The sequence below is a fragment of the Bacillus cereus group sp. N11 genome (genome assembly GCF_016483605.1).
GTDB classification, from domain to species: domain Bacteria; phylum Bacillota; class Bacilli; order Bacillales; family Bacillaceae_G; genus Bacillus_A; species Bacillus_A toyonensis.
In genome coordinates this window covers 1-57,671 of the sequence record NZ_JAEHBN010000015.1, presented here as the reverse complement: position 1 = coordinate 57,671, position 57,671 = coordinate 1, and the positions used below count along the sequence as shown (strand labels likewise).

Sequence of the window (57,671 nt, the reverse complement as noted above, 5' to 3'; positions counted from 1 at the left end):
GATTCCGTTCTTCCGCTACTTTAAAAAGAATATGTTGCATAAATGCATATATATCTTTTCCTAATAGCTCTTCTACATTTTCATAGCGATCTCTCGCTGTAACAGCAGTACTTAACAAATGCACCGTCACATATAATACTTCTTCTTCTGGAAATAAAAGTTTTAACTCTTTCTCTAAATCTCCTAAAATCTGCTTCGCAATTGTATATTCTTTCTTTATTATAAGTTCTGATTGCTCCACATGCAGTCCTGTCATATAATGTTGACTTTGACAACGCTTTAATGCGATTGCAATATGAATGACTAAATTATCAATTTCTATATCAGATAAATATATTGTTCCACCCTCAATATACTTTAATATAATTGAACGAATGAGTGATATATGAGGTAACGATACATATGTATCCGTCTGCTCAAATTGCTCATGAAACGGAGTATGTTCATAACGTGGTAAACCATATTGTGATAAACAAGAACGAATATTAAATTCCTCTCCCACAATACGTATACCATAATACGGTCTCTTTTCAATTTGCAATGTATAGCGACCGCATATATCTGTAACATCTTTCATAATTAAATTTACAGTTGATTTACTCACGTAAATTTCTTCTGCTAACTGCGAAAGCTTCACATATCCTTCTGTCGTTAAAACACGTTGTAAAATATACGCAACTCTTTCTTCATAAGAAGTTGGGATCTTTTTCGTCTGTTTTTGAAATAGACTCACACAAAACTCTTCAAATATCTTCGTTTGTATAATTTCTAGTTCATATCCAGTCCCTCTTTGCGATTCGATTTTCGCTCCGTTTTCTTCCAATATATCATTTAATAATTTTATATCTTTTTGAATCGTCTTCGTTGATACATGTAATCGGTTCGCTAAAAAAGCTCGATTTAACATCGATTTCTCTTCTAAAAACTCCTCTAAAATAGAAATTAATCGCTGATGCACCTTTGTCATAGCTCTTCCTCTCGCTCTTTATATATAAAGGGGGAAAAGCTGCTGAAATCAGTAGTTTTTCCCCTTTATATTCTCTCTATTTCTTTAATGTAAATCCGAATTTATCCCAAGCATGTAAATAATCTAGTAAGAAAATCTCTTCTTCTATAATTCGACCAACTACATTTGTTTTTCCTGTATTCACCATATCTTTTAATGCAATTTGTAATTCACCTTTATACTGGCCATATTGCTCATTATCAATTAAAAGATCGCCACGCTTAATTTCACGCGTATTATGAGGTTTAAACTCTTCTTTTTTATATTTCACACGACTTTGTGTAGAACGAATCATATATTCAGATACATCCCCGCGATAAAAATGAGGTTCTTCTAATACGATAATTCTTTCTAAATTTGTCGTTGTATCGTATAGTTCTATATCAAATGTTTGTTTCTCTTTATTTAACGCACCTAGTGCTTGTAATTCTTCTTCTGATGCATAAGCGTTCGCAATAATAACATCATCAATTAATTCTGTCGCAAATAAATGCTTCGCTTGCGTTGTCATCGGTAATTCACGATGCTCTTCTAACGTACATAAACCTTCTGTTACTGGCCAAGGTCCGTATGTTGCATCAAATGATGAAATAAATGCAGCTGTTCTCATGCCGTATTCTTTAAATTGTTTCGAGCATGTAATGAAATGATCGTATGATAACCCCGAATAGCGGTGCGGATAAAAATTATGACAGCCAATTAAATTCTCACGGTTTGGTCTATGACTCATAATGTTATCTACATACTTCGTACCATTACTCATATTAATCTCAATTTTCAAACCATACGGATTATAAGTCATAATTGATTCTTCTAATCCTGAGAAACCAACATCTAAACGAATACCGTACGCACCTAATTCATGGAAGAATGATAAATCATTATACGAAATACCTAATTGTTCAAAAACAGATGGACTAATATCAACTAATACTTGGAACCCTAATGCATTCGCATGAGAGATCGTTTCTTTAAATTCTTCAATAATTTTCTCTTTTTCTCCATCCACAGATAGTAAACATGTGAACACACGTGTAAATCCGTATTTACTTGCTAATGTTACATATTCCTTATCTTTCTCTACCGTTGAATGTTCTGGATAAATAGAAATACCTAATCGTCTCATATGTACACGCCTCTTTCTTCATTGTTTTGTAAACCTTTTCAAATATATGTAGTAAAAAAGTATATATCCCCTTCTCATTCACTACCTTTTGAATCCGCTTTCTTTAAAGAAAAAACAATTTCTATCATTCATAACAACTACAAGTCTATACATCTATACTTTACATCTTTTTTTCATAGTTGTGTAGCGTTTACACAAATTTGTCAGTTTTTCATTTTAAAAATTGTTATCCGCTTTCAAGACACCTTCCTTGACTGCTACATTGACCAATACATATACTCAAAAGAAAAGAGATAAAGTGAAACTTTAATCAGTGGGGGTTTTGTTCATCCCCCACCGATTATTAGCCTTCACCAATCGGGCGTTTGCGGGCAGCAGGGCTTCCACCTAACTTCTTTGCTCCAGCCAGATTTTGAGGTGGGAATTTTACTGTCCGCAAATAGCGGAAAAAATGTATATAGGGGATGAATATATGGGAGAGGCAATACTCGTAAAACGAGAACCGTTATGGACAAAAGAGTTTGTTGCTTTAATTTTTGCAAACTTATGTATGTTTTTAGGGTTTCAAATGTTAATTCCAACTTTACCTGTTTATGTGAAAGAAATCGGTGGCACAAGTTCAAATATCGGATTGGTCGTCGGTATGTTTACCGTTGCGGCACTTTTTGTTAGACCGCTAACTGGAAACGCCTTACAGAAATTTAATAAAAAAATCATTTTAATGATCGGTACTGCTATTTGTTTACTCGCTATGGGCAGTTACCTTTTCGCCTCTACCATTTTTCTCTTGCTTGCCGTTCGTATTTTACACGGAGCTGGCTTCGGTATTACAACGACTACATATGGAACTGTCGTTTCTGATTTAATTCCAGCAGCTCGCCGCGGGGAAGGCATGGGATATTTCGGACTTTCTGGAACCATTGCAATGGCTCTCGGCCCACTAATCGGACTATGGCTTATGCAAGCATATAATTTCAACGTTCTTTTTTTATGTGCACTTTCATGCACAATCGTTTCATTAATTTTAACGAAACTACTTCAAATCCAAAAAACGAAACAACCACCAAAACAATCATCTGATACTTTTCTCGATGGATTTATTGAGCGCAAAGCTTTACTTCCTTCATTATTAATATTATGTATTACATTAATGTACGGAGGAATCGGCAGCTTTATCACACTATTTGCTACCGAAGTTGGCATTGCTGATATTAGTCTCTTCTTTTTATGTAACGCGCTAGCAATCGCTGTAACTCGTCCATTTTCCGGAAAGTTATATGATGCGAAAGGCCATACATTCGTCATCATTCCAGGGGTTATTATAACGTTCGCAGGTATTATTTTATTGTCGTATACAACGACAATTCCGAGCTTAGTTATTGCGGCAGCCTGTTACGGAAGTGGCTTCGGAGCGATTCAGCCTGCGCTACAAGCATGGATGATCGACCGAGTAGCACCGCACCGACGAGGAGTCGCAACAGCTACATTCTTCTCAGCATTTGACCTTGGAATTGGTGCGGGAGCGATTATTTTCGGATTCATTGCACATTTTACAAACTATGCGACTGTATATCGTTATTCTTCCCTATTACTTATTGCTTTTCTGTTCATTTACATTACAAGTATAAGAAAACAAAAGCACGGAGATAAAAATACAGAAAAAGCTGCTGGATAATTTAGCGGCTTTTTTTTCTTGCAAAAAAAGACTACTTAATAAATATTAAACCCCATGTTGGCTTTATAAAACTACATGCATTTCCCTACATATTTTTTTAACTTTCATCAAAAAATATACAATGAACTTGTAGAAGATTTCTTTGATATATAATTGAATAATACTATTCTAAAAAATGTGATTTCTTTACAAAAACACTATTTACAAAAAACGAAAACCATTAAAATACAGCTGTTTCTTTAAAGAATTGTAAACTTTTCACCTCTTTGTAAATTTAGTGTAAATTTTACTAGCAAACCGTTTACAGTGCCTCAAGGTTTAGTTAATAATTACATCGTACATGAAATTTAAGGAGTGGAATGCGTGGAATATAATGTTCAAGAAATGATCTTCCAATTCATTGGTGGATTAGGTATTTTCTTATTCGGGATTAAATACATGGGCGATGGACTGCAACAAGCAGCTGGAGATCGTCTTCGCGATATTTTAGATCGTTTTACAACGAACCCACTTATGGGTGTACTAGCAGGTATGTTAGTTACTGTATTAATTCAATCAAGTTCAGGAACAACCGCTTTAACAGTCGGACTTGTAAGTGCCGGATTTATGACATTAAGACAAGCAATTGGTGTTATTATGGGTGCGAACATCGGTACGACAGTTACTGCATTTATTATCGGGATTAAAATCGGAGAATACGCTCTCCCAGTTATGGCAGTTGGAGCGATTTTACTATTCTTCTTTAAAAATAAAAAAGTACATTCTGTAGGTCAAGTTGTATTCGGTTTTGGTATGTTATTCTTCGGTTTAGAATTAATGAGCGCAGGTATGAAACCTCTTCGTTCATTAGAGGCATTCCAAGATTTAATGATTAGCATGAGTGATAATCCAATTTTAGGAATTATTGTCGGTACAGTCTTCACTTTAATTGTACAAAGCTCAAGCGCAACAATCGGTATTTTACAAGAATTATTCGGGCAAGGTGCAATCGATTTACAAGCTGCCCTTCCTGTATTATTCGGTGATAACATCGGTACGACAATTACAGCAGTATTAGCAGCAATCGGTACTTCAATTGCAGCAAGACGTGCAGCATTAGTTCACGTTATCTTTAATATTATCGGTACCATTATCTTTACGATTATATTGATACCATTTACAAATTTAATTCAATATTTCCAAACGTCATTAAACTTGAATCCAGAAATGACAATTGCATTTGCACATGGAACATTTAACGTAACGAATACAATCATTCAGTTCCCATTCATTGCAGTATTAGCCTGGATTGTAACAAAAATTATTCGTGGTGAAGATGCATCTATTAACTTCAAACCACAACATTTAAATCCAATCTTTATTGAACAATCTCCAGCTATTGCTTTAACAGAAGCTCAAAAAGAGATTATCCGTATGGCGGAGTTTTCATTAGATGGATTAAAAGAAGCAAACCAGTTTTTAAATACACAAGACAAAAAACACGCTAATATGGCTACTCAATTAGAAGGAGCTATTAACAATTTAGATAAAAAAATTACCGAGTATTTAGTTTTACTATCAGAAAAACCACTTTCATCAGCAGATTCTGAGAAGCATTCTGTTTTAGCTGGTGTTGTTGGAGATATTGAACGTGTCGGTGATCATGTAGAAAACCTTGTAGAACTTGTAGATTTCCAAATTTCAAACCGCGTTTCACTATCAGACGACGCACTAACTGAATTAAATGAAATGCTTGAATTAACAATTTCAACATTACAAGATGCAATCAATGCTTTAACAAACTTTGACACTGAACTAGCTCAAACTGTTATTGCAAAAGAACGTAAAATCGACCAAATGGAACGTGTTCTTCGCAAACGTCACGTAATACGTCTAAACGAACGCAGCTGTTCAGGCGATGCAAGCATCATCTTCGTTGACATGGTAAGTAACTTAGAGCGTATCGGTGATCACGCTGTAAATATCGCTGACGGTGTTTTAGGTGAACAAGGAAAAATCAATCTAAAACAATCATTATAATAGGAAAGAGACGCTCAAGTTAGCGTCTCTTTTTTATTTCATATTTACAACTGTTCTTCCTTTTAACTTTCCTTGCAATATGAGCGAAAACTTCTCATCTAATTTTTCTAATGTACATTCTTCTGTATAAGATAATAGTTCTAAGTTTTTCCACTCTGTCGCTAACAATGCCCACACTTCTCTTCTCATATCTACTGGACATTGTACGGAATCTATTCCTACAAGGCTAACACCTCGCAAAATAAACGGATATACTGTTGTGTGTAATTCATGCCCTGCCACATTACCACATGTCGTTACACAACCGGCATATCGTACCAATTTCAATGCTGTTTCTAACATCTTTCCGCCCACAGTATCGATAACCCCGGCGTATATTCCTTTAAGCATTGGCCTTCCTGATTCATCACTCAACTCTTCACGCTGAATTACCTTCTTTGCTCCTAAACGTAGTAACATCTCTTCTTCTTCCAATTTCCCTGTTGCTCCGACTACGTTATATCCTAACTTACTTAAAATACTAACCGCTACACTACCTACACCGCCCGTAGCACCCGTTACTAAAACATCTCCCATATTAGGCATAATTCCTGCTCCAATGAGCTTATATACCGATAGTGCAGCTGTAAAACCAGCTGTCCCATACATCATACTTTCCTTCAAAGACATTCCTTCTGGTAAAGAAACAATCCAAGATGATGGCACGCGAATATATTCTCCGAATCCACCAGACGTATTCATACCTAAATCATACCCCGTTACAATAACTTGATCCCCTACCTTAAAGGAACCATCTTCACTACTCACAACTTCTCCTGCAGCATCGATTCCTGGCGTGTGAGGATATGTTCTCGTTACACCTTTATTACCAGTAGCTGAAAGCGCATCTTTATAATTTAATGAAGAGTAATGAACTCGTATTAGCACATCTCCTTCAGGTAAACGATTGATTTCTCTCTCAACAAGCTTTCTTTCAAATTGATTATTTTCTTTTTCTTTCACGACGATTGCTCGGAATGATGTATGACCCATTATGCTCTCTCCTTCATCCGTAAAATTCTTCTTTATTATATAGAAGAAATAAGTAGTACTACCAATTTCTTATTGGCTATATTTCAACAAATCTTACTTCTCTCTCACTTTCTCACAATATATATTTTCATTTCTACTAAAAAAACATATACTTATCCTACATCTGAAAAATAACATATAGAAAATCTGACTTTTTATAAATAAATTGAATTTTTACGAAATGTAAATGATTTGTAATGTTTTTTTTCGTCAAATTTCATTATAATAAGTGGATGTGAGTGTCGTATTTCAATCCAAATGAAGGAGTACAAGAAATGGAGCAAAACCCATCTTTGCAAGAAAATACACGCAATAAACCGAAAAAAAGTAAGAAAAAAACAAAAATTATTATAAGCGTCATTCTATTCTTTTTAATAGTAGGAGGCGGTTATACGTGGTTTTTAGTAAATAAAGCATCTTCTGCTGTTCGAAATGCCGCACATGATTTAGCACGCGGTGATAAATCTGATTTACGTGATAAAGCTGTAAAACCTATTACGAACAATGTCTCTGTCTTAATAATGGGTGTTGATGAAAGCGATGTCCGAGGAAAAGAATATGGTGAAGCTATAAGAACAGATGCGCTGTTGCTTGCAACTTTTAATAAAGACAGCAAAACTGTTAAACTATTAAGTATTCCACGTGACACATATACTTACATTCCAGTAGAAAAGAAAAAAGATAAAATTACACACGCTCATGCATTCGGTTCTGCTAAAAACGGTAAAAAGGGTGGACCACAAGCAAGTATCGATGCAGTTGAAAAATTAATGAATGTTCCTGTCGATTACTTTGTAAAATTTAACTTTAAATCATTTATAAAAATTGTCGATGATTTAGGCGGCATTGAAGTCGATGTACCTGTTGAATTTTCAGAACAAGATAGTAATGATAATGCCGATGCAATTCACCTGAAAAAAGGTGTCCAAAAGTTAAATGGCGAAGAGGCTCTTGCTCTTGCTAGAACGCGACACATCGATAGTGATGCAATGCGTGGGCAACGTCAACAACTCGTTATTGAAGCTATTTTAAAGAAAATAACAAACGTTGGATCTGTAACAAAAGTTGGCAACATCATTGATGATATTAACGGACAATTCGTTACAAACTTAACATTCGATGATATGCTTTCATTCTATAAATATGGCGCAGATTCTTCAGTTGAAAAGTTACAAATTCAAGGTGATGACTGCTATATGGAAAAAGGTGATGATACATGTAGCAAATCTGCTGGTGGCGGTCGAACATATTACTACAATCCAGATAAAAAAGCACTAGCAAATGTTACGAACGAACTTCGTACTCACCTTGGATTACCTGCCTATACAAAAACTGACTTTGATTCGAAAAAAACAGATTCAGAGAAAACGAAAGACACTAACTCTGAGAGAACAAAAGACACTAACTCTGAGAGAACAAAAGACACTGACTCTGAGAGAACAAAAGACACTAACTCTGAGAGAACAAAAGACACTAACTCTGAGAGAATAAAAGACACTAACTCTGAGAGAATAAAAGACACTGACTCTGAAAATACAAACAAACGTGAGTCAAGTAACAACAACCATAATGATAATAACAATGAAGATATAAAAACATCATCTAATAACAATGAATAAAAAGAAACCGTACTCTATGGAGGTAGAGTGCGGCTTCTTTTTTTAAACATAAAAAATCAGAACTTTCCAACTATCTTTTTTAATATTTTTAAATTATAATAAATAATAGTAATCTATTCCAATTATCAGGGGGCTCATACATATGAAAGCTGCAGTAAAACATAACATTTCAGATTTTAAAGACTACTTAAAATCCAACGATATATACATGGAAGAAAATATAGATGAAAATGATGGTTCGGTGCATTTTTCAGTAGGATTAGAAACAGAAGCTGGCGCAAAAATTCAACTTATCGCTGCTTTCGAAAATGAAAATCCGACTGTGGATATATACTGCTTCAATGTTGCTCACGTACCTGACGAAACATCAACAAATGACATTTTACATGTCATCAATGAATTAAACACATCTTACCGATTTGCAAAATTCACACTAAATAAGCAAAATGCAATTGATATTTCAACATCTCTTGCATTCTCAGAACCAAACTTTAATCCGGCACTTGTTTTTGAGCATACGAGAATGCTGTATAAATTAGCGAACGACGAATATAAAAACTTAATGAAAGTTATTTGGGCATAAAGTAAAACTATAATCAGTGACGTTTTACTACCCACAAAACAAAAGGATGGGCTGCAAGCAGCACCATCCTTTTACTTCGATATCATATCAACCCACATTTTAACAGCAGTTCCTACAATTAAAGTGGACAATACATATTGCAGTACTTTTTGATTTAGCCTCTTCCCGACTCGTGCTCCAAGTGGCGCAGCAAATATACTTGCAACCGCAATAATTAGAGCTGGAATGATAACTACTTGCCCAGTAATCACTTTTCCTGTAGTAATCCCTATTGAGGAAATAAACGTAATAGCGATAGATGTTGCGATCGTCATGCGCAGTGGTAATTTTAAAATAACTAGCATAATGGGAACTAAAAGGAACGAACCTCCAGCTCCTATAATGCCTGAAGCTCCCCCTACAACGAACGCTAACAAGCTCGCTAACCATTTATTATACTTCACGTCTCCACTATTGTTTTGTTTCGGTACAAACATCATAATAGCTGCAATTGTAGCTAATGCTGCATAAACAACATTCACTGTATGTTCCTCTAATATGTTAGCACCGAAACTCCCTATGAAGCTTCCTAGTAATATACTAGCTCCCATATACATAACTAACGTTTTATTCATGTCATTACTTTTTCGGTATGCCCACGCACCTGCAAAAGTTGCAAAGAATACTTGTACCGCTGTAATACCGCTCACCTCATGTGCAGTATAACCAGTAAACCCTAGCAATACTGGAATGTATAAGATCATCGGATAATTAATAATCGCGCCGCCAATCCCAACCATTCCTGATATAAACGATCCTATAAACCCAATTATAAAAAGTAATACGACTAAGCTCACCTTACATCCCCCGCCTTCTTAAAAGAAGGTGATTTAAATGAATAAGTTTACATTCCCATCCGAAGCATCTGCTAAATATGCTCCTACCCCAGCAAACTCTACCCCTTCCATAATCTCTTCCTCTTTTAACCCTAATAAATCTACTGTCATTTGACAAGCTACAAGTTTAATTCCTTGTTCTTTTGCCAAATCAATTAAATCCGGCAAAGGCATTGCGTTATGTTTTTTCATAATGCCTTTAATCATCTTCGGCCCCATGCCAGCAAAATTCATTTTTGATAATCCCATCTTATCGGCACCGCGCGGCATCATCTTCCCAAATACTTTCTCTATAAAAGTCTTCTTTACTTTCACATGCTCATCTTTTCTAAGAGCATTCAACCCCCAAAAAGTATGAAATATAGTCACTTCTTGATCATAAGCCGCTGCACCATTTGCAATAATATAGGCAGCCATCGCTTTATCATAATCTCCGCTAAATAACACGATTGTCGTTTTCTTCTGTTGTTCCATGTTGTTCCTCCTCTAAATTACCTATAGGGGTATTTAATTATTTATAAAAAGGCTCAAATCTTTTATCTCTATGCTATATGACTTTACCTTCCCAAGCTAACATACCTCCTACCATATTGATCGCTTGAAAACCGTAACCTTCTAAAAATTGAACTGCTCTTGCACTTCTTCCTCCCGAGCGACAAACGATAATGTATTCATTATTTTTATCAAGCTCCTGTATTCGAAACTCTAGTAAGCCTAACCTAATATGAAGCACGCCTGGAATTTTCCCTTCCCTCACTTCTTCCACTTCACGAACATCAATTACATGTATCTCTTCATTTCGTAACAATCTTTCCTCTACTTCTCTCGCTGTAATTTCTTTCATCTTAATATTCCTTTCCTTACAAAGCGTTCATACCACCTGAAACATTTATAATGTGCTGAAATCCTAATTTCTTTAATACTTTTGCTGCTTGCTTACTTCTCATCCCGCTCTGACAAATAACGATTACTTCCTTATTCTTATTTAATTGATTTGCCTTACTAACTAACTCATTTAGCGGGATATTCTGAAAGCCCTTCATATGGTTCCCTCTATATTCGCCTACTGTACGAACATCGATAAAGTACTTCCCCTGTTTTCCCACTATACTTTTTAATTCTTTTCCATTTATATTTTGAACACCTTTCACCGGTAAGAACCGTGAAATAACAAACCATGCAGCCAATACAACGAAAAGCGTACTTACTATTGTGTTCATATAACTCCCCCTCTACATTTATAAAATTATTTCTTTACTACGCCTTCTTAATCCAAAACTTTAGTACATCGCTTTCTTCTGCATGCTTTACGATGTCATGACCAGTTTTGTTTGCCCACGCTGGAATATCCTTAATTGACCCTTTATCCGTTACATGTACTTCTAACACTTCGCCCGATTGTAAAGTATCCATCGCTCTTTTCGTTCTTACAATTGGCATTGGACATGCTAAATCTTTCGCATCTAAAACTTGTTTTATATTCATCATCTATTCCTCCAATTTGTTATTAATTATGAACTGCACAGCGGTTTGGACCAATCTCCATTTCACGTTCTTCTTCCACACTCGGATGAATTTTCCCCATATTCGTTTGACGAATTTCTTGATAAGCATTCGGCTGAGGTGGTAGATTCTCCGTTACAATTTTGCGAAATTCATTCTCATCTTTCATATTTAATCCTGCATTCACTTCAAACAATTGTTTTAAATTAGCACTCACAACCCCATTTTCATCCATTTCACTTATTTTTGAATAATGAGCTGGTAAAACAATTAACTCTTGAGATAATTCCTTATAGCGCTTATATAATGTATTTCGTAAATCGCTCACCCAATCTTCAGCCTTACCAGCAAGATCTGGACGCCCGATTGAATCTACAAATAAAATATCGCCCGATAATAAATAGGAATTATCTACAATAAATGATGTACTCCCAATCGTATGCCCCGGTGAGTATAGCGCATCAATTTCGATTTTGGTACCCCCCACCGTAATAACAGATCCTTCTACAAGTGGTTCGTATAAGAAAACGACTTCCTCCGCATCTTTTGGAGGTAACCAATACGTACCACCTACTTTTTCAGCTAACTTACGACCGCCAGAAATATGGTCTGCATGTAAATGTGTATCCATTACATTCGTAATAGTAACTCCATGCTCTTTCGCAAACTTCTCATATGATTCAATCGTTCTTACTGCATCAATAACTGCTGCTTCACCGTTAGAAACGACCATATAAGATAAACAGCCTTTTCCAAGACGATTAAATTGATATATACTCCCTCCGCCCTGTACATCTCCTACTTTGAGCGGCTTTACATATTCACTCCAAGCTTTCATCCCACCAGCTAAATAGGAAACATCGTTGAAGTCAGCATCCAACAATTGCTCCGCGACAAACTGCGAAGAACCTTCTTTCGCACATACGACTAAAATCTCTTTCTCTCTCGGTAATTCATCTACAATATGGTCTACACCATCTAACAAGTCAAAATAAGGTTTATTAATAGAAGATACTTGTTTCCCTTCAATTTTCCAATCTTCATAATCCGTCTCATTACGAACATCTAAAATAAACAACTCTCCGAATAAAACTTTCTCTGCAACATCTTTTGCTTGTAACATCTTAATGTCCATTTAATTACCCCCATAGGTATATTTTCGTTTAAAAAATTTTATTTCTCCACATTTCCTTGCCACCCTAACATACCAGGAATGACATTTTTCACATTTGAAAAACCTTTCTCTTTCAACATTTGGCAAGCTACATCACTGCGGTTACCAGTTCGGCAAACAACATAAATTTGCTTCGTCTGATCTAACGATGTACTGTCTAGTTCACCTAGTGGCACCGAAATAGCAGATGGAATATGACCAAAAGCAAATTCTGCTGCTTCACGAACATCTAATACAATGCACTCTTCTCCGTGAGATAATATATCCTGTAATTCCGCATTCGTAATTGTATGAGGATATTTCACAACTTCATTCACTTCATGTTCATGCGCTTTCCTCACATAATGCATCAATATAGCACCCTCGTGTTTCGTCCCGATATATTGATGCCCTATTTTATTCGCCCAACTTTGTATATCTACCGTAGATCCTTTATCTGTTGCCTCAATTTCAATCACTTGCCCTGATGCCAATCCTTCCATCGCCTTCTTCGTCTTTACAATAGGCATCGGACAAGCCAAACCTTTACAATCTAAACTCATATCCACTTTTATACTCATTATCGATTCCTCCATATTTTATATACATATACCTGTAGGGGTATATTAAAACGTTTTTGAAAATCTGTCAACACTTATGTTTGACAGATTATCGGCTTTTTACAAGTAATTGAACGGCTTCTTTAATTAACTCTTCATTTGAACCATTGCCACTTTCAAACTGTTCACGCAAACATTGCTCTAAATTTGTTCCAACAACTAATCCAATTGTACGATCTAATGCAGAACGAGATGCCGTTAACTGTGTAATAACCTCTCGGCAATCTTTTCCTTCTTCCATCATACGAAGCACACCGCGCACTTGGCCTTCAATACGTTTTAATCTATTTTTCATATCTTGATTGTATTCCACTGTAGACCACCTCCGTAATTATAGCTATATTATATATTACTTTATAACCTTGTATAACATCATATACCCTTTAGGGTATATTGTAAAGGGGGATGTTTGTTTCTCAACCTTCTAGCGGTTAAGTGGTCTACTCTACCTTATTCCTTATAAACTCTTTGTAAAAAGATAATCCATATCGCCACCTAACGCTGCAGCTGTATCACCAGTTTCTCTAAAATCATGTGTATAAATTTTCTCAAATGAACCGAAATCTACTTGCTTATAAAATTCAAAACAAGGGAATCCATCATGCTCTCCTTGAATATCAATACTACCATCCTGTTTCACACATACATTTAATACATAATCCACAGGAGGTGCATACACATTTAACGGATTACTAGCGCTTGCACTCATTTTGAATTGCACACCGTCAGAACTCCATACAATATGAGTACACACAATATTTTCAGTACTCGCTTTTCCTGTTCTTTTATTCACAGAACCGTCTGGATTTGTAACCTTCTCTGTCGTAATACCCGTATTTGCATATGAAAACACTTCTTCTTTATAAAAATCCACTACAACCTCTTGCTCAACTCTAGAGCGCATAGTATTTACCGTATGTGGTGTAAATTCACGTGAATCACCTTCAAATTGGATTACTTTTCCTGTTTCCATATCCTTCTTAGCTTCCGTCCAAGACATTGGAATAAATACACTCGCTCTAATTTTTACGATATGAATCATAAGATACACCTCTATAATTTTATTTTAGATACTGCATAATATCGAGTAAAACAGACCACAATATCGCTCCATAATCAATAGATTTCTCTTTTACGTTTTCTACTTCCTTCTGAAAAATAGCGCTATATTTATATTTAGATTGTCGTTTTAAAACTATATTCCATTTCTCCAGCTAGTGCTGCTGGGGTATCATCCGTTTCTCTGAAGTCATGTGTATATATGAATTCAAATGAACCAAAGTCTATTTGTTTATAAAATTCATAGCAAGGGAAACCATCATGTAAACCTTCAACGTGCACAGCGCCACGTTCATTAACCCGTATAGTCAAAAAATAATCTGCTGCTGGTGCTGCCGCGTTTAACGGATTGCTTGCACTTGCTCTCATTTCAAACGAAACCTCATCTTCACTCCATACAATATTTGTACATACAATGTTTTCTGTACTTGTTTCTCCTTTTTGATACTCAATTGAGCCATCTGGATTTGTAATTTTCACAGTGACGATACAAGCATCTGCATATGTGAAAATTTCTCTTTTATAAAAATCAATATTCACTTCTTGTTCTAATCTTGAACGCTTTGTATTCACAGCGTATGGTGTAAACTCACGTGCATCTCCAGCATATTCAAAAACTCTTCCCGTTGCAGGATCCTGAATAGGTTTCAGCGAAGCATACGGTGCAAATACACTCCCTCTAATTTTAACGATATTAACCATGTGAAACCTCCATCGATTCTATATTATATAAATCATTATTTGTTCTACCAACATAATATAGTCAATTTGATTGACTGTATTATGTATAGTACAATAAGCATTACATATAGTCAACTTAATTGACTAAAAGTGCGGAGGTTATATATATGGATCAAACATTTAACGAGTTAGATCTTACATCGCTTTTATCATTATCATTTAGCACATTAATTACTGAGCTACATGACAAATTAAGTGAATTAGGATTTGAAGATATTAGGCCAGCACATGGTTTTATGTTCAAACGCATCCTTCCTAATGGGGCAACTGGTATAGAGCTAGCTGAGTATTTAGGGATTTCCAAACAAGCTATAAGTAAAATGGTGGATTCTCTTGAGAATAGTGGCTACGTTACACGTAAAACACACCCTACTGATAAAAGGGGTAAAATCATTGTTTTAACCGAACGTGGCTTAGCAGTAATGAAAGCAAAAGAAGAAATAGTAGCTGAAATAGAGCAGCGATGGATTGAAAACATAGGTACAGAACGAATGCACATGCTAAAAGAAGATTTGACAACATTCGTTACTAAAGAAAATACAGAGAAATTATCATCAAATATACGACCTGTCTGGTAAACAAAAAACGAATCCATTTTGATTCATCTTCTTCAAAATGGATTCGTTTTTCTATAGCTGTATTAAAAATCATGAATTTCTTTAAATTTTATTCTACTGAATATATTTTTTACGCGTTATATAATTCCATAACTCTCTTCACAACCAACTCCGCAGTATTCTCCTCCGGTGGCATCAATAAATTCGTAACCGGTCCATACACAACAGGGCTTAATTCCACTTCATACCCACCATATGAGAATTCTTCCTTCGTTGGTAAATAACCAATATATCCATTCATATATCCACCAAAGAAAGCTAATTCATTTTGAAGAATCTCTTTCATTTCTAGGGCAGTTTCTGAAAAAGGTTCCATCGGTATGCCAGAGAAAATCCCATCATTAACTTGAAACAGTTGCACTTCTAAATCAATACTTAACCGCCGCATACCTTGCTCATATTTCTCTAAAACGATAGCAAGCCATTCATCCGCATTCACACCCCACTGCTTCTCAGCTAGTTGGACCATTTTTTGTATCTCATCAATTTCAGGAATATCCTTCAACTTCATTTGCATAGTACTTGAAACTGTCCTTACATTTACAATTGGGCTATATGTAACTGTTGGCAACATCGTTAATACATGTCCACTAAGCATGTAAGCCATTTGGTTTAATGCTTCCCTTGAACCGCGATACTTCGCATTCACATTTCCAGCAGCACCTTGAACAATAATAACTGGGCAGTTTACTATTTTCTCAAGAAGCTCTCTCGTCATCCCCGGATAATCTGCTGACAATACATCACTATCACCTTTTAAAACGTTCGGATGGGCAGTACAAAATATTACAACTCCAGATAACTCCTTCGTTTCAACATCTCTTATTGCTAACATCCCAATTCGCTTATCTACAACACCCTCTATATTCGTTCCCATCTTCGCTTTTCCATCAGATGTTCTCTCTCTTCGGTTTACCCCAATATCACCTGTCGTAACACCCCATCCAACTTCACATAGCTTCAAATTGTTATTCGCAGTAACAGCACCGTACACTACATTATTTACTAAAAGCGTTTTATACGACTGTACTAGCGGATCATCACCGACCGTTTCTGGACCGGAATGCGTATGAGTATAAACAACCGTTATTCGCTCAAATGGCACATGAAGCCTACTTGCTACTCGCTCACGAATAAAATTCGTATCTTCTACTAACATCCCAATATTATCAATACTTATAAACACCGTTTTTATTACATCTTTTTCAAATACAAAGATTGTCCCGTAAATACGCTCCTCAATATTATTAATTCCTGTATCTCTATGGTATCCAATAAAATCGATACCTAAAGGTGGCGTAATATCTACCTTACATACCCCTACTTTGCTCATTTGAATCGCTCCATTTCTCTATGTAACTCCCTTTCTTCAAGAATAGCATATTTAACTTTGCTCCAAATAAAAAGAACGGACATAGCATGCTATGTCCGTTCTTTCCATCACACATACTTCCGATGCACCATCTTCCCATCATAAGAAAACACAACGCCCTTACTCTCCACAATCGACTCCATATGCACCGTTCTTCCCCACAGCTGATGAAGATATGGTAATACCTTTTCTAAGTATTTTAAATCGAGCTCGATTCCTTCGTAACTATGTTTAATGTATAATTCTCCGTTCTTTAAGTAGTCTCCATCTTCTACTACTAAGTACGGGAATCCACCATTTGTCCGCATATTTACGAGTTGATCACGTACATGTTCCCATTCTTTATCAATTACTTTATATTCTTTTCCTTGGCGCTGGAATAAGTACATATCTTCTCGCATAACAAGATTTTTATTTAAGTAGTTTCTTAGGAACGATACGTCCCATTCAATTTCGCGTACTTCAAACATTTTCTCTCGACCAGAACCAGGCTTCACACCACGCCTTTTCATTTCTTCTGTCGGGTTGTTGTAGCGTTCTTCAATATCTTCAAACATTTTAATACCGAGGTAGTATGGATTAATGCTTGTTTTTGATGGCTGAACGACACCTGCATTTAATTTCGCAAATTCGATTGCTTCATCAGATGTTAAGTCCATTTCACGCAGTATACGTTGATGCCAGTAGGAAGCCCAGCCCTCGTTCATGATCTTCGTTTCAAGCTGTGGCCAGAAATATAACATTTCCTCACGCATCATCGTTAATATGTCTCGCTGCCAATCTTCAAGCTCACGGCTATATTCTTCAATAAAGAGTAGTAAATCTTTCTCTGGTTGGGGTGGAATCTTCTTCTTTTTGCGTATATTCGATCGTTCCCTCTTTTTATTTCGATCATCTAAATTCCATAAATCATCGTATTGTGATGCTTTTTTCTTTTCCACTTCTTCCTCTTCTAAATCATCAATACTCCATGCAAGTTTCGGACGCATAAGCGACGGATCAATATGCTCTTGAATGGCAAGTACGGCATCTAAAAATGTTTCTACCTCTGCCTTTCCGTACTTATGCTCATACGCTTTCACACGGTCCGCTGTTGCCGCCATACTTTCTACCATATCCCGCTTCGTATTTGAAAAACGAATATTATTTTTGAAGAAGTCACAGTGTGCTAAAACGTGCGCTACGATTAATTTGTTTTGGATTAAAGAGTTCGTATCTAATAAAAAGGCGTAACATGGATCAGAGTTAATAACGAGTTCGTATATTTTACTAAGTCCTAAATCGTATTGTAATTTCATTCTGAAAAATTGCTTCCCAAAACTCCAATGTGAAAACCTCGTCGGCATCCCATATGCACCAAATGTATAAATAATTTCCGCTGGGCATATTTCATAACGCATCGGATAAAAATCAAGCCCAAATCCAGTCGCAATTTCCGTAATTTCCGCAATCGCATATTGCAGTGCTTTATCGTCACTTGCTCTCATTATTTTCCCTCCTTACACTTTCCCTTAAGAAAGTGTATGATGGGGAACAAGCTTTCATGAGGATTGATTGCATAATAAAAAGACACCCTCGTAAAAACGAGAATGTCTCATCTATTAATCTTCAATAATTTCCATCTTCTCCGTAATCGGTGTACGAGCTTTTCCTTCTGGCGCTTTTTCGAAATAACCAATATGAAGAATTCCAACGATACGTTGGCCTCTTGTTAAACCGATTCCTTCTATAAATAATGGATTATAGTTTAATCCACCTGATTTCCAAACACAGCCTAAGCCGCGTTCCCAAGCAAGCAATTGGAAATTTTGCATAAATGCGCATGTTGCAGCGTAATCTTCGTCACGCTGAATTTGACGCGGATCTTCATTCATATATACAACGATTTGTGCAGGTGTGCTTAAGAAACGATCAGATAAAATTTTACCGCGTTTCGCTCTTTCTTCTTCTGTGAAAGAGTTTAATACCGCATCTACTAGTTTCTTACGGCCGTCCCCAATGTATAATTTACAATTCCATGGCTCACGGTGTTTATGATTTGGTGCCCATGTTGCATCGTTTAATAGTTCAATTAATAATTCTTTGTCTACTGCTTTATCTGTAAATGTACGAACAGATCGTCTTTCTTTAATAACATTTGCGATGGAAGTATATGTAGTCATATTTTTCTCTCCCTTATTTTTCATCTATATGTATAAGTTTGTTATTGATATTGATTTTCAATTTCGATTATAACCTAGTTTTTCACTATTAATCAATGTTTTATGTTGGAAAACATATAAAAAACTTCTTTTTCTACTGTGAATAAAAAAACTTAGCTTGTTCACAAGTTTTTCACATTTTATGGAAATGATATGTGTAAAGTTTTCCACATTATCCATCTAGGAGGAGTTTACATGTACAAAAAAATCGCAGTAAGTATGACTATGGCCGCATTATTATGCGGGGTATCTACCTTCCCTGCTTCTGCTACCACGCCAAAGGAAGTTGCAATGCATCATCATAAACCTATTTCAGAAGAAGAAATGCAATCGCTCGAAAAACTCGGCTATAATAAACATGAAATTTGGAAAGCTGCCCACATTGCAAGAATCAGCAAAAAAGAAACTAAGGACGTTTTGGCTTACTATAAGCAAAATAAATCTTGGGAGAAAACCGCACAACATTTCGGTGTAGATCCAAGTAAGCTTAAAAAGCATCATATGAATAAGGAAACAAAAAAAGCATTACTGCAACAATTAGCAACGATGCAAAAATCCACACCAGATGGACTAAAACAAAAAATGAAAGAATATAATATCGGCTTACGTCAGCTCACGGTATTAACAATCATCTCTCAAAAAAGTAATACCCCTCTTGATGATGTACTAAAAATGAAAAAAGACGGTATGGATATTAAACAAATCGCGGAAAAATTAAATGTTAAAAGAGAAGATATACGAGCAGAGATGATTAAATTAGTGAAGTCTATTAAAGAGAAGCAAACAAATTAACACGCAAAAAAGGAAGAGGTATTCACTGCTCTTCCTTTTCTTTATGAACTTTCAACTTTGAAGTATAAATTCCCGTCTTTCCCAAAAACTAACATAAACAAATGATGTAGTAAGGGGTGAGAAATTGTTTCGTTTATCGTCTAAAAAGAAGAAAAAAACAATCTGTTCCATTCCAGATTTTATCCAAACTATGAAAGAATCTAGTGATTTCGTTTCTTATAACATCGTAGAAGATGGGACGCTATGTTTGTTTTATTATAAATCTACAGCTGAATCACTCCTCATTAATCGATTCATTTTAACACCTATAAAAAGAGAATTGGATCACATTGAAACTATAAATGATATAGCAAATATCGTCACACTCGAAGGGATTATTACCAACCCTTCTATTGATGATATTCGTGAAAAATTATTAGTTGGGTATGTACTCATACAGCTTAAAAACGATTCTCAAACAGCAGAATATGTACTTATTCGTGCTGAAAGTTCAGTTTTAGGTACACGATTATATAACGATACCGAAAATGAATATAGTGTAATCGGTCCAAAAGTCGGATTTGTTGAAAATATTGATACAAATACACACTTACTTCGCCGAAATATAGTAACAGAGCAATTAGTTTTCAAAGAAGTTATAGTTGGCTCTATATCAAAAACAAAGGTTATAGTTGCTTACATCGAAGGCATTACAAATGAACAACACATCAATACCGCAATGCAGCGCTTACAAGATGTTGACTTTGATGTTCCTTTTGATGCAACTATGATTGAACAGTTTATTAGCGATAATAGTAACTCACCCTTCCCTGTTTTACTACCTACAGAGCGGCTAGACCGCTCTGTGTACGCATTACTGAATGGAGGCGTTGTTATTTTAACAGACGGTTCACCTTACGCATTAGCTGGACCAGCGACGTTACTTGATTTCTTCGTCTCGCCAGAAGATTATTATTTACCATGGATAGCAGGCTCATTTCTTCGAATGGTTCGCTTTTTCGGAGCAGCATTCTCGCTATTTTCATCAGCTATTTATACAGCTGTATTAACGTATCACTATCAAATGATTCCTGCGGATTTACTAGGTCCGATTATTTTTTCAAGAGCTAATGTACCCTTTCCGCCCATTTTAGAAGCACTTTTTTTAGAAATCACAATCGAATTGCTCCGTGAAGCTGGAGCACGCTTACCTACAAAAGTTGGACAAACAATCGGCATCGTTGGCGGGATTGTAATTGGCCAAGCATCTGTTCAAGCTGCTTTAACGAGTAACATTTTATTAATTGCAGTTGCTTTATCAGCACTCGCTTCTTTTACAACACCAACTGTAAAAATGTCTTCTACTATCCGGATACTACGATTTCCACTTATCCTTTTAGCTGGTGCATTTGGGGGCTTAGGTCTCATTGTAGGATTCGTACTCATATTAGCTCATTTAATTCGCTTAAAATCACTTGGATCACCTTATTTATTACCTCTATATCCATTTCGCGGTTTAGGGACAGCAGAAGGACTCCTTCGTTTGCCGTTTAGTCAAACTGCTGGACGTGCCTCTTTTCTGAGACCAAAAAAGAAATGGCGCTATGACCCAAACAAAGCGAAAGAAAAACGTGACGGTGAAGAGAAATGAAAAATATTTTATTATGCTTTTCCATTATCATTTTAATTGTTCAATCTGGTTGTACAGAAGCACATATAGTTGATACACAGCGAATGATTCACGTAGGTGGATTCGATATAATAAAAGATAAAAAATTTCGCGGAACCATTTTATATCCCGATTACACAAAGGGCGTACAATCTAAACCAGAAACTCAATCAACTCATGCAGGTACAATTGAAACAATCTCTCCCCTTCTAAACACCAAATCTCCACATACGATCGCTGTAGGTCAAATGCGTGTTGTCCTATTTGGGAAAGCATTTGGTGAACATGGACTTGGAGATGTTATTAACAACTTACAACGTGATCCTAACATTGGCCGTGATGTGCAGCTAGCACTTGTAGATGGTTCAGCAGAAGAATTACTGAAACATGTCAAAACAAATGGATCACTTTATCTATCTGATTTACTGGAGCAAAATATAAAAAACGAGACAATCCCGCGGACAGCTTTAAATATTTTTTTATATAACTTCTATTCATCTGGATGCGATCCATTTCTTCCTTACATTCAAGTATCAGAAGACAAATCTGCTTCCATTAAAGGACTTGCTTTTTTAAAAAAGGATAAAGTGGTTATGTACACCGATAAAAAAGAATCTTTTTTATTAAAATTACTTATTAATCCAACGAAAAATGGTCGCTACGAAGTTCCAATACGTCAAGGTAAGCATAAAGGATTGATCGCTACTCAAAACTTATCTGGAAAAAGTGTTTGTTCTCTTTCGCAAAACGGTGATATTCCGAAAGTTAACATTCACTTAAAATTAAATGGACTCGTAAAAAATGCTCCCAGCTGGCTTGATTTATCAAAGAGTAAAAATGTAACTTACGTAAAAAGACATGTAGAAAAAACACTTGAGAAGGATTTAAACGAATTAATAAAACAATTCCAAGAAAATAAAATCGATCCAATTGGTATACGTGAAGAAATTCGTAGTCATTCAAGAACATGGAACATAAAACAAATTCAAGAAATGTACCCTAATGTAGACGTTGCTGTTCATGTGCAAATCAATGTCGTGCAATCTGGTATCGGAGAATAGTGGAGGTGCTATAATGGCTGAACAAGATAAAACACATACTGTTTCCCCTTATTTCACATTCCTTCTATTACACTCCCTTCAAATTGGAGTAGGTGTGTTAGGGTACCAAAGGATTATTGCGCAATTTGCCGGTTATGATGCTTGGATTTCTCTTATTATCGCTGGTATTGCAACTCACATCGTGTTATTTTGTATGCTGAAAATGTTAGAAAAAGATAATGATTTAATGAATATTCATACGACATGTTTCGGAAAGTGGATTGGAACATTTTTTTCCGTATGCTTTGCTGCATACCTTCTATTATTTTGCCTTACTGTTCTTCGTTCATATATTGAAGTCATTCAAGTTTGGGTCTTTCCTACAATTAAACCGTGGAAATTAACTTTACTATTTTTACTTGTAACTTATTACATAATTAGAGGCGGCTTTCGTTCTGTGACAGGAATATGCTTTTGGGGCGTCATAATCCCGATTTTCGTACTATTTTTCTTAGTTTTCCCAATGAAATACGCACATGTCCGTAACATTTTCCCAATTCTCGCTCATTCACCTTTAGACATTTTAACTTCAGCGAAAGCATCTGCATTAGAGTTTCTTGGATTTGAAGCAATCCTTATCTTTTATCCATTTATAAAAAAAGGAAAATCGTTAAATAAATGGGCACATAGCGGTATTGCTTTTACAACCATTCTATACGTAATATTAGCGATTGTGTCCATTATGTACTATAGCCAAGGGCAACTACATCATACAATTTGGCCAACATTAACGATGCTAAAAATCATTAAAGTTCCTTTTATCCAAAGGTTTGAGTATATTATTATTTTCTTATGGTATCTTATTATTTTACCTAATCTTTGTTTAACGATCTGGTCTTCTTGTTGCATTACTAAGAAATCTTTTCGCATACCATTTAACATTACACTGCCATTTTTTATCGCAACTATATTTATTTCATCCTTGTATTTCACAAACCGCGAAAGTATCAATACATTGAATACAGTACTGTCTCAAGCTGGTTTATATATTGTATACGCTTATATCCCAATCTTATTTCTATTCCATTCATTGCGGTGGCGCTTCAAAAATAAGTCGAAAGAATCTTCACCCGACACACCATGATATTTGATACAATTTGATTAATACATGTGTAAAGGGGACAAGCGTATGAAGAAATATGTATTTTCTTTACTTGCAGTACTGAGTTTAATTCTTGCTGGATGCGGAGCTACTAGTACAAATGAAAAAAAATCATCTGAATCAAAAGAAGAGCATGACCATGCATCGCACACGCAGCAAGCTGACATTCAAGAAAAAACAAAAGGAGTCGACACACTTCCGGCCTTCCTAGACAAGCTTGATCCACAAATGAAAGACATTTACACTGTCGCTGGACAAAATGCAGAGCTATTAGATTGGATTCCATGTTACTGCGGTTGCGGTGAAAGTGTAGGACATAAAAACAATAAAAATTGCTTTATTCGTGAAATTAAGAAGAATGGTGAAGTTGTTTGGGATTCCCATGCAACGACTTGCGTCAATTGCCTAGAAATCGCAGTTGAATCGGCTGCGATGAAACAAAAAGGAAAATCAACGCTTGAAATTCGTAACTATATTGACAATAAATACAAAGAAGGCTATGGCAAACCAACACCTACGCCAATGCCAAAAGCTTAAAAAACGAGGAAATACCTCGTTTTTTTTCATTCACTTTTTTTCTTAACAAATTCTTTCAAGTGTATTTCTCCTTACTTATCACACACTATATATAACTCTCGGTAAGGAGGGTACACAGTGCAAACATATAACGACTATGATAAAGCTCTCTATTACACGTATTGCTGTAATTGGGATAAATTACTCGTTCTCATGGTTCAGACGAACGATCAATTATTTTCTAAGCGTATTGAGCATTTTTTACATGCTTATCAATACAGTAAAGAACTACCAGAAGTTGATAAACAATTGCAGCTCCTATTTCAATATATTGACCACGCATCTCAAAAGTCACATGTAGAAGAAGTAGAGCAAATTCAAATGTAAAATATAGCGCTATTCTCTTTATGAGAATGGCGCTTTTTAAAATGTTGATATCAATAAATGTTTCTCCTTATAAAACTTTTATTGATAAACATATTTTTTCTTTCTTTTCCCTACTACTTCATACTATAATTTAGTATGTAACTATTATAAGTGAGGTATAAAATATGGGACGAGAAAAAAAGCAAGAATATGCTTTACTTACTGCATGGGGAGCTTCATTTATTGCTACATTAGGAAGTCTATACTTTTCCGAAATCATGAAATTTGAGCCTTGTGTCCTTTGTTGGTATCAGCGTATTTTTATGTATCCATTTGTTTTATGGCTTGGTATCGCTGTAGTAAAGAAAGACTATCGCATTGCAAGTTATTCTTTACCAATCGCAAGTATTGGTGCTTGTATTTCTTTATATCACTATGCAATTCAAAAAATTGCAGCATTTTCAGCTGCTGGGGCAGCTTGCGGCCGCGTACCTTGTACGGGAGAATACATAAACTGGTTCGGCTTTGTGACCATCCCGTTTTTAGCACTTATCGGCTTTATCACAATCGCTGTTTGTAGCTTTATCGTAATCAAAAACAAATAAGGAGATGAAAGAATGAAAAAAATGCTTATATTTGGCGGTATTATTATTGCCTTGTTTGCAGCAATTTTCGCTGTCACACAAATGGAAGAAAAAAATGCTTCAACTAGCCAAAAAATTGATAATGCTACTGGTAGTCAAACAGATGGTGCTGACTACTACACAAATAAAATCTCTCTTTCAGATCTCCAAAAGAATTTAAAAGAGAAAAAAGAAGAAACAGTATACTTTTATCAAACATCTTGCGTTCATTGCCAAAAATTATCTCCTGTCGTAGTACCGATGGCTAAAGACTTGAATGTTGATATGAAAGTTATGGATATTGAAAAATTAGATGCTCCTTGGGATGAATATAAAATTCAAGGTACACCAACAATCATTCATTTTAAAGATGGTAAAGAAGTGAGCCGTATTAGCGGCGAACAATCGAAAGACAAATTAAAAGAATGGCTTGAGCAAACGAAGAAATAACGAGAAAAGGAAACTCCTTCTACACATGAAATGGGCGTAAAACCTCACACTAATGTATAAGGAGGGGGTTTTATGCCAGAAGTAAAATGCTCTGTTTCCAATTGCTCATTTTGGGGACAAGGTAACTTTTGTCAAGCAAGTGCTATCATCGTTCAGCCTGATGTAGATGAAGCTGGTCAAACTGAAAATGATTCGTATACAAGCGCGGTTTTAACAAACGAGACGCTAGAAAGCTCTGTAGCAACGAGTGTAGAAACTTGTTGCCATACATTTAAACCAAAATATTAAACATAAAAAGCATACGATGAATCGTATGCTTTTTTACATTCCCCTCCAAAAATCATGCATGATAAAAAAGTACAAAATAACGAGGACAACCGTCCCACATAGGGTAATGCGCCTATATATACTCTTTTCTCCTTCCCTTGCTTTTACAAAAGCCCAAATAAATCCGAAGAACAATATTAAATCAACATATGGAACATAAAAGGAAAAGACGAGAAACGCATACAAATACACAATGAATAAACAGGTCGTTACTAAGAAAACTTTAAATGCAAATTCGCTTTTCATAATGTAACCGCCCCCTATCTGTATTGTATTATATTCAGCAAAATACAATAGTTGCAGTTAAACTCCAAGTAGAAATAAGCTACCGTCTATAAAACGGTAGCTATTACGGAACATTGTATTTCCGTTTATATATATTACTTAAAGTCGAAGTAGGAATTTGCTCGTAACGAATTTTTTCTCCTGTTTCATCTACAATATATAAATTGTTTCCTATATAATATATTCCATTTTTTCGTTTTGAGTACACCGTATATCTTTCATTCGGCAATACCGTTTTTACTTTTGTTAACTGCCCATTCGGTTCTTGCCAATATATATCCGCGCGATCTACTAACGTAAGTATTCCAATTTGCTCTTCTTCTACTTTACGACCATTCCAGCTCACAACACGATAACCAAGTGTATTTGCCTCATATTCCGGACTCGTATGAAAACGAGAAATGATTACTTTTGTTTGTAATTGTACTCGGTCATATAACCATTGTATATCCTTGTCATGCATGCGAATACAACCATTTGATTCCCTACTTCCAATCGTCCATTCCCGATTTGTCCCGTGAATCGCATATTCCTTTTTATCTAGTCCAAGCCACCTCGTACCGAGAGGATTGTTTGGTGCACCACCACGTATCTTTTTTCGATGGTATTCTTTATTTTTATATTTAGTTATAATACAAAAATTACCTTCTGGCGTAGGTGTACGATCTCTTCCAGTCGTTATCGGAAACGTTCTCGTATAGTTTCCTTCTTCAAAGAAAGACAGCTGATTCGTCGTAAGATTAACTAATATTAAATGATCTGTATTAGCAAAAACGCTAGCTGGTAGGCAGAAAAATAGGATTACGATAAACAATACTTTTTTCATCTAAATCCTCCCTAGCACTAACATCATAATAAATGCAATTAGCTTTACTTTGCTCTTATAAATGAAAACTATCCATTTACGATAACGCCTCCGTTTACATGTATCATTTGCCCCGTAACATAAGATGAATCGTCAGATGCTAAGTATACGTATGCTGGTGCTAATTCATATGGCTGACCAGGTCTTTGCATCGGAACATTGCTTCCAAACTGTGACACTTTCTTCTCATCAAAGCTCGATGGAATAAGAGGTGTCCAAATCGGGCCTGGCGCAACACCATTTACACGAATTCCTTTTTGCACTAACGATTGAGAGAGAGATCTTGTAAAAGCAACGATAGCTCCTTTCGTTGCAGAATAATCAATTAAAGTTTCATTTCCTTCATATGCAACGATAGACGCCGTATTTATAATGACATCCCCTTGTTTGAAGTGAGAAAGTGCTGCTTTCGTAACGTGAAAATAAGAAAAAATATTAATACGGAATGTTTTTTCTAGCTGTTCTGCTGTAATATATTCTAGTCCTTGCTGCGGATATTGCTGTGCGACGTTATTCACAACAATATTTAAACCACCTAACTGCGAAACAGTCTCTTCCACAATATCTTTACAATGCTGTTCATTACTTAAATCTCCCGGTAGTAATACACACTTTACACCTTCTTTTTCAACACGTTGTTTCGTCTCATTCGCATCCTCCTCCTCATCTAAATAAGCAATTGCAATATTTGCACCCTCTTTTGCAAAAGCGATGGAAACAGCTCGTCCAATCCCACTATCTCCCCCTGTAATTAACACATTCTTCCCCTTTAACTTTTCACTTCCCTTATAATTGGGATCTTCAAACTGCGGAAGTGGATTCATTAATGATTCAATACCAGGCTGTTTATTTTGATGTTGGGCTGGCATTGTTAAAAAGCTTTTTTGCTGTGGCATAACTTCCTTCAGCTCCTTTTCCTTATCATGTGCACAATAAAAAACTACAATTCACACATAGTTTTACGATTAATATTCGAATTTAAGACACAAAATATGAATTGTTGTAAACTTTTTATACAAAACTATTGCAAAATAGTTAAAAAACGAATATTATATATAACTGTTGTGAAAATTATTCGTAAACAGAAAGGATGTTTATATGTTTAACCTTTCAAAACATAAAACTTCTATTAAAACTGAAATTATGGCAGGTATTATTACCTTCTTAACAATGGCATATATCATTGTCGTAAACCCTGTCATCCTTGGGGATGCAGGTGTTCCATTTGAACAAGCATTTACAGCAACAATTATCGCTGCTGTTGTCGGAACATTATTTATGGCGATCTTTACAAACTTACCAATCGCAATTGCACCAGGTATGGGATTAAATGCTTACTTCTCTTACTCTGTTGTAAAAGCTCATGAAGGCATGACTTTCGCAATTGCATTCTCTGCTGTATTCGTAGCAGGTATGATTTTAATTTTGTTATCATTCACATCTTTCCGTACAAAATTAATGGAAGCCATTCCTGAAAACTTAAAACACGCAATTACTGCTGGTATCGGACTATTTATCGCCTTTATCGGTTTACGTTTAACAGGTATCGTTACAAAAAACGATGCAAACTTAGTTGGACTTGGTGATCTTCACTCTGCTCCAGTTTTACTAGCATTAGCTGGACTTGGAATTACAATTGTCCTTATGTCTTTAAATGTAAATGGTGCGCTATTTATCGGCATGCTATTAACTGGTCTTATCGCTTTCTTCACAGGACAATTAACGTTCTCAAACGGTGTTACATCAATGCCTGGATTACCAGAAGGAATTATCGTATCAAATCCAATTACTGCTGTATCTGATGTAATTAACTACGGATTATACGGCGTTGTATTCTCATTCTTCCTTGTTACACTATTCGATACAACAGGTACACTACTTGGCGTTGCGCAACAAGGTGGATTTATGAAAGACGGAAAGCTTCCAAAAGCAGGACGAGCTCTTCTATCTGACTCATTCTCAGCAACAATCGGTTCTATGTTCGGAACAACACCATCAACAGCTTACATTGAATCTTCTGCTGGTGTTGCAGCTGGTGGCCGTACTGGTTTAACAACAGTTACAGTAGCTGTTCTATTCGCATTAGCAGCTTTCTTTGGACCATTAGTGAGCGCTGTATCTGGTGTATCAGCTATTACTGCACCATCACTAATTATCGTTGGTAGTCTTATGATGGGTTCAGTTCGCCACATCGATTGGGATTCATTTGATGAAGCATTCCCAGCATTCTTAGTAATCTTAAGCATGCCACTTACATCAAGTATCGCAACAGGTATCGCACTTGGATTTATTTCATACCCACTTATGAAAGTGGCAAAAGGTAAATTCCGTTCTGTTCACCCACTTGTGTATGTATTCGGAATCTTGTTCGCTTATCAATTGATATTCTTACCACATTAAAATCCCTCTTTCTGAGGGATTTTTTATTTTCAAAAAACATTTGACAACTGTACAGAATCATGGAATAATTCAAAATAGTTAAATATTTGATGTCTTATCAAGAGCAGGTGGAGGGATGAGCCCTACGAAGCCCGGCAACCGACCCATTTATGGGCACGGTGCTAATTCTTACAACACGTTGTGTTGAAAGATAAGAGTAATATGATAAGACGTCTTTTCTATATGAAAAGGCGTTTTTCATTTTCACTCCCTCCCCTCTCTTCTTAGTTTAGGAGGGATTTTTTTATGAAAAAATTGTGTTCCATCGTACTTATTTTTCTATTACTTACATTGACGGCTTGTACAAATGAACAAGATGCTATCTCTTCACAAAAGCAACAAACGGTGAAAAAAGTAACTACAACAGTTGAAAATCATTTACAAACAGAAATTCCAAAGCAAATAAAAAAGCCATTAAAAATCGCATTAATTATGCAAATGTCTATCGGAACTTTTTCCTCTCAATATATTGAGGGCGTCAAAAAACAAGTCGAGCTATTTGGCGGTAGTGTACAAGTCTACAATTCTGATAACGATTTAGCAAAAATGGCTGCAAATTTAGATACTGCTATTAATTCAAAAGTGGATGGTATTTTAATTGATCATGGCCGATCTGAAGCATTAAAACCTGGGGTAGAAAAAGCGTTACAGGCGAACATTCCCGTAGTCGCGTTTGATAACGATCTACGCTTACCAGGTGTAACGATTATTGATCAAGATGACTATAGTCTTGCATGGAAATCATTAAAAACGTTAGCAGAAGATTTGAATGGACAAGGAAATATCGCAGTCGTATGGGTTGGCGGATTTGCTCCAATGGAACGTCGTAACGTTATCATTGATGCTTTTTATAAACGGTATCCAAATATAAAAGAAGTTGCGCGATTCGGTACTGCTAGTAATAACACACCACTTGATACACAAACACAAGTAGAAGCTTTACTAAAAAAATATCCGAAAGAAGGAGATTTACAAGCCATTTTCGCTTCGTGGGATGAGTTTGCTAAAGGAGCTGTTAAAGCACTTGAACAAGCTGGTCGTACAGATATAAAAGTATACAGCATTGACTTAAGTAATGAAGATTTACAACTTATGCAAAAAGAAAACTCACCTTGGTCTGCTACGGCTGCAACGGATCCAGCTGAAGTAGGGAAAGTTCAAGTACGATTCTTATACAAAAAAATTGCCGGTGAACAAACGCCAGATATTTATTCACTAGAACCTTATTTAGTAAAGAAAAATATTTTACCAAAAGAAAATATAACAATGGATCAATTATCAAAACATATAAACGGTTGGGGAGACTCGAAAGATGCGTATTCTCCTTGGATGAAAAAATTAGAGAAGGAGAAAAAATGATGACATTCTCTCTTCAAAACATTACACATTCTTATCATGCCGCTACACCTGTTCTAGAAGATGTTTCTATCCATATTCAAAAAGGAAAAGTTCATGCCCTACTAGGAATGAACGGTGCTGGGAAAAGTACTCTACTGAAAATAGCAACTGGTGAAATTCAACCAGTTGCTGGCGATATAAAAATTGATAATCAGTCTGTTTCCTTTACTTCGCCACGCGATGCAAAAAAGCACGGTATTTCTTTCGTAACACAAGAAGTAGATCACGGACTTATTCCGGGATTATCTGTATTAGAAAATGTACTTATCGATCATTTAGCAATGCAAAATAAAGTACTATTTTCAAAGTCAAAATTAGTCGCACTCGCTAAACAACATTTGCAAACTGTACAGGTAGATTTAAATGTTTCGGAAGATGTTTCAAACTGCTCATTACATGAAAAACAATTACTTCTTATCGCAAGAGCTTTATCCAACAATACAAATTATCTTTTATTAGATGAGCCTACTTCTTCTCTTGGACCGAAAGAAGTTGAAACCTTCGGACAACTATTAAAAGATTTAACATCAAAAGGAATTGGCATCATCTTAATTTCTCATCGTTTATCAGAGATTCGAAATTTTGCGGATGATGTAACTGTATTACATAACGGTAAAGTCGCACTTTCTGAAGCGATTACAAAGGTTACAGATCAACAAATTGTGGAATCGATGACTGGAAAACAACTGACACTTCCTATTAATGCAGCACCAAAACAAGGGAACGAAGAATTATTTAAAGCACAAGAACTTCCATTACACAAAAACCATTCTCCCCTTTCTCTCACCGTACGGAAAGGTGAAACTGTTGTGATATACGGATTAATTGGCAGTGGCAAAACAACACTTGCTGAAACGTTATTTGGTGCTCATCATACTTATCACGCAGAAATAAACGGTCAAAATATAACGATTAAAACACCGCGAGATGCGATTAAAGCGAAAATCGCACTTGTACCAGAAGAAAGAAGAAAACAAGGCGTATTTCTTTCGGAAGACATTATAAGTCACACTAATTTACACCAATCAGGTTGGAGACGAAAACAAACCGAATTAAATAATGCTACTACGGCAATTTCTTCTTTCAGCATTTCACCGAATGACCCAAAAGCCTTTATTCATTCACTTAGCGGTGGAAATCAACAAAAAGTCTCGATTGCAAAGTGGCATGGATTCAAACCGAATCTATTTCTTTTAGACGAGCCAACTAAAGGTGTAGACATAGCTGCAAAACAAGACATTTTTCAATTCATTCGTAACATTACTGAAAACGGAAGTTCCGTAATTTACTTCACAGGAGAACAAGATGAAGCACTGCATATCGCTGATCGCATTCTTATACTGGCAAACGGAGAATTTGTAGGTGAATACTTACCAAACGAACTATCTCCTGAACAGCTTTTACATTTATCTGAAGGGAGTTATTCCATTGAATCTCATTCATAAAACAAAAACTAAGAAACTATATTTACCTACTCATCTTTTTTATCAATTTAGTACGATTGCTATCATTATAGGTGTTACAATTTTCTTCTCTATCGCCAACGATTCTTTTTTAACATACAACAATATTAGTGATGTTTTACGCTCCATTTCTATCGTAACGTTACTTGCAATTGGTGTTACCTTTACATTAATTGTAGATGGGTTTGATTTATCGGTCGGCTCTACCGCTAGTTTAGCAACCATTGCCACTGCTTCCTGTCTCATTTTATATCGACAAGAACTATTAGTCACACTCCTTGTTCCTATTCTTTGTGGGCTATTAGTTGGATTATTAAATGCACTACTCGTTATCCGAATTAAACTACCAGATTTACTAGCTACATTAAGTATCATGTATATCGTGAATGGACTACACTTAACATTTTCAAAAGGATCTTCTATTTATGAAGGAATGTCTGGTGCCAAAGGACATTTTATTCCATCCTTTTTATTTATCGGTCAAGGTTCTGTCTTAGGAATTCCAGTCCCTGTCATTATCATGCTTATTGTCGTTTTGATTGCATATGTATTTTTAGAAAAAACAACGTACGGTCGTTTCTTTTATATGACAGGTGGGAATCGAGAAGCTGCTAGACTAGCTGGTATTCCTACTGATCGTTACCGTGTATATGCTTATATGATTAGCGGTTTACTTGCCTCTATTGGCGGTATTATTCTATGTAGCCGTGTTGGCACAGGACAAGTTTCAGCTGGCGCCCCATTATTAATGGATGCAGTTGCAGCTGCCTATATCGGTTATGCAATGTTCGGTGCTAAGAAACCAAATGTCATCGGAACATTTCTTGGTTCCGTATTAATCGGGATCATATTAAACGGCCTTACAATGATGAACGTTCCTTATTATGCACAAGATATCATTAAAGGCAGTATTTTAATTGCAGCTTTAGCCTTTTCATTTATTAAAAAGAAACGTAAATAAAGTGAAACTTTAATAAGTGGGGGTTTTCTTCCCCCCACTTATTATTAGGCTTCACCAATCGCGCATTAACGGGCAGTTGATCCCCCACCTAACTTCTTTGCTTTCGCCGAATTTTGAGGTGGGGGTCTTACTGCCCGTTAATGTGCTACTTTCCTTTTGCAACAATCACACGAACTACTTCAACGCAAGGAGCAGAAGACCGTTTGCTATTGCTGTAACACCTAAGAAGATTGCTATCATCAGCTCTCCCATTATTAAATACATAAATAATAGAAGAAATGAAAACCTCCTCTACGACCAAACTAATTAAAAGAGGTTAGAAACCTTTAATATTTCTCATTTACCTGTAATTCTTTACTATACTTTTGAATGAACACTGATGAAATAATCATTACCATTCCTATACTAAAACTAATAAGCTGATCTAATAACATTTCATCATGCATGAGCAAACGAAATAAAAATACACCACCAAAAATAAGCAACATAGTAAATCCAGTATGTCTAAGTCCTTTATATACATTTTCCATATGTATCACCTCTCCACATACCTTTATCCATATTATACCATATCCCAAAAATTTGTATAACCAACATTCGGTATTGAAACCACTAATAAAAAAGACTGCAGAGAAATTCTTCTCCGCAGCCTAATATTTATTTTTGCAAAAACGCCTGTAAATCTGCAAATTGTCTCTTTGCATCCTCATAGCCTTGCTCATATAAACTTTGTAATTTTGCTGTATCTTTTTCCATACGATCTACTTGAAGCGGCACTTCTGGGCGAATAACAAATAAATTCCCAGCTTGTTCTTCTTTTTCAATGTAGTGAAGTGTTTCATTATACACTTCATAACGATTCAGCATCGTGTTAACAAGGTTCGGATATTTTTTATAAGCTTTCGCTGCAACCCATCCAAACTTTGATTTTTTCTTTGCGTAACCATGATTTCTCGTTAAAATAACGACTGATTTTTTAAATCCGTCTTCTTGCGCTTTACGAACTGGAATCGGATCAGAAATCCCGCCATCTAACAATTGCTTACCGCGGTAATTTACTACCGGTGCAATGAAAGGCAATGAACTAGACGCTTGTAATAAATTTAGCGCATCATCATTCGTTCCTTCTTTTTCAAAATAAACAGATTGCCCTGTTTCACAATCTGTTGTCCCTACAAGGAAACGCTCTGGACTATTGAAGTATGTTTCAAAATCAAACGGCACATGCTTTTCTGGAATTTCATGAAAAATGAAATCCATATCGAATAGTTGACGTTTTTTCCACAAGTTTTTATACGATAAATATTGTGGATGTGATGCATAATCAATATTGACTGTTTTATTTCTATTTCTTTGTCTGGAAAGATACGACGCTGCATGACAAGCACCAGCCGAGACACCAATCACATATGGAAAATATAAATCTTGTTCCATAAAATATTCTAATATCCCGCCCGTATATACACCACGCATACCGCCGCCTTCTAATACTAACCCCGTATTTTCAAGCATGTTACTCTCTCCTCTATATATATTGACTCTTTAATTATTCACTATGTTAAGTATCTTTTTCTATTATATATGAGTTCTTTCAGAAATTATATTCAAAAGGCTTGAGAAAAAAGTATTTTTTCTTCCAATTATATTTCCAAATGATCAGAGACATCCTTTATAAACCTTTGAATAAAATCTTGCTCTTCTTTCGTATATCCATCTAAAAGTAACAGCCACTCTTCTTCCGCTTGTTTATGCAACTTTTCATGAGCTTTATATATTTCATTTCCTCTTTCCGTTAAGCGGAAGAAAATTTCTTTTTGATTATCTAACATTTGCATCTTCTCAACGAACTGCTTTTGAAATAACTTTGTACAAATTTTAGAGATCGCGCCCTTCGTCATTCCCATTTCTGTTGTAATAGCCGTTACATTCATGAGACCATTTTGTCCGATACACTCGATAACATGTAACTCAGATAAAGACATACCACTTACACCTGTTTCACGAAGAAACTTCTCATTATTTTCTTTCAAATGCTCTTCTTTTTTATGAAAAAGTGTACGAATATCCGAAATTATTTCCATTTGTTTCGCTGTACGTTCCAATCCGTTCGCCTCCTAAGTTTCCAAAGAAACAATTTAACTATATACCATTTTAAAATCATTTCTCCATCTTTACAAGTGAGAAAATCATGTTAAAATAAATTTAGTTTCCAAGTAAACTAAAAATAAGGAGGTTAGCAATTATGGAAAAAACCAAACTGAATTTCATTTTATATGTTGTCTGTATGAGTGCCTTACTCAGTTCCTTCGCTCAAAATATTTACACACCGATCTTACCGATGATTCAAAATTCGTTTCATACTTCTCTTTATCTTGTAAGTTTAACCGTTTCACTTTTCACATTCATTCTTGCGATTATGCAGCTCATATACGGACCTTTAATTGATACAAAAGGAAGAAAATCTGTCCTTATCCCTAGTTTAATTATTAGTACAATCGGCTCAATTGGTTGTGCTTTCTCACCAAACATTTACTTATTTCTATTTTTTAGAGCTGTTCAAGCTATAGGAATAGCGGCTATACCTGTAGTTGCAGCAACGATTATCGGTGATTTATTTGAAGGAAAAGAACGCGGAAAAGCGATGAGCCTTTATCAAATGTTACTTGCTCTCGCACCTGCGATCGGCCCTCTTATAGGTGGTTATCTCAGCAGTATACACGGCCACTTATCTGTATTTCTGTTTTTATCTACAATTGGCATCATCTTATTAATTATAAACATTTCACTACTTCCAGAAACAAAACCAAATGTAATTAAACAACCTAAAGCAAAAAAGAATTACTGGCTTATCTTAAAAAATAAAACTGGATTTTCTATTACACTTATTGGCTTTATTCAATTTTGTATGTATTTCTGTTTCCTCGTTTTTTTGCCTAGCATATTAACAAATATATATCATCTACACGCAAGTGAAATTGGTCTTATGTTTGTACCAATGTCCCTTTCTATTATGTTAGGAAGTTATTGCTACAAATTTTTGCAAAAACAGTTCACAACAAAGCAAGCTTTATTCATCACTAGTTTCTTCAATATTATATATATCACTTTATTCTCTTTCGCATATAGCAACAATATCCCAACCGTCATTATCGTTACCTCTTTATACGGTTTTAGCATGGGACTTTCTATGCCAACTCACACTACTTTATTAACGGAAGAATTCGTACAAGAACGCGCAACAGCTATCGGTATGTACAACTTCATTCGCTATTTTGGCATGGGTACAGGACCTATTGTAGGTGGGTTTCTTTTATTTAATCAAAATTACTTTTGGATTTTCTTTATAGGAGCAGTTACATTTCTACTTATAGTTTTATACGCAATAAAAATGTTACGTTTCTCTACCGCACAAAAGGCAAAATAGAGCCCCAGAAAGGTGGGCTCTATTTAAGCTCTTTGATCGGCAACAATATGAATATCAATATACTTTGTTTGTCTCATAATTTCATTTACAATAGAACCTTTTCGTATTTCTTCCCACCTTGTTCTTGCAGATTGTCCAAGTAAAATTTGCGTCACTTGTAATCTTTTTGCGACTTCAATAATAACATCCGCTGGTTTTCTCCCTTTCGCCTCTTCTAATACAAAACTCGCATCAAATTGATTGGTTAACGATTTCCACTCTTCAATCGTCTGCTTTTTTCCAGCTGAAATAAAATCTATATTTTCCCTCTCAACGTTTAATACGTACAATTCAGCATTTAACCGATCAGCCATGCGCCATCCCCGTCTTATTAATTTCTCCGCTGTTGAACTGTATTGTACACAAACGAGAATTTTTTCTTTTACGCCAATTGGTTCTATTACTGTTTGGCTAATTTTCTCGTCCATATCATCAGCAACTTCTCGAAGTGATAACTCTCTGAGTGCCCCTAGATTATTAAGCGTAAAGAAATTTTGTAAGCTTTGCTGAATTTTTTCTTCCTTATATATCTTTCCATCTATTAATCTCTTCCTTAATACCTCGGGCGTTGCATCAACGAGCTGAATTTCATTTGCTTTTTGTAAAATAAAGTCTGGAATACGTTCCCGTACTTTTACATTCGTAATTTGAGCTACAATGTCATGAACGCTTTCTAAATGTTGAATATTAAACGCAGATAATACAGATATACCGGCATCTAACAATTCTTGCACATCCATGTAACGCTTCTTATTTTTAGACCCAGGAATGTTACTATGTGCAAGTTCATCCACTACAACTACTTGCGGGCCACGCTTTATAATTCCTTCTACATCAAGTTCATAAAATACTTTTCCTTTATACTCTATTTCTTTTAAAGGAACTTTTTCTAAATCAGCAATTGCTTCTTCCGTCTCTTTTCTACCATGTGTTTCAATTAAACCAATTACAATATCAATACCGTCTTTTTTCATCTCTCGTGCATCAAAAAGCATTTTATAACTTTTCCCTACGCCTGGGGCAGCCCCTACGTATAGCTTTAATTTTCCACGATTTTGTTGACGAATGTATTCTAAATATTCCTCTGGCGTTCGCCTTTGAAACGTCGGTTTATAATCATCCGCATACAAAACACTCACAACCCTTCTTGCGAAACAACACTACCTCAATCCGTTAGATTGAGGTAGTACTGTTACTATTTCATTAATTTCTGTAATTCTAAGTTTAACTTTAAGACGTTTACGCGATCTTCTCCAAATAAACCGAAGGCAGCACCTTCTGTTTGTTCCTTAATCAATTGATTTAACTTTTCTTTCGGAATATTCGTTAATTTAGAGATGCGATCTACCTGCACAGACGCTGCCTTTGGACTAATGTCAGGATCAAGCCCTGAACCTGAATTCGTCACTAAGTCTATCGGTACTTCTGTAACTGGAACGGTTGGATTTTGTTTCTTCCAGTCTTCCATACTTTTCTCTACTCGTTTCTCTAAATCTGGATTAGACGGTGCATAGTTATTTGAACCAGATGCTTCTGCTTTATATTCTATACTAGAGACACGTCCATGAAAATAACGTGGATCTGTGAAATTTTGACCGATTAACTTCGAACCAACTATTTCATCCTTATCATTATATATAAGACTTCCATCCGCATTATCCTTCATTACCGCTTGTGCAATACCAGTTACAATAAGCGGGTATACGAGGCCGCACAAAACTAAAAATGTAAAAGTAATACGAATAATTGGTGATAGTATACTTTGTTTCTTCGCCATCTTTTTCCCCTCTTCCTTATATGAACAAGCCGACAAGCATATCAATTACCTTAATTCCAATGAACGGAACGATAACCCCGCCAAGCCCGTAAATGAGTAAGTTTCTGCTAAGCAATGCATTAGAGCTCATCGGTTTATATGCGATTCCTTTCATCGCTAATGGAATAAGTAATGGAATAATAACAGCGTTAAATATTAATGCTGATAAAATTGCTGACAGTGGTGACGTTAATTTCATAATGTTCAATGCTTCCATTTGCGGAATCGCAAGTGTAAACATTGCTGGAATGATTGCAAAATATTTCGCTATATCATTCGCAATACTAAACGTCGTTAACGCACCACGTGTCATTAACAATTGCTTACCGATTCCTACAACCTCAATAATTTTCGTTGGATTCGAGTCTAGATCAATCATGTTCGCCGCTTCTTTCGCTGCTGTCGTACCACTATTCATCGCTAATCCAACGTCCGCCTGCGCTAATGCTGGAGCATCATTTGTACCATCACCTGTCATCGCTACAAGTTTCCCTTTATCTTGCTCTGCTTTAATAACAGCAATTTTATCTTCCGGTTTACACTCAGCAACAAATTCATCTACTCCAGCTTCTTTTGCAATCGTTGCTGCTGTTAACGGATTATCACCTGTACACATAACCGTTTTAATCCCCATTTGGCGTAACTGTTCAAAACGCTCACGCATACCCGGTTTTACTGTATCCTTTAAATAAATTAAACCGTAAATACGATTATCTACTGCAACTACAAGTGGTGTTCCACCCTCTTTTGAAATGAAATCTGCTTTTTGATTTACATCTTTCGGAATTGTTCCGCCTTGTGACCCAACCCATTCAATAACGGCACCTACAGCACCTTTTCTCACTTTCGTTCCGTCTTGTAAATCAACACCACTCATTCTCGTTTCTGCTTTAAACGGAACAAACTCACCTTGTTCTGCAAGTTCTCTATTATATGATATAGATTTTCCCTGCACATACTCGATAACAGATCGACCTTCTGGCGTTTCATCTAAAACAGAACTAATAGCAGCCCACTTTCCAACTTGCTCAATCGTTTCATTTCCTACTGGAAGCAGTGTATGTGCCATTCGGTTCCCGAAAGTAATCGTACCTGTTTTATCTAAAATAATTGTATTAATATCGCCCGCAGCTTCTACTGCTTTCCCTGACATCGCTAACACGTTAAATTTTGTCACCCGGTCCATCCCAGCTATACCAATTGCCGATAATAACCCACCAATTGTCGTTGGAATTAAACAAACTAACAATGCTACAAGTACAGCTGTATCAATTTGAAACCCTAAATAATTCGTGAAAATTGGCAACGTCACAACAACGATTAAGAAAATAAGCGTTAAACTCGTTAATACTGTATTTAAAGCAATCTCATTCGGCGTTTTTTGACGAGCAGCCCCTTCTACTAATGAAATCATTTTATCAATAAATGATTCTCCAGGATTACTTGTAATAACAATTGTAATCTCATCACTTACGACCATCGTTCCGCCTGTTACGGAACAAAAATCGCCACCCGCTTCCTTTATAACAGGGGCTGATTCTCCTGTTATTGCAGATTCATCGACAGACGCTAACCCTTTTATTACTTCACCATCATTCGGAATCATTTCCCCTTGTTTTACGATAACAACGTCACCTTTTCTCAGATCAGTTGCTGAAACTTGAACAATGTCTCCATTTTCTTTTACGACATTTGCAAACACATCTTTCTTCGATTGTTTTAAAGAATCGGCTTGCGCTTTACCACGGCCTTCAGCTAACGCTTCTGCAAAGTTAGCAAATAAAACTGTAAATAATAGAATGAGAGAAACTGTTATATTAAACCATCCTGGTACACTACTAGAACTGCTTGGGAGAAAAGATAAAATGAACGTAATGATAAACCCAATTTCCACAATGAACATAATCGGATTCTTTATCATTACTTTCGGATTCAATTTCGCAAAGGATTGTTTCATCGCATGCGTCACGATATCACGATCCAACGTTTTCGCTTGTCTAACTTCATCTTCTACAGCATGTATTTGTGAATCGTTCAATTGTTTTTCTTTTACTACTACCGGTCTCATTATTTACCCTCCATTACTTCAATGTAAGAAATTCTGCAATTGGGCCAAGTACTAACATCGGGAAAAATGTTAATGCACCAACAATTACAATCGTTCCAATAAAGATTCCTCCAAATAAACCATTATCCGTACGGAACGTTCCGACTGTTTCTGGTACTACCGTCTTCTCTTTCAATGAAGCTGCTACAGCTAGCATCGTAATTAAACTGAAATAGCGTCCTAAAAACATAACTAAACCAGTCGTAATATTCCAAAACGGTGTATTATCTGCTAATCCTTCAAATCCAGATCCATTATTCGCAGCTGACGATGTGTATTCATATACAACTTGCGTTAAACCGTGAAAACCGGAATGAGAAATCGCATCCGTTCCTAAACTTGTTGAAAGAGCTAATGCAGAAAATCCTAAGATAAGTAATGGATGAAATAGAATCGTTACTGCAATTAATTTCATTTCCTTACCTTCAATCTTTTTACCTAAAAACTCTGGTGTTCTTCCGACCATTAACCCAGATATAAAAACTGCAATAATTGCATACATAATAATATTAATAAAGCCCGCTCCAACACCGCCGTATACTGTATTCAACATCATATTTACGAGTGGAACTAAACCGCCAATTGGCGTTAACGTATCATGCATCGTATTAACGGCCCCTGTTTCAGCAGCTGTCGTTACTGTTGCGTATAGTGAAGAAAATACTGTTCCAAATCGTACTTCTTTCCCTTCTGTACTTCCTTGTACATGTTCGATACCCATTCCATTTAATGCCGGATTCCCGTTTAGTTCAGATGTCGTAATCGTTATAAATCCTAGTAAAAACACCATGAATAGTGAAACGAAAAGGATACGCCCTTGTTTTTTATTTCCTACCATTCGTCCGTACGTAAATGGAAGTGCTGTTGGTAATAACATCATAAGCATCATTTGCAAAATATTACTCATTTGTCCTGGATTTTCAAAAGGATGTGTAGAGTTTGCCCCGAAAAATCCACCGCCGTTATTCCCAAGTTCCTTAATAGAAACGAATGATGCAACAGGCCCGCGTAAAATACTTTGTTTTGCTCCATCAATCGTTTGTGCTGTAACCGCCCCATCTAACGTTTGTGGTACACCAAGTGCGACAAAGACTAACGCTGCAATAAATGCGATAGGAAGAAACACTCTCGTTAACGCCCTCGTAAAATCAACGAAAAAGTTACCAAGTTCTTTTCCAGCAAGTCCTCTTATAAAAGCCATAACAATCGCTAACGTCGTTGCTGGTGCCGCAAACATTAAAAATGTAATCCCGATTAATTGTGATAAATAAGATAAACCATTTTCACCGCTGTAATGTTGTAAGTTTGTATCAGCCATAAAACTAATCGCTGTATTAAAAGCGAGCGTAGGCTCCATCCCTTCAATATGCGCTGGATTTAATGGCAATACACCTTGTAATCTAAAAATGAAATATACAACGACAATCATAAATCCGTTGAGTAGAACTAATGATAATGCATACTGTTTCCACGTTTGATTGTATCCTTTTACACCTGTAAATTTAAAAATAAGTTTCTCAAAAGGCCCGAATACTTTATCTAGCATTTTGCTACCTTGAAAGGCTTTCTCTAAATAAATCCCCGTTGGCTTTGCTACTAAAATAAACAAGAGCATTGTAATAATGACTGCAACCCAAATCATAATGAATGATTCCCCCTAATTAAAACTTTTCTGGATTTAATAATGCGTATACTAAGTACACCGTAATCGCTGCAACAATAACCGATAAGGCAATCATCATGATTGCTTCCCTTCTTTCACAACTTTATCTGACCAACTTGCAAGACTTGCCATCGATGCTACTAATACAACAAAAATTCCGATCATCACAACATCTAACATAACAATCCCTCACTTTAAATGTTAAAATTTACCATTAAAATATTAAAAAAGAACACTGAGCTCTACTCAGTGTTCAAAAAATGAACAACAAAAAGTAAACCTCCTCTCTAAACGCTTACGAGGTTAGCTGTCGGATTCGGGCCTAAAGAGTAGCCCTACTTTCAAAACTGAAAGATTCACCCCAAGTGACGATGCACAAAATTGGTTCCCCCGCTCCATTTCTGGAACTCAGCGATTTTAGGTTTTTTTTGGAAATTTGATAAATGATTTATGAGAGTAAATATACTCCTCTATATTTCACTTGTAAAGAGGTAAATTACTTAAAATAAGAAAATATTACGCTATTTAAACGCTTACATTACGTATTATTAATATTCTTTCATCTGTTTTCTTGTCTTTTCTTTCTTTTTCATAGAAATGACCTTTTATATATAAAAAAAGAGCGAATGTATATAAGCACCCCACTTAGGCACACTTAACATTCGCTCTCGTTTTCATTCAGAATTTATTTACCACGTAAAAAAGCACGTAAATTTCTCCCACGGATATAAACTTGTGATAATTCTGCATGTAACTGCTCATATTCAATAATATCCGCCTCTAAATACAAAGCATCTTTTGATGGTAATAAAATATATGGACCTGGAAAAATAGGATCAATCTGTGCCAATTCTTGAACCCTCTCGATCGATACCGCCCAACGATTTGCTATATCTCCAAATAGTAGTACCTTCATCATTTCTTCCCCCGCCCTATTCAAAAAATAAAAACGAAATATTATCACAGTTCGTAAACACGACAAATTTAGCTCCAATTGTTTCATAGAGCCGCGCTGGATATCGTTTATTCCTTGTAACAACAGTAATAGGCGCTTGAAAAGAAAAACGAATGTGTTCTGTGAAGAAACTAACTGTTGGAAGCTCATCCCCTAGTAAAATCACCTTCTTAATTCGTGTGCACATACTAGTAAAATCTTTCTCCTTATTACAGCTATAAGCTGATTCAAACCCATAATCTCTAACTTCAGCCGCTATCTCTTCATTGACTGTAAAAATAATTAACTCATGCTGAAATGCTACTAGCTCTCTTAAACTCTTTACCTTGTTTTTTTCTCCAACACAAATAAGTGTTAGTTCCATGTACCTCATCCTCCTTAGCATAAAAGAATTCAAACGTAGATTGATATTCCCCTATACTAATCGGATCGATGAAGTGATGTATCCATCATGGCACCGTCCTCTCTCAAAACGCTTACGAAGTTAGCTGTCGGATTCGGGCTTTGAGAGTAGCCCTACTTTCAAAACTGAAAGATTCACCCCAAGTGACGATGCACAAAATTGGTTCCTCCGCTCCATATATTTGGACTCAGCGTATTACAAAAAAATGTATTCTGGCTGATATATTACTCTTGTATTTGGAAAAAGTAAACAAAAAAAGCCAGTTGTAAAACTGGCCTTTTCATTCTTCATGCTTATGCTTTATTCAATTTATACGCAAAATGATTCGTCGGTCCATGACCACTACCAATATTCAATGGCTCTTCAATTGCTATACTAATAAATCGTTTTGCCTCTTGAACTGCTTCGTCCATTGAGTATCCTTTCGCAAGTCCAGCTGTAACTGCTGAAGCAAATGTACAGCCACTTCCGTGCGTTTGTTTCGAAGGAATTCGTTCACTTCTAAATTCAATAAACTCTTCTCCATCAAAGAGTAAATCAATTACTTCATTACCTTGATATTCCGCATGTCCGCCCTTCATAAGCACATATCTAGCACCTAATTCGTGCAATACTTTCGCAGCTTTCTTACTATCTTCTATATTATGAATCTCCATCCCAGTTAACACTTCAGCTTCTGGAACATTCGGTGTAATAACTGTTGCTACTGGTAATAAATATTCCTTTAATGCTTGAACTGCTTCTTGCTGTAATAATGATGCTCCGCCCTTTGCAATCATAACAGGATCTAGCACAATATTATTCCAACCAAATTTCTTAATCTGTTCTGCCACAATTTGAATAATTTCACTACTAAATAACATCCCTAGTTTCACTGCATCTGGTGTTAAATCCGTACCAATTGAATTCAGCTGTTCCGTAATACCTTCTAATGGAACAGGATATACCCCTTGAACGCCAAGCGTATTTTGAGCAGTAATTGCCGTAATTGCCGTCATCCCATACACACCAAGCTCTTGGAATGTTTTTAAATCCGCTTGAATACCAGCACCACCGCCGCTATCAGATCCTGCAATTGTTAAAGCTTTATTCACTTCCATCTCACTCATCCTTTTCTATCCAAAATAGCGATGATAAATCGTCTTTGCTTCGCTTATATCTTTCGTTCCATGTACCAGTACACGGCCATCTTTGAAGGCAACTAACCTCTTTTCTTCAACAGAGAAAGATAGTAAATATGGATTTACATTTAAATCATTCACACGGCCTTCTAGTAGCTGTTTATATTGTTCAAAATCTATTTCTTCTTTATGAGGTGGTCTAATTTGAACTGTATTTCTCCCACATAAAACTGCTGTTTTCGATGTGTTCTCTTTATTTAAATACGGATATAATGCATTCTCTCCGCACGAAGGACAATTATGTTTGCGAAGTTTTTGCACATTCATACATGAATACTCATTCTTCCACATATCAAACGATACAAGTCCATCTCGAAGTGATTTATAATCTTCTACTAACAGTTTAAGAGCTTCTGTTACTTGATGAGAAACGACAAGAGATACAGCAGGTGATATAATACCCGCTGTATCACATGTCGCCCCGCCAAGCGGAATCGATTGTAATAAACATGATAAACATGGTGTTTTACTAGGAAGAATTGTGTAAGAAAGACCGTAACTGCCTACGCATGCACCATAAATCCATGGAATAGAATATTTTTGTGCTATATCATTCACAATAAAACGTGTTTCAAAATTATCAGTCGCATCAATCATTACATCAACGTTTGTAACAAGTTCTTCTAGCTCCTCAGCTGTTACATCTTGAACGAGGGCCTCTATTGTTACATCACTATTAATCTCTTCTAAACGCTTTTTAGCCGCTATAGCCTTCGGAAGATTATTTTTCACGTCGCTCTCTGCATACAATTGTTGTCTTTGTAAATTACTCCAATCGACATAATCACGGTCAACAATTGTTATCTTCCCAACACCAGCTCTTACAAACATTTCTGCATTTGCACTACCAAGTGCGCCTGCGCCGATAATAAGCACATGCTTTTCTCTTATCTTTTGCTGTCCTTCTTCCCCAATTGGAGAAAATAGTTCTTGGCGAGAATATCGATTATTCAACTACACTCATTCCTTCTAAAGGACTGCTTGCAGTTGCACAACGTTTACGTGCAATACGCCCCGCTTCAAAGCCTATGCGACCTGCCTCAATACCTAACTTCATTGCGTATGCCATCTTAATAGGATCTTTTGCTCCTGATACAGCCGTATTTAATAACACACCATCTGCTCCTAATTCCATCGCAAACGCTGCATCAGCTGGGCTACCAATACCTGCATCAACGATAACCGGTACTGTCGCTTGTTCAATAATGAAGCTTAAATTTAACGGATTTACAATACCAAGCCCTGAACCGATTGGTGATGCTCCTGGCATAATTGCATGCACACCTAGTTCTTGTAATTTACGTGCTAATACAACATCATCAGATGTGTACGGAAGTACGATAAACCCTTCTTCTAGTAACATTTCAGATGCCTTTAACGTTTCTACTGGATCAGGTAACAACGTTCTATCATCACCAATAACTTCAACTTTGATCATGTCACAAAGCCCTGAAGCTTTTGCTAATTTTGCAATACGAACAGCTTCTTCAGCATTTTTTGCTCCAGCTGTATTTGGTAATAACGTATATTTTTTCACATCAAGCTTCTCTAATAAATTAGGTTGCTTTGCATCAAATATATCCATACGACGTACTGCAAACGTTAAAATTTCAGCTTCAGAAGCGTCAATTGCTTTTTGCTGTACGTCAAAATCAGGGAATTTCCCTGTTCCTAATAAAAGTCTAGACTGAAATGACAATGGTCCAATGTTTAACATAATCAACCGCCTCCTACGAAAGTTACAATCTCAATTTGGTCTCCATCAAAAACAGATGTATCTGTATGATCATCTTTTTGTAAAATATCTTTATTACGCTCTACTACAACAATTCTGTTATCTAACTCTAAATGTGTAAGTAACTCAGCTACTGTTTTTACACTCTCTGGTACTTCAATTTGGTTACCATTAATTTTTAAATTCAAACTTCCATCCCCTTTCTAAACCGTTTTAGAAAGCAATGAATCTAGCAAGTGATTCTCCTGCTTTCCTTCTATTAAATCCGCCATATATTGACCAGAAACAGGGCTTAATAAAATGCCGTTTCGATAATGGCCCGTACAAGCATATAAACCTTTTATTTCTTCATGTTCTCCCATATAAGGAGCTTCGTGATTCGATTGTGGTCTTAATCCTGCCCATGCGCTTTCCCACTCTGCTTCTTTTAAAGCTGGCAATATTGTATAAGCACGCTCTAATATAGAAGTAATGCTTTCCGGTTGTACAGTTTTATTAAACGTATGCGACTTCATCGTTGCTCCAATTACGTAACGTCCGCCGCGCTTTGGAGCAATATAAAATCTTTCTTGGAAAATAGGTGCCTTTAAAAGTGGTTTTCTACTTCTTACCGCTACTACTTCTCCTTTAACTGGATATGTACCCCATTCGCGGTGAAAATGACCTAGTAACTTCGTGCTCCATGAGCCACCGGCAATCACCACTTTTTCGCATGTGATTATACCTTCGCTCGTAACAATACCAGTCACTTTATTATTTTCAATACGAATATCAAACACTTCTGTCTGTTCATATATATCCGCACCGGAAATTGATGCAGAATGCGCGAATGCTTTCGTAAGCTCTGGTGCAATAACGTGACCATCTTTCGGATAATATACCGCTCCTATAATGGATTCGGATAGAAATGGCTCTTTTTCCCGTAAATGGTCTCCCGTTAGAAAATATGAATCTTCACCTGTTTTCTGTTGCCAATCCATAATGTGAAGAATTCTTTCCTTCTCATCTTCGTTTTGTGCAATACGATATATCCCTTTCTCCTCATATCCAATATCAATACCCGTCTTTTCACGTAAAACTGTTGCAAGTTGTGGAAATATAGCTCGGCTTTCTCTAGCAAGTTCAAATAGCGGGTCATACGCATCCCATTCTGCTTGAACACCAAGCAGGCCAGCAGCTGCTTTAGAAGCTTCCGATGCAATTTTTTGCTTCTCTATAATTGCTACTTTATGCCCTCTTTCTGCTAGAAAATGTGCAACTGAGCTACCAATTACACCACCGCCAATAATCGCTACATCATACTTCTCACACATGTTTTTCCGCCCACTTTCTTATTGATTCCTTATAAGATTTCGCTTTGCTATATGGGTTACTACTACTTACAATTCCGGACATAACTGCTATACCGCTTACACCGTTAGTAAGAACATCTACTGTGTTTTCTGGGGTAATTCCTCCAATCGCTGTAATCGGTATAGATAAACAGCTTGCAATGTCTGAAATTTCTTCAAGTCCTCTCGCTGGCACACCTTTTTTACAATCTGTCGGAAATACATGACCATAAACGAGTGAATCCGCTCCATTTTTAAATGCTACTATCGCTTCCTCTAACGAGTGTACTGAATAACCGACATGCAAATAAGAAAACTTTTCTTTCACTAACCTTGCATCTGCGCTTCGGTATCCTAGTTGAACACGCGGAATGTTTAATAAAATGGCGATATCAATTCGATCATTTATAACAAGCTTAGATGCTGGAAAGCCTTTTTTCAAAAGACTTTCCACCCCTTCATATAATTCCTTCGTACTTTTCTCACGCTCACGAATATGCAAATAATCAATCTCACTCTCAATTTGCATCGCTACATTCACTAACTCTTCGAATGGCATATGGCCATTTGAGATTACATGGAGCTCATTTTTCATATTCATTCGCCTACTTTAAAATGTTTTCGAATAATTCATCGGCAGGAACAATTTCTTTCGTCATTCCTTTGTCTTTCAACCATTTGTTTTGTTTCTCCCATGACTCTTTTGAATCTGATAAAAATGGCTCATCTTTCGTTTCCATCTTCTCTAATAAAATTTTCATGCTTTCTTTTTCAACTTCTGGTACAAGCGGGAAGTTTTCTTTTTCTTGATGATCTAATAAAATATTTAATGCTTCATCAGGGCTTTTCTTCATAAAGTCATACCCTTTTTTTGCCCCACGTAAAAAGGCTTGCAATGCTTCTTTATCTTTTTTCAACGTTTTATCACCTGTTACGAAAACAAGTTCATGATAATTCGGCACACCATATTCTGCTGGATTAAAGTACGCTGGTTCATGGCCTTCATGACGCATAACAGGTACTTCATGGTTAATGTATGCTCCTGTTACAGCATCCACTTTTTTCGTAATTAACGCTGGTACTAAATCAAAGCCAACATCAACTACTTTCACCGTATCAGGATTACCACCAGCTTCTTTTATCATCGTTTTTAAATATACTTCACTTAAAGGAGTTCCAGAATATCCTACTGTTTTTCCTTCTAAATCTTTCGGTGATTGAATACCTGCTGATTTCAGCGATACGACATGATTTAACGGTGAACGTACGACAGCTCCAATTGATTTCACTGGAATTTGTTCATTTGCTCTGGCCATAACAACATCTGGCTGATAATACAAACCAACTGTCACTTTCCCTGCTGCAGCTAAAGTTAATGGATCAGTTGGATTAGAAGGGAATTTTATATTTACCTTTATTCCTTCTTCTTTAAAGTAGCCTTTTTCAATTGCTGCATAAATAAAGCTATGTACCGCATTTGGGTACCAATCGAGCATAACCGTTATTTCTTTCTCTTTTTTACTTTTATCTGATGCTGAATTACTCGAACATCCTGCAATCATTGCAACTAATAATGTAAACACAAAGATGCGTTTTAAAAATTTCATGAATGCTTCCTCCAACTAATGAATTTCTTTTCTAATATGGAAATAAGTATGACGAAGAAAATAGCTAATAATGATAACAATACAATGGGTGCAAATACACCAGCTCCATCTAACTGTGTCATCATTCTCTTACTGAAATAACCAAGCCCAGCTTGTGCACCGAGCCATTCACCTATTGCTGCCCCAATTACACTAAGCGGAACTGCAATTTTTAAAGCTGAAAAAAAATAAGGAAGAGCAGACGGTAACTTTAACTTAAGAAAAACATCTTTCTTCGTTGCTCCATATGTAACTAAGAGCTCCTCCCATTCTTTTTTCGTACTACGCAGTCCGTCATACGTATTGACCGCAATAGGGAAAAACGTAATTAAAACTGTAACAACAACCTTACTCCAGATGGTATATCCAAACCATAAAACGAAAAGCGGAGCAAGCGCTGTAATAGGAATCGTTTGTGAGGCAACTAATAATGGATAAAATGCCCTTTCCATCCATGTACTCGCATTCATTAACATCGCTAGCCCTACACCTAATACGATAGAAATAACAACACCTATTAAAACGACGTATAACGTTGCCGGTAAATGAACCGTAAATAATATGTCTTTTAGTTTCCATATCTTCATTACAATTGCTGACGGTGACGGTAAAATGTACATTTCATCTACAATTCTTGCTCCTATTTCCCACATAACGAGTAAAATGCTAGAAAGTGTAATGGCAGGAACTAATTCTTTCAATCGGTTCATCATACGAGTACCTGCCTTTGTAACATACTAAGAAGCTCATCTTTCAGCGCTAACACATCCGGTTTATATAAATCTTTTCGTGTTCTGTTATGATCAAGCGGCACAATCCGTTCAGTCAAAGTAGTTATCGGCTGCTGTTCCACCACTAAAATTCGATTCGAAAGAAACAACGCTTCTTCCACATCATGAGTGATAAATAAAATTGTTTTTTCCCACTCTTTCCATTGTTCAAACAACCATTCTTGCAAAGATGCCTTCGTTAAAGCGTCCAATGCGCTAAACGGTTCATCTAGCAATAATATCTCTCCGCCTGTTAATAATGTTCGGATAAAAGATACGCGCTGCCTCATACCGCCAGATAAATCTTTCGGGTATTTTCCCTCGTATCCTTGTAAACCAAATTTATGTAGCAGTTCCTTTGCCTTTACTTGTGCTTCTTTCTTCTGTACACCCTGACATTCTAGTGGCAAAGCAGCATTCTCAATAATTTTTCTCCACGGCAGGAGCATATCTTTTTGAGGCATATACCCTACAGGATGACTTTTTGTTTCTGTCAGCTCTATCCGTCCAGTACTGACTTCTTCTAAGCCTGTAATAAGACGAAATAGAGTACTTTTCCCGCAGCCACTTGGCCCAATAATGCTTACAAACTCTTTCTCTTGTATAGAAGCATTTAATTCATCGATGATTGGCTTCTCATCATAATGAAAAGAAACATTATGAAACTGTAGTATGTTCTTGCTCCTCAAATCCCCACATCTCCTTACGATAGGACATATCCCAGAATAAATATTCAAATCGACTGGAATATAAGAAAATCTCCTCTAATCTTTCTAGCTCTCGCTCTGACTTTCCAATTGCCATTTCATCTAATAAATCTATTAACCAAATACAAAGGTTACCGTATTCTTCAGAACTATATCCTTGAATCCACTCACCAAAGAACTCATGATCTCTCGCTCCAGGAATATCATTTAAACGCTTTCCAATTTCCCAATAACTCCACATACATGGAAGAAGTGCTGCTATTAATTCCGCAAGTGTGCCATTTTGAGATACAGACATCATGTAATTTGTATAAGCTAAATTTTTAGCAGATGGTTTTGCTGATTCTATCTCCTCTATAGAAATTCCAAGCCTTTTTGCATACTGTTTATGGATCGTCATTTCTCCATTTAATATTCCATCAATTTGTTCAGCAAATTTTCCCATTACTTGTGGATTCGTTGCCTTTACAACACCGATGGCATATAGCTTTGCATAATCTAACAAATATAAATAATCTTGAATAATGTAATACTGAAACTTATCTTTTTCTAACGTGCCATCCCCCATCCCTACTACAAATGGATGATTATGACTCATCTCCCAAACTGGTTGTACAGTTTCTAACAATCTATTACAAAATTTCATTTCTATTTCCCCCTTCAATATATGTATCTAAATAAAAAACCACTTCTATAATCAGAAGTGGTTACAACAAATAAAATTATAGCTTATTCGTTGTTCCACTTCCCTTCGCTAGTATTACCTAGATCAGGTGTTGTAAGGGTTAAGGATTATTCCTCTCTCAGCACGAAAAGCACCCCTAGTGGTTTCAATATAAAATTTTCAAATAAAAAAGCCCCGTTTCTATACGCAAAGAAACGGGGACTCATCATTAGTGTCCGAATTGCTTCCCTACGCTAGCATAATCTAGATCAGGTAATGAAAAGGATCAAAGACTTAAGGTCTTACTCTCAGCTGGCAACACCAGCTCTCCTAGCAAACTATAAAATTATCACTGTCAGTATAACACCCTAATAAGACATCATCAACTATTTTAATTTTCTCAATTGTCAACAAAATTACAGAGTTATATAATACTTATTATTCTATTTCGTAAAATAAAATCCCAATTAATTCTATAAAAAGGAATCATTATCCTGAAAAAATTTATTTTTATATTGATTTCATATTACATTTATGTGAATACACCCACTATATTATATCTTTATACTATAATAAAATTACAACTAACTATACAACTAGAGGAGGTCTCTATTATATGAATATGAAAGCTACAGCTCTAACAGCAACTACTGTCGCAATCGCCTCATTACTTCCTTCTATGGGCGAAACAAATGTACAAAAAGCAAACGCTGAACAATTATCTAATGTCAAAACTGGATATGTCAAAGTCGATCAAGTAGCCTTACATAAAGAAGATAATACAAATAGCATATCCCTTGATACAATTCGCTTTAATACGAAAGTTAACATACTTAAAACAACGAAGGATTGGTATAAAGTATCTGTTAATAATAAAGTAGGCTATGTACAAAAAGATGCTATTCTGCAAAAAAACAAACTTCAATCTACTAATCAATACATCGTCAATGCTAATGCATTGAACGTTCGCTCTGAACCTAATTTAGAATCTTCCATTTTAGATGTATTACCAAATGGTAAGTTCGTGACTATTCAAGGAGAACAAGGCGAATGGTATAAAATTTCACATAACGGTCAAACAGGTTATGTACAAAAAGCATTCGTATCTAATGGTTCGCAGCCCTTAGTAAAAGGAATCACAGTTCAAAATGATACGAAATATACTGTTGCAACACCTAAATTAAATGTACGTAGCAATGCTAGCACAAATGGCACTCTACTTGGTTCTTTACAAAACGGTACACAGGTACAAGTAGTAGAAACAGTAGGAACTTGGTATAAAATTCGTTTTGGCACAGGATACGGGTATGTGGCCAAACACTATGTGGTACAAAATCAACAGCAATCACAAGCTCAAACAGCTCAATCTTCAGCTATTCCAGCAGTTTTCAAATTCCCTACTCAAGGAAAAATCAGCTCAACCTTTGATATACGCTGGGAACAAATGCATTATGGAATAGATATTGCAGCACAAGGTAACGTCTCCATTCAAGCTGCCGCTGCAGGTAAAGTTATTAAATCATATTATTCAGCTAGTTATGGCAATGTAGTGTTCATCGCCCATCAAATAAACGGGAAATTATATACAACAGTTTATGCTCATATGAAAGATCGCACTGTACAAGCTGGTGATCAAATACAAACTGGACAATTACTAGGTCATATGGGTAACACAGGTCATTCATACGGACAACACCTCCATTTTGAATTACATAATGGAGAATGGAATTTTGAAAAAACAAATGCAGTAAATCCACTGCCGTATTTAGTTAGGTAAATTGTATGCCACGCAATATACCTCTCTTCATTGAATACTTAGCCTTTTTAGGTTTAATCTGTTGTTTAATAATTTACAATACAAACACTGTATTTTTATCTATTATCATTGCTTTTGTTGCTCTAGAAATTATGATGGAGTCATTTCAAGTGCGACTAAAGCAAAAAGTTGCCCATGTTTATAATGCTATTTTTCTATTAAGTGCCCTTATAACAAATGTTATTAGTAATGGCTTTTATTTATCTACTATAATTCCCGTATTCTTTATGGCTGTTTTATTATTCATAGCTAGATACATTAATGTCCCTAATAATAAAAAACATGAACAAGAAGCTTAGAAAGAGGAGACACTGTGTACCAATCTTTCAAAGATAACACAATGAAATATATATTAAATTTATACGAAAAACTAAATACTTTTTTTGGTATACAAGGAAGTTATACTGCACAACTTCTCCTATATGGAATGTTATTTCTCATCTTAATCACTTTCTCCTTGTTTTACTAACAAAAAAGGATCTCACATAACATTGAGATCCTTTTTAATTTATATTAATTTTTCATATGTAAAATACTGTTTAGCCACAAGCATATTTTTCATAAATAAAACTAAGATTATATTTTTTCTCTAAACCCATTCTTTGTTCATCGTCACACCAATAGAAAAGAATATCATGAATCGTCGCATAACGCTTATTTTTAAGAAATAGTTTAAAGAATGACGGTAAACAATCATGTAATTGTATAAATATATAATTGCGTAGTATTTCCTCTTTATATTCAATGCCCTTACAAATATACAGTAATTCTTCACAATAATATGCATGCTGTGGAACTTGAATCATTTCGAAAAATGGCACGTATGATAATAACTTTCCGATAAAATGGTTATATCGATCCATTATCCCTATTGTCATATGTTCCATCATTTCTTTCATCACATATAAATAATCATCTACATGAGTTGTCTTTAGTGGGTCTAATCGATCTGAAATTTGAGAAAGTACAGCTCTTTGACAAGCTAAAACTACTTGACTAGGTCCATAATATGATAGAAAATCTGTACACTTACGATACTTTCGTAATAAGTCATGTGTATATAAATCATACACAAAAGTATTACAATACATCGCTAGACTCATCATATCACTATTCAGCTGCTCTTTTGACTGTGCTTTAGCCCTCTTACACATATAGAAGAATGTAAACTCTAATATTTCTTTTTGAGATAATAGATGTTTACAATTTGTTATACATTTCTCATTAAATTTAACTCTATCCCAAATTTCTACATCCCCATCTGTTAATTCCCCGACACGATATTTAATAACTAAATAGTTTAAAGCAACTGCTTGTGTCAAAAGATCCCATGTTTCATATTCCAATGAAGTCTGGACAAATTCAGCTAGCCCTTGTGTTACCATAAAAGTATTTGCCTCTTCATACCAACCAATCTCTTGACATAAACGAAGAATACGTACTAAGGTTGGAATTTCATCTTTATGAAACTGTGGTAAATTCTTTACTCTATTCATTCCATAAACGATAACTGCTGCTAAATTTTCTTCTTTATAAAATTCTTTTTCTTTCCATGCTAATATAGTTCGCTCTTTTCCTTCACCTTTTGGGTGGCAAGGTACAAGTAAAGATAATAATTCAGCAAAATTATTTGGTTCTATATATGTATCTGTAACCAAATTCCAATTTGGATCGCCCTGTACAGCCCTCATATAATTCCCCTTCCCTTTTTATCCCGCTATTTGCCGGGCAGTAAGACGCCCACCTCAAAATCCAGTGAATACGAGGAAGTTAGGTGGGAAATAAAACTGCCGGTAAAAGCCCGATTGGTTCAACGAATAATCATTGGAGGATGGACAAAACCCCCAATAATTAAAGTTTAACTTTATCTACGTAGGAAATATTAATTCATTATTACAACACTAAAAATAAATATTGTTATATTCAAAACCTACCATAATACTTATATCTATCAGTATATCACTTTTTCTCTTATTTAAAATTAGGAATGAAAAATTTAAATAAACTGTCGAAAACCTGAACTATGTACTTATTATATAATGTCTCAGATACATCACGCTAATATATTAGTTTAATCCACATATACTAGAATAATGTATCTGATTTTTATCCATCATTTATCCCACTATTTGCGGACAATAACACTTTCACTAATTAAAGTTTAACTTTATTCCGTACGTTCCGAGATTTCACTTAAAGCGAACCCAGCTTGATCATCTGCCGCTTCTCTTATGGCTAAATCACCTAATGCTAGCATCCCGACAAGTTGACCGTCCTCAACTACTGGCAATCGTCTAATTTGATACTGTGCCATTAATTCTGTAGCTTTTTCAATAGAATCATCTGGAGAAACCGAAACAATGTTTGTCGTCATTACATTTGTAATTTTATTAGACCCAGGATGTTTTTCAGCAATCCCTCGAACAACTAAATCTCGATCAGTAACAAGCCCAACGACTTGTTCATTTTCAAGAACAGGAATCAATCCAACTGATTCTTCCTTCATTTTTACAGCAGCCTCATATACATTATCTAACGGTGTACAATGTACAATATGAGTACTCATAAAGTCTCTAACTTGCGTCATTTTTTATCTCCTCCTTTTAATACATACCATAGTTTTTCCTAAATCCCTTTATTTATTTGAGGAAAATAAGATGATAAAAAAGAGGATTATACACAATAAAAAAGAGCCAGCATATTGCTGACTCTTTCTTTATGACCCGTACGGGATTCGAACCCGTGTTACCGCCGTGAAAGGGCGGTGTCTTAACCACTTGACCAACGGGCCATGGCTCCGCAGGTAGGACTCGAACCTACGACCGATCGGTTAACAGCCGATAGCTCTACCACTGAGCTACTGCGGAATAAATATATGGTGGGCCTAAATGGACTCGAACCATCGACCTCACGCTTATCAGGCGTGCGCTCTAACCAGCTGAGCTATAGGCCCATATACTTTACAGGGGCAGTAGGAATCGAACCCACACTGGAGGTTTTGGAGACCTCAGTTCTACCTTTAAACTATGCCCCTAAATGATGCCGGCTAGAGGACTTGAACCCCCAACCTACTGATTACAAGTCAGTTGCTCTACCAATTGAGCTAAGCCGGCATAAAAAAAATGGTGGCTCGGGACGGAATCGAACCGCCGACACGAGGATTTTCAGTCCTCTGCTCTACCGACTGAGCTACCGAGCCAACATAAATGGCGGTCCCGACCGGGGTCGAACCGGCGATCTCCTGCGTGACAGGCAGGCATGTTAACCACTACACCACGGGACCATTTGGTTGCGGGGACAGGATTTGAACCTGCGACCTTCGGGTTATGAGCCCGACGAGCTACCGTACTGCTCCACCCCGCGATGATAAAATATTCAATTTAGAAAAAATGGAGGAGGTAGAGGGATTCGAACCCCCGCGCGACTCTCGCCGCCTGTCGGTTTTCAAGACCGATCCCTTCAGCCGAACTTGGGTATACCTCCGAGATATAAACTTTGAGTGGTGGACCTTGTAGGACTCGAACCTACGACCGGACGGTTATGAGCCGTCTGCTCTAACCAGCTGAGCTAAAGGTCCTTATGGTAGCGGCGGAGGGGATCGAACCCCCGACCTCACGGGTATGAACCGTACGCTCTAGCCAGCTGAGCTACACCGCCATAAGTAATATAAAAATAAGTGGAGCCTAGCGGGATCGAACCGCTGACCTCCTGCGTGCAAGGCAGGCGCTCTCCCAGCTGAGCTAAGGCCCCATGTTTTTGGGAATATCGGGAAGACAGGATTTGAACCTGCGACCCCCTGGTCCCAAACCAGGTGCTCTACCAAGCTGAGCCACTTCCCG

The 57,671-nt window shown here is 36.2% G+C and carries 63 protein-coding genes, 13 tRNA genes and 5 riboswitches (1 of these 81 running past the window's edge); of the genes, 21 read left to right on the top strand and 55 right to left on the bottom strand.

The window, feature by feature from the left end; translation table 11 throughout:
* On the bottom strand, positions 1-967 hold the 5' portion of the coding sequence (locus JDS98_RS22645; RefSeq protein ID WP_199632606.1) for a BglG family transcription antiterminator. It extends 974 nt beyond the left edge of the window; the window shows 967 of its 1,941 coding nt (coding positions 1-967); the start codon lies at positions 965-967; its stop codon lies off the left edge, out of view.
* Between the two features lie 76 nt (positions 968-1,043).
* Complete coding sequence (locus JDS98_RS22640; protein ID WP_199634337.1) at positions 1,044-2,132, bottom strand: DUF871 domain-containing protein; 1,089 nt, start codon at positions 2,130-2,132, stop codon at positions 1,044-1,046.
* A gap of 472 nt (positions 2,133-2,604) precedes the next feature.
* On the opposite strand from JDS98_RS22640, the gene JDS98_RS22635 reads away from it, so the two are divergent.
* Positions 2,605-3,807: an MFS transporter gene (locus JDS98_RS22635; protein ID WP_000503249.1), complete on the top strand. Its 1,203-nt coding sequence runs from the start codon at positions 2,605-2,607 to the stop codon at positions 3,805-3,807.
* Between the two features lie 363 nt (positions 3,808-4,170).
* Positions 4,171-5,826, top strand: a complete 1,656-nt coding sequence (locus JDS98_RS22630; protein ID WP_000456282.1) for a Na/Pi cotransporter family protein — start codon at positions 4,171-4,173, stop codon at positions 5,824-5,826.
* Between the two features lie 33 nt (positions 5,827-5,859).
* Here JDS98_RS22630 and JDS98_RS22625 read toward each other — a convergent pair whose 3' ends face one another.
* Positions 5,860-6,924, bottom strand: coding sequence for a YhdH/YhfP family quinone oxidoreductase (locus tag JDS98_RS22625; RefSeq protein WP_307838291.1), 1,065 nt, complete (start codon positions 6,922-6,924; stop codon positions 5,860-5,862).
* Between the two features lie 248 nt (positions 6,925-7,172).
* On the opposite strand from JDS98_RS22625, the gene JDS98_RS22620 reads away from it, so the two are divergent.
* Together JDS98_RS22620 and JDS98_RS22615 are read left to right on the top strand one after the other, a co-directional pair.
* Positions 7,173-8,516 (top strand): LCP family protein, encoded by a 1,344-nt coding sequence (locus tag JDS98_RS22620; RefSeq protein WP_199634335.1) that lies wholly within the window; start codon positions 7,173-7,175, stop codon positions 8,514-8,516.
* 142 nt (positions 8,517-8,658) lie between these two features.
* A complete protein-coding gene (locus JDS98_RS22615) occupies positions 8,659-9,099 on the top strand; it encodes a hypothetical protein (RefSeq protein WP_000642358.1) in 441 nt (146 codons plus the stop codon).
* A 71-nt stretch (positions 9,100-9,170) separates the two neighbouring features.
* Here the strand turns inward: JDS98_RS22615 and JDS98_RS22610 are convergent, their stop codons facing one another.
* The 10 genes from JDS98_RS22610 to JDS98_RS22565 form a co-directional block, all read right to left on the bottom strand.
* Positions 9,171-9,935, bottom strand: coding sequence for a sulfite exporter TauE/SafE family protein (locus JDS98_RS22610; RefSeq protein ID WP_016107861.1), 765 nt, complete (start codon positions 9,933-9,935; stop codon positions 9,171-9,173).
* A gap of 33 nt (positions 9,936-9,968) precedes the next feature.
* Entirely contained in the window at positions 9,969-10,448 is a 480-nt protein-coding gene (locus tag JDS98_RS22605; RefSeq protein WP_000437728.1) for a DsrE/DsrF/DrsH-like family protein, read from the bottom strand.
* 73 nt (positions 10,449-10,521) lie between these two features.
* Positions 10,522-10,818, bottom strand: coding sequence for a rhodanese-like domain-containing protein (locus JDS98_RS22600; RefSeq protein WP_098710681.1), 297 nt, complete (start codon positions 10,816-10,818; stop codon positions 10,522-10,524).
* 16 nt (positions 10,819-10,834) lie between these two features.
* Entirely contained in the window at positions 10,835-11,194 is a 360-nt protein-coding gene (locus JDS98_RS22595; RefSeq protein WP_199634334.1) for a rhodanese-like domain-containing protein, read from the bottom strand.
* Positions 11,195-11,231: 37 nt separating this feature from the next.
* Positions 11,232-11,462: a sulfurtransferase TusA family protein gene (locus JDS98_RS22590; protein WP_002038023.1), complete on the bottom strand. Its 231-nt coding sequence runs from the start codon at positions 11,460-11,462 to the stop codon at positions 11,232-11,234.
* A 19-nt stretch (positions 11,463-11,481) separates the two neighbouring features.
* Positions 11,482-12,612, bottom strand: coding sequence for an MBL fold metallo-hydrolase (locus JDS98_RS22585; protein ID WP_199634333.1), 1,131 nt, complete (start codon positions 12,610-12,612; stop codon positions 11,482-11,484).
* Positions 12,613-12,650: 38 nt separating this feature from the next.
* Positions 12,651-13,226 (bottom strand): sulfurtransferase TusA family protein, encoded by a 576-nt coding sequence (locus JDS98_RS22580; protein WP_106081034.1) that lies wholly within the window; start codon positions 13,224-13,226, stop codon positions 12,651-12,653.
* Between the two features lie 73 nt (positions 13,227-13,299).
* Positions 13,300-13,563, bottom strand: coding sequence for a metal-sensitive transcriptional regulator (locus JDS98_RS22575; RefSeq protein ID WP_000456206.1), 264 nt, complete (start codon positions 13,561-13,563; stop codon positions 13,300-13,302).
* A 144-nt stretch (positions 13,564-13,707) separates the two neighbouring features.
* Complete coding sequence (locus JDS98_RS22570) at positions 13,708-14,292, bottom strand: DUF3238 domain-containing protein (RefSeq protein ID WP_097959558.1); 585 nt, start codon at positions 14,290-14,292, stop codon at positions 13,708-13,710.
* Between the two features lie 134 nt (positions 14,293-14,426).
* A complete protein-coding gene (locus JDS98_RS22565; protein ID WP_000247268.1) occupies positions 14,427-15,011 on the bottom strand; it encodes a DUF3238 domain-containing protein in 585 nt (194 codons plus the stop codon).
* Positions 15,012-15,157: 146 nt separating this feature from the next.
* Here JDS98_RS22565 and JDS98_RS22560 point away from each other — a divergent pair, with 146 nt between their 5' ends.
* The gene (locus tag JDS98_RS22560) at positions 15,158-15,628 is read left to right on the top strand and encodes a MarR family winged helix-turn-helix transcriptional regulator (RefSeq protein ID WP_199632465.1); all 471 of its coding nucleotides are present in this window, start codon (positions 15,158-15,160) and stop codon (positions 15,626-15,628) included.
* A 109-nt stretch (positions 15,629-15,737) separates the two neighbouring features.
* Here the strand turns inward: JDS98_RS22560 and JDS98_RS22555 are convergent, their stop codons facing one another.
* The 3 genes from JDS98_RS22555 to JDS98_RS22545 form a co-directional block, all read right to left on the bottom strand.
* A complete protein-coding gene (locus JDS98_RS22555; protein ID WP_199634332.1) occupies positions 15,738-17,000 on the bottom strand; it encodes a neutral/alkaline non-lysosomal ceramidase N-terminal domain-containing protein in 1,263 nt (420 codons plus the stop codon).
* Between the two features lie 107 nt (positions 17,001-17,107).
* Positions 17,108-18,526 carry a stage V sporulation protein SpoVR gene (gene spoVR, locus JDS98_RS22550; protein WP_001202698.1) on the bottom strand — a complete coding sequence of 473 codons (1,419 nt, stop codon included), beginning with the start codon at positions 18,524-18,526 and terminating at the stop codon, positions 17,108-17,110.
* A 114-nt stretch (positions 18,527-18,640) separates the two neighbouring features.
* Positions 18,641-19,201, bottom strand: a complete 561-nt coding sequence (locus tag JDS98_RS22545; protein ID WP_002093832.1) for a nitroreductase family protein — start codon at positions 19,199-19,201, stop codon at positions 18,641-18,643.
* Positions 19,202-19,435: 234 nt separating this feature from the next.
* Between JDS98_RS22545 and JDS98_RS22540 the strand changes: the two genes are divergently transcribed.
* From JDS98_RS22540 to JDS98_RS22500, 9 genes are all read left to right on the top strand, one after another.
* Positions 19,436-20,032 carry a hypothetical protein gene (locus JDS98_RS22540; RefSeq protein ID WP_000276987.1) on the top strand — a complete coding sequence of 199 codons (597 nt, stop codon included), beginning with the start codon at positions 19,436-19,438 and terminating at the stop codon, positions 20,030-20,032.
* Between the two features lie 124 nt (positions 20,033-20,156).
* Positions 20,157-21,662, top strand: coding sequence for a spore germination protein (locus JDS98_RS22535; protein WP_016107851.1), 1,506 nt, complete (start codon positions 20,157-20,159; stop codon positions 21,660-21,662).
* Positions 21,659-22,741 carry a spore germination protein GerYC gene (gerYC, locus tag JDS98_RS22530; RefSeq protein WP_199634331.1) on the top strand — a complete coding sequence of 361 codons (1,083 nt, stop codon included), beginning with the start codon at positions 21,659-21,661 and terminating at the stop codon, positions 22,739-22,741. Before JDS98_RS22535 ends, gerYC begins: the two co-directional genes overlap by 4 nt.
* 13 nt (positions 22,742-22,754) lie before the next feature.
* Positions 22,755-23,864 (top strand): GerAB/ArcD/ProY family transporter, encoded by a 1,110-nt coding sequence (locus JDS98_RS22525; RefSeq protein WP_199634330.1) that lies wholly within the window; start codon positions 22,755-22,757, stop codon positions 23,862-23,864.
* Between the two features lie 45 nt (positions 23,865-23,909).
* Entirely contained in the window at positions 23,910-24,419 is a 510-nt protein-coding gene (locus JDS98_RS22520; RefSeq protein WP_000761015.1) for a PCYCGC domain-containing protein, read from the top strand.
* A 117-nt stretch (positions 24,420-24,536) separates the two neighbouring features.
* Positions 24,537-24,785, top strand: coding sequence for a YhdB family protein (locus tag JDS98_RS22515; protein WP_001195459.1), 249 nt, complete (start codon positions 24,537-24,539; stop codon positions 24,783-24,785).
* A gap of 164 nt (positions 24,786-24,949) precedes the next feature.
* The gene (locus tag JDS98_RS22510; protein WP_000532269.1) at positions 24,950-25,369 is read left to right on the top strand and encodes a disulfide formation protein C; all 420 of its coding nucleotides are present in this window, start codon (positions 24,950-24,952) and stop codon (positions 25,367-25,369) included.
* Positions 25,370-25,381: 12 nt separating this feature from the next.
* The gene (locus tag JDS98_RS22505) at positions 25,382-25,837 is read left to right on the top strand and encodes a thioredoxin family protein (protein WP_000738433.1); all 456 of its coding nucleotides are present in this window, start codon (positions 25,382-25,384) and stop codon (positions 25,835-25,837) included.
* Between the two features lie 72 nt (positions 25,838-25,909).
* The gene (locus JDS98_RS22500; RefSeq protein WP_098912375.1) at positions 25,910-26,125 is read left to right on the top strand and encodes a DUF1540 domain-containing protein; all 216 of its coding nucleotides are present in this window, start codon (positions 25,910-25,912) and stop codon (positions 26,123-26,125) included.
* 33 nt (positions 26,126-26,158) lie between these two features.
* Here the strand turns inward: JDS98_RS22500 and JDS98_RS22495 are convergent, their stop codons facing one another.
* The 3 genes from JDS98_RS22495 to JDS98_RS22485 form a co-directional block, all read right to left on the bottom strand.
* A complete protein-coding gene (locus JDS98_RS22495) occupies positions 26,159-26,410 on the bottom strand; it encodes a hypothetical protein (protein ID WP_000834196.1) in 252 nt (83 codons plus the stop codon).
* Positions 26,411-26,513: 103 nt separating this feature from the next.
* Positions 26,514-27,275, bottom strand: coding sequence for a L,D-transpeptidase (locus tag JDS98_RS22490; protein ID WP_000756372.1), 762 nt, complete (start codon positions 27,273-27,275; stop codon positions 26,514-26,516).
* Positions 27,276-27,343: 68 nt separating this feature from the next.
* Entirely contained in the window at positions 27,344-28,210 is an 867-nt protein-coding gene (locus JDS98_RS22485; RefSeq protein ID WP_001136296.1) for an SDR family oxidoreductase, read from the bottom strand.
* Between the two features lie 202 nt (positions 28,211-28,412).
* On the opposite strand from JDS98_RS22485, the gene JDS98_RS22480 reads away from it, so the two are divergent.
* The 4 genes from JDS98_RS22480 to JDS98_RS22465 all read left to right on the top strand — a co-directional run bounded on the left by JDS98_RS22480 (position 28,413) and on the right by JDS98_RS22465 (position 33,575).
* Positions 28,413-29,714 carry an NCS2 family permease gene (locus JDS98_RS22480; RefSeq protein ID WP_000482720.1) on the top strand — a complete coding sequence of 434 codons (1,302 nt, stop codon included), beginning with the start codon at positions 28,413-28,415 and terminating at the stop codon, positions 29,712-29,714.
* Between the two features lie 91 nt (positions 29,715-29,805).
* A riboswitch (SAM riboswitch) is annotated at positions 29,806-29,911 on the top strand.
* Positions 29,912-29,999: 88 nt separating this feature from the next.
* Positions 30,000-31,112, top strand: coding sequence for a sugar ABC transporter substrate-binding protein (locus JDS98_RS22475; RefSeq protein ID WP_098139560.1), 1,113 nt, complete (start codon positions 30,000-30,002; stop codon positions 31,110-31,112).
* Entirely contained in the window at positions 31,109-32,596 is a 1,488-nt protein-coding gene (locus JDS98_RS22470) for a sugar ABC transporter ATP-binding protein (protein ID WP_087971113.1), read from the top strand. The genes JDS98_RS22475 and JDS98_RS22470 overlap by 4 nt, the downstream gene beginning before the upstream one ends.
* Positions 32,580-33,575 carry an ABC transporter permease gene (locus JDS98_RS22465; protein WP_087971091.1) on the top strand — a complete coding sequence of 332 codons (996 nt, stop codon included), beginning with the start codon at positions 32,580-32,582 and terminating at the stop codon, positions 33,573-33,575. Before JDS98_RS22470 ends, JDS98_RS22465 begins: the two co-directional genes overlap by 17 nt.
* Before the next feature lie 326 nt (positions 33,576-33,901).
* Here JDS98_RS22465 and JDS98_RS22460 read toward each other — a convergent pair whose 3' ends face one another.
* The 3 genes from JDS98_RS22460 to JDS98_RS22450 all read right to left on the bottom strand — a co-directional run bounded on the left by JDS98_RS22460 (position 33,902) and on the right by JDS98_RS22450 (position 35,677).
* Positions 33,902-34,105, bottom strand: a complete 204-nt coding sequence (locus tag JDS98_RS22460) for a hypothetical protein (protein ID WP_097959552.1) — start codon at positions 34,103-34,105, stop codon at positions 33,902-33,904.
* A gap of 127 nt (positions 34,106-34,232) precedes the next feature.
* Positions 34,233-35,087 carry a patatin-like phospholipase family protein gene (locus JDS98_RS22455; RefSeq protein ID WP_000892699.1) on the bottom strand — a complete coding sequence of 285 codons (855 nt, stop codon included), beginning with the start codon at positions 35,085-35,087 and terminating at the stop codon, positions 34,233-34,235.
* Between the two features lie 128 nt (positions 35,088-35,215).
* A complete protein-coding gene (locus tag JDS98_RS22450; protein WP_087971089.1) occupies positions 35,216-35,677 on the bottom strand; it encodes a MarR family transcriptional regulator in 462 nt (153 codons plus the stop codon).
* Positions 35,678-35,817: 140 nt separating this feature from the next.
* Here JDS98_RS22450 and JDS98_RS22445 point away from each other — a divergent pair, with 140 nt between their 5' ends.
* Positions 35,818-36,999 carry an MFS transporter gene (locus tag JDS98_RS22445; protein ID WP_199634329.1) on the top strand — a complete coding sequence of 394 codons (1,182 nt, stop codon included), beginning with the start codon at positions 35,818-35,820 and terminating at the stop codon, positions 36,997-36,999.
* Between the two features lie 23 nt (positions 37,000-37,022).
* Here JDS98_RS22445 and kdpDN read toward each other — a convergent pair whose 3' ends face one another.
* The 18 genes from kdpDN to tenA form a co-directional block, all read right to left on the bottom strand.
* Positions 37,023-38,177, bottom strand: coding sequence for a KdpD-like non-kinase potassium sensor (kdpDN, locus tag JDS98_RS22440; protein WP_087971088.1), 1,155 nt, complete (start codon positions 38,175-38,177; stop codon positions 37,023-37,025).
* Positions 38,178-38,233: 56 nt separating this feature from the next.
* Positions 38,234-38,815, bottom strand: coding sequence for a K(+)-transporting ATPase subunit C (gene kdpC / locus JDS98_RS22435; RefSeq protein WP_087971087.1), 582 nt, complete (start codon positions 38,813-38,815; stop codon positions 38,234-38,236).
* Positions 38,816-38,831: 16 nt separating this feature from the next.
* Entirely contained in the window at positions 38,832-40,922 is a 2,091-nt protein-coding gene (gene kdpB / locus JDS98_RS22430) for a potassium-transporting ATPase subunit KdpB (RefSeq protein WP_199632462.1), read from the bottom strand.
* 13 nt (positions 40,923-40,935) lie between these two features.
* On the bottom strand, positions 40,936-42,603 hold the full coding sequence (kdpA, locus tag JDS98_RS22425) for a potassium-transporting ATPase subunit KdpA (RefSeq protein WP_199634328.1): 1,668 nt from the start codon (positions 42,601-42,603) through the stop codon (positions 40,936-40,938).
* 19 nt (positions 42,604-42,622) lie between these two features.
* Positions 42,623-42,703 (bottom strand): K(+)-transporting ATPase subunit F, encoded by an 81-nt coding sequence (gene kdpF / locus JDS98_RS22420; protein WP_000972378.1) that lies wholly within the window; start codon positions 42,701-42,703, stop codon positions 42,623-42,625.
* Positions 42,700-42,804: a SipW-dependent-type signal peptide-containing protein gene (locus JDS98_RS22415; protein ID WP_000887889.1), complete on the bottom strand. Its 105-nt coding sequence runs from the start codon at positions 42,802-42,804 to the stop codon at positions 42,700-42,702. Before JDS98_RS22415 ends, kdpF begins: the two co-directional genes overlap by 4 nt.
* A 98-nt stretch (positions 42,805-42,902) precedes the next feature.
* A riboswitch (cyclic di-AMP (ydaO/yuaA leader) is annotated at positions 42,903-43,048 on the bottom strand.
* A gap of 261 nt (positions 43,049-43,309) precedes the next feature.
* The gene (locus JDS98_RS22410) at positions 43,310-43,543 is read right to left on the bottom strand and encodes a hypothetical protein (RefSeq protein ID WP_002059283.1); all 234 of its coding nucleotides are present in this window, start codon (positions 43,541-43,543) and stop codon (positions 43,310-43,312) included.
* Positions 43,544-43,556: 13 nt separating this feature from the next.
* Complete coding sequence (locus JDS98_RS22405) at positions 43,557-43,943, bottom strand: hypothetical protein (protein ID WP_141523614.1); 387 nt, start codon at positions 43,941-43,943, stop codon at positions 43,557-43,559.
* A 93-nt stretch (positions 43,944-44,036) separates the two neighbouring features.
* A riboswitch (cyclic di-AMP (ydaO/yuaA leader) is annotated at positions 44,037-44,185 on the bottom strand.
* A 90-nt stretch (positions 44,186-44,275) separates the two neighbouring features.
* Positions 44,276-45,082, bottom strand: a complete 807-nt coding sequence (gene thiD / locus JDS98_RS22400) for a bifunctional hydroxymethylpyrimidine kinase/phosphomethylpyrimidine kinase (protein ID WP_199634327.1) — start codon at positions 45,080-45,082, stop codon at positions 44,276-44,278.
* Positions 45,083-45,097: 15 nt separating this feature from the next.
* Positions 45,098-46,117: a thiazole biosynthesis adenylyltransferase ThiF gene (gene thiF / locus JDS98_RS22395; protein WP_199634326.1), complete on the bottom strand. Its 1,020-nt coding sequence runs from the start codon at positions 46,115-46,117 to the stop codon at positions 45,098-45,100.
* Positions 46,110-46,880, bottom strand: coding sequence for a thiazole synthase (thiG, locus tag JDS98_RS22390; RefSeq protein WP_000932007.1), 771 nt, complete (start codon positions 46,878-46,880; stop codon positions 46,110-46,112). Before thiG ends, thiF begins: the two co-directional genes overlap by 8 nt.
* Before the next feature lie 2 nt (positions 46,881-46,882).
* Positions 46,883-47,086: a sulfur carrier protein ThiS gene (gene thiS / locus JDS98_RS22385; protein WP_001049505.1), complete on the bottom strand. Its 204-nt coding sequence runs from the start codon at positions 47,084-47,086 to the stop codon at positions 46,883-46,885.
* A gap of 15 nt (positions 47,087-47,101) precedes the next feature.
* Positions 47,102-48,211, bottom strand: a complete 1,110-nt coding sequence (gene thiO, locus JDS98_RS22380) for a glycine oxidase ThiO (RefSeq protein ID WP_087971084.1) — start codon at positions 48,209-48,211, stop codon at positions 47,102-47,104.
* Positions 48,204-48,824: a thiazole tautomerase TenI gene (tenI, locus tag JDS98_RS22375; protein ID WP_087971083.1), complete on the bottom strand. Its 621-nt coding sequence runs from the start codon at positions 48,822-48,824 to the stop codon at positions 48,204-48,206. The genes thiO and tenI overlap by 8 nt, the downstream gene beginning before the upstream one ends.
* Before the next feature lie 10 nt (positions 48,825-48,834).
* On the bottom strand, positions 48,835-49,836 hold the full coding sequence (locus tag JDS98_RS22370) for an ABC transporter substrate-binding protein (RefSeq protein ID WP_199634325.1): 1,002 nt from the start codon (positions 49,834-49,836) through the stop codon (positions 48,835-48,837).
* A complete protein-coding gene (locus tag JDS98_RS22365) occupies positions 49,833-50,585 on the bottom strand; it encodes an ABC transporter permease (protein WP_002059286.1) in 753 nt (250 codons plus the stop codon). Before JDS98_RS22365 ends, JDS98_RS22370 begins: the two co-directional genes overlap by 4 nt.
* Complete coding sequence (locus JDS98_RS22360; RefSeq protein WP_087971082.1) at positions 50,585-51,334, bottom strand: ABC transporter ATP-binding protein; 750 nt, start codon at positions 51,332-51,334, stop codon at positions 50,585-50,587. Before JDS98_RS22360 ends, JDS98_RS22365 begins: the two co-directional genes overlap by 1 nt.
* Entirely contained in the window at positions 51,303-51,998 is a 696-nt protein-coding gene (gene tenA / locus JDS98_RS22355; protein WP_000666918.1) for a thiaminase II, read from the bottom strand. Before tenA ends, JDS98_RS22360 begins: the two co-directional genes overlap by 32 nt.
* A gap of 83 nt (positions 51,999-52,081) precedes the next feature.
* A riboswitch (TPP riboswitch) is annotated at positions 52,082-52,185 on the bottom strand.
* A gap of 60 nt (positions 52,186-52,245) precedes the next feature.
* A riboswitch (TPP riboswitch) is annotated at positions 52,246-52,358 on the bottom strand.
* 274 nt (positions 52,359-52,632) lie between these two features.
* Between tenA and JDS98_RS22350 the strand changes: the two genes are divergently transcribed.
* Positions 52,633-53,793, top strand: a complete 1,161-nt coding sequence (locus JDS98_RS22350) for an SH3 domain-containing protein (RefSeq protein WP_098977171.1) — start codon at positions 52,633-52,635, stop codon at positions 53,791-53,793.
* Positions 53,794-53,798: 5 nt separating this feature from the next.
* Entirely contained in the window at positions 53,799-54,131 is a 333-nt protein-coding gene (locus JDS98_RS22345; protein ID WP_001137815.1) for a hypothetical protein, read from the top strand.
* Between the two features lie 240 nt (positions 54,132-54,371).
* Here JDS98_RS22345 and JDS98_RS22340 read toward each other — a convergent pair whose 3' ends face one another.
* The 15 genes from JDS98_RS22340 to JDS98_RS22270 all read right to left on the bottom strand — a co-directional run bounded on the left by JDS98_RS22340 (position 54,372) and on the right by JDS98_RS22270 (position 57,671).
* Positions 54,372-55,523, bottom strand: coding sequence for a DUF3965 domain-containing protein (locus JDS98_RS22340; protein WP_001203043.1), 1,152 nt, complete (start codon positions 55,521-55,523; stop codon positions 54,372-54,374).
* A gap of 476 nt (positions 55,524-55,999) precedes the next feature.
* Positions 56,000-56,419 carry a CBS domain-containing protein gene (locus JDS98_RS22335; RefSeq protein ID WP_000195538.1) on the bottom strand — a complete coding sequence of 140 codons (420 nt, stop codon included), beginning with the start codon at positions 56,417-56,419 and terminating at the stop codon, positions 56,000-56,002.
* A gap of 132 nt (positions 56,420-56,551) precedes the next feature.
* Positions 56,552-56,623, bottom strand: a tRNA-Glu gene (locus JDS98_RS22330).
* Position 56,624: 1 nt separating this feature from the next.
* A tRNA-Asn gene (locus JDS98_RS22325) sits at positions 56,625-56,699 on the bottom strand.
* Between the two features lie 9 nt (positions 56,700-56,708).
* Positions 56,709-56,785, bottom strand: a tRNA-Ile gene (locus JDS98_RS22320).
* Positions 56,786-56,795: 10 nt separating this feature from the next.
* Positions 56,796-56,866, bottom strand: a tRNA-Trp gene (locus JDS98_RS22315).
* Between the two features lie 6 nt (positions 56,867-56,872).
* Positions 56,873-56,945: transfer RNA gene (locus JDS98_RS22310), tRNA-Thr, on the bottom strand.
* A 10-nt stretch (positions 56,946-56,955) separates the two neighbouring features.
* Positions 56,956-57,031, bottom strand: a tRNA-Phe gene (locus JDS98_RS22305).
* Between the two features lie 8 nt (positions 57,032-57,039).
* Positions 57,040-57,115: transfer RNA gene (locus JDS98_RS22300), tRNA-Asp, on the bottom strand.
* Positions 57,116-57,118: 3 nt separating this feature from the next.
* Positions 57,119-57,195: transfer RNA gene (locus tag JDS98_RS22295), tRNA-Met, on the bottom strand.
* 27 nt (positions 57,196-57,222) lie between these two features.
* Positions 57,223-57,315, bottom strand: a tRNA-Ser gene (locus tag JDS98_RS22290).
* Between the two features lie 17 nt (positions 57,316-57,332).
* A tRNA-Ile gene (locus JDS98_RS22285) sits at positions 57,333-57,409 on the bottom strand.
* A 3-nt stretch (positions 57,410-57,412) separates the two neighbouring features.
* Positions 57,413-57,489: transfer RNA gene (locus tag JDS98_RS22280), tRNA-Met, on the bottom strand.
* A gap of 20 nt (positions 57,490-57,509) precedes the next feature.
* Positions 57,510-57,582 (bottom strand) — tRNA-Ala (locus JDS98_RS22275).
* A 15-nt stretch (positions 57,583-57,597) separates the two neighbouring features.
* Positions 57,598-57,671: transfer RNA gene (locus JDS98_RS22270), tRNA-Pro, on the bottom strand.

Coding starts and splice junctions, on each gene's coding strand:
- kdpA (WP_199634328.1), bottom strand. CDS start 42,603: ATGATTTGGGTTGCAGTCATTATTACAATGCTCTTGTTTATTTTAGTA.
- JDS98_RS22520 (WP_000761015.1), top strand. CDS start 23,910: ATGAAGAAATATGTATTTTCTTTACTTGCAGTACTGAGTTTAATTCTT.
- JDS98_RS22570 (WP_097959558.1), bottom strand. CDS start 14,292: ATGATTCATATCGTAAAAATTAGAGCGAGTGTATTTATTCCAATGTCT.
- JDS98_RS22620 (WP_199634335.1), top strand. CDS start 7,173: ATGGAGCAAAACCCATCTTTGCAAGAAAATACACGCAATAAACCGAAA.
- JDS98_RS22455 (WP_000892699.1), bottom strand. CDS start 35,087: ATGCTTGAAAATACGGGGTTAGTATTAGAAGGCGGCGGTATGCGTGGT.
- JDS98_RS22590 (WP_002038023.1), bottom strand. CDS start 11,462: ATGATGAATATAAAACAAGTTTTAGATGCGAAAGATTTAGCATGTCCA.
- JDS98_RS22505 (WP_000738433.1), top strand. CDS start 25,382: ATGAAAAAAATGCTTATATTTGGCGGTATTATTATTGCCTTGTTTGCA.
- JDS98_RS22600 (WP_098710681.1), bottom strand. CDS start 10,818: ATGAAAGAAATTACAGCGAGAGAAGTAGAGGAAAGATTGTTACGAAAT.
- JDS98_RS22405 (WP_141523614.1), bottom strand. CDS start 43,943: ATGGAACTAACACTTATTTGTGTTGGAGAAAAAAACAAGGTAAAGAGT.
- JDS98_RS22365 (WP_002059286.1), bottom strand. CDS start 50,585: ATGAACCGATTGAAAGAATTAGTTCCTGCCATTACACTTTCTAGCATT.
- JDS98_RS22640 (WP_199634337.1), bottom strand. CDS start 2,132: ATGAGACGATTAGGTATTTCTATTTATCCAGAACATTCAACGGTAGAG.
- JDS98_RS22615 (WP_000642358.1), top strand. CDS start 8,659: ATGAAAGCTGCAGTAAAACATAACATTTCAGATTTTAAAGACTACTTA.
- JDS98_RS22495 (WP_000834196.1), bottom strand. CDS start 26,410: ATGAAAAGCGAATTTGCATTTAAAGTTTTCTTAGTAACGACCTGTTTA.
- JDS98_RS22480 (WP_000482720.1), top strand. CDS start 28,413: ATGTTTAACCTTTCAAAACATAAAACTTCTATTAAAACTGAAATTATG.
- JDS98_RS22475 (WP_098139560.1), top strand. CDS start 30,000: ATGAAAAAATTGTGTTCCATCGTACTTATTTTTCTATTACTTACATTG.
- kdpC (WP_087971087.1), bottom strand. CDS start 38,815: ATGGCGAAGAAACAAAGTATACTATCACCAATTATTCGTATTACTTTT.
- JDS98_RS22605 (WP_000437728.1), bottom strand. CDS start 10,448: ATGGAACAACAGAAGAAAACGACAATCGTGTTATTTAGCGGAGATTAT.
- JDS98_RS22370 (WP_199634325.1), bottom strand. CDS start 49,836: ATGAAATTTTTAAAACGCATCTTTGTGTTTACATTATTAGTTGCAATG.
- tenI (WP_087971083.1), bottom strand. CDS start 48,824: ATGAAAAATGAGCTCCATGTAATCTCAAATGGCCATATGCCATTCGAA.
- JDS98_RS22500 (WP_098912375.1), top strand. CDS start 25,910: ATGCCAGAAGTAAAATGCTCTGTTTCCAATTGCTCATTTTGGGGACAA.
- JDS98_RS22555 (WP_199634332.1), bottom strand. CDS start 17,000: ATGAGCAAAGTAGGGGTATGTAAGGTAGATATTACGCCACCTTTAGGT.
- JDS98_RS22415 (WP_000887889.1), bottom strand. CDS start 42,804: ATGTTAGATGTTGTGATGATCGGAATTTTTGTTGTATTAGTAGCATCG.
- JDS98_RS22595 (WP_199634334.1), bottom strand. CDS start 11,194: ATGAACACAATAGTAAGTACGCTTTTCGTTGTATTGGCTGCATGGTTT.
- JDS98_RS22470 (WP_087971113.1), top strand. CDS start 31,109: ATGATGACATTCTCTCTTCAAAACATTACACATTCTTATCATGCCGCT.
- JDS98_RS22460 (WP_097959552.1), bottom strand. CDS start 34,105: ATGGAAAATGTATATAAAGGACTTAGACATACTGGATTTACTATGTTG.
- kdpF (WP_000972378.1), bottom strand. CDS start 42,703: ATGATGATTGCCTTATCGGTTATTGTTGCAGCGATTACGGTGTACTTA.
- JDS98_RS22340 (WP_001203043.1), bottom strand. CDS start 55,523: ATGAGGGCTGTACAGGGCGATCCAAATTGGAATTTGGTTACAGATACA.
- JDS98_RS22335 (WP_000195538.1), bottom strand. CDS start 56,419: ATGACGCAAGTTAGAGACTTTATGAGTACTCATATTGTACATTGTACA.
- spoVR (WP_001202698.1), bottom strand. CDS start 18,526: ATGAGAGCAAGTGACGATAAAGCACTGCAATATGCGATTGCGGAAATT.
- gerYC (WP_199634331.1), top strand. CDS start 21,659: ATGAAAAATATTTTATTATGCTTTTCCATTATCATTTTAATTGTTCAA.
- JDS98_RS22490 (WP_000756372.1), bottom strand. CDS start 27,275: ATGAAAAAAGTATTGTTTATCGTAATCCTATTTTTCTGCCTACCAGCT.
- JDS98_RS22545 (WP_002093832.1), bottom strand. CDS start 19,201: ATGACTACATATACTTCCATCGCAAATGTTATTAAAGAAAGACGATCT.
- JDS98_RS22445 (WP_199634329.1), top strand. CDS start 35,818: ATGGAAAAAACCAAACTGAATTTCATTTTATATGTTGTCTGTATGAGT.
- JDS98_RS22350 (WP_098977171.1), top strand. CDS start 52,633: ATGAATATGAAAGCTACAGCTCTAACAGCAACTACTGTCGCAATCGCC.
- JDS98_RS22540 (WP_000276987.1), top strand. CDS start 19,436: ATGTACAAAAAAATCGCAGTAAGTATGACTATGGCCGCATTATTATGC.
- JDS98_RS22410 (WP_002059283.1), bottom strand. CDS start 43,543: ATGATGAAGGTACTACTATTTGGAGATATAGCAAATCGTTGGGCGGTA.
- kdpB (WP_199632462.1), bottom strand. CDS start 40,922: ATGAGACCGGTAGTAGTAAAAGAAAAACAATTGAACGATTCACAAATA.
- thiD (WP_199634327.1), bottom strand. CDS start 45,082: ATGGAAGTGAATAAAGCTTTAACAATTGCAGGATCTGATAGCGGCGGT.
- JDS98_RS22580 (WP_106081034.1), bottom strand. CDS start 13,226: ATGGAGGAATCGATAATGAGTATAAAAGTGGATATGAGTTTAGATTGT.
- JDS98_RS22560 (WP_199632465.1), top strand. CDS start 15,158: ATGGATCAAACATTTAACGAGTTAGATCTTACATCGCTTTTATCATTA.
- thiG (WP_000932007.1), bottom strand. CDS start 46,880: ATGTTAAACATTGGACCATTGTCATTTCAGTCTAGACTTTTATTAGGA.
- JDS98_RS22565 (WP_000247268.1), bottom strand. CDS start 15,011: ATGGTTAATATCGTTAAAATTAGAGGGAGTGTATTTGCACCGTATGCT.
- tenA (WP_000666918.1), bottom strand. CDS start 51,998: ATGAAATTTTGTAATAGATTGTTAGAAACTGTACAACCAGTTTGGGAG.
- JDS98_RS22510 (WP_000532269.1), top strand. CDS start 24,950: ATGGGACGAGAAAAAAAGCAAGAATATGCTTTACTTACTGCATGGGGA.
- JDS98_RS22635 (WP_000503249.1), top strand. CDS start 2,605: ATGGGAGAGGCAATACTCGTAAAACGAGAACCGTTATGGACAAAAGAG.
- JDS98_RS22525 (WP_199634330.1), top strand. CDS start 22,755: ATGGCTGAACAAGATAAAACACATACTGTTTCCCCTTATTTCACATTC.
- thiO (WP_087971084.1), bottom strand. CDS start 48,211: ATGTGTGAGAAGTATGATGTAGCGATTATTGGCGGTGGTGTAATTGGT.
- JDS98_RS22585 (WP_199634333.1), bottom strand. CDS start 12,612: ATGGACATTAAGATGTTACAAGCAAAAGATGTTGCAGAGAAAGTTTTA.
- JDS98_RS22345 (WP_001137815.1), top strand. CDS start 53,799: ATGCCACGCAATATACCTCTCTTCATTGAATACTTAGCCTTTTTAGGT.
- JDS98_RS22485 (WP_001136296.1), bottom strand. CDS start 28,210: ATGCCACAGCAAAAAAGCTTTTTAACAATGCCAGCCCAACATCAAAAT.